This is a genomic window from Pseudomonas laurentiana, from assembly GCF_014648275.1.
Taxonomy (GTDB): Bacteria; Pseudomonadota; Gammaproteobacteria; order Pseudomonadales; family Pseudomonadaceae; genus Aquipseudomonas; species Aquipseudomonas laurentiana.
Genome location: NZ_BMQU01000005.1, coordinates 170,648 through 225,138, shown reverse-complemented (window position 1 = coordinate 225,138; position 54,491 = coordinate 170,648). Strand labels below are relative to the sequence as shown.

Below are 54,491 nucleotides of genomic sequence, written 5' to 3'. Positions count from 1 at the left end.
GTCGTGACGACGAGATCATCGTGATCGCCGGCAAAGACAAAGGTAAGCGCGGTAAGGTGCTGAAGGTACTCGCTGACGACCGTCTGGTCGTTGGTGGGATCAACCTGGTGAAGCGTCATACCAAGCCTAACCCTATGTCGGGCGTACAGGGCGGTATCGTCGAGAAAGAAGCGCCACTGCACGCTTCCAACGTCGCCATTTTCAACGGCGAAACCAACAAGGCTGACCGCGTTGGTTTCAAAGTAGAAGACGGCAAAAAAATTCGTGTCTTCAAGTCGACCCAAAAAGCGGTTGATGCTTGAACACTGCTAGGTAGAAGACCATGGCACGACTGAAAGAGATTTATCGGAAGGAAATCGCTCCCAAGCTTAAGGAAGAACTTAAGCTGGCGAACGTGATGGAAGTTCCGCGCGTTACCAAAATCACCCTGAACATGGGTCTGGGCGAAGCGATCGGCGACAAGAAAGTCATCGAGCACGCTGTTGCTGACCTGGAAAAGATCACCGGTCAAAAAGCCGTTGTGACTTTCGCTCGGAAATCCATCGCGGGCTTCAAAGTCCGTGAAGGTTGGCCGATCGGCGTTAAAGTTACTCTGCGCCGCGATCGTATGTACGAGTTCCTGGACCGCCTGCTGGCGATCTCCCTGCCTCGGGTTCGCGACTTCCGCGGCCTGAATGCCAAGTCCTTCGATGGTCGTGGCAACTACAGCATGGGCGTGAAAGAGCAGATCATCTTCCCGGAAATCGATTACGACAAGATCGATGCTCTCCGCGGTCTGGACATTACCCTGACCACCACTGCTCGTACGGATGACGAAGGCCGCGCTCTGCTGCGCGCTTTCAAATTCCCGTTCCGCAACTGATTGGAGTAGGAAAATGGCCAAGAAGAGCATGAAAAACCGCGAGCTGAAGCGTCAGCTCACGGTTGCTAAATACGCCAAGAAGCGTGCTGAGCTCAAAGCTACCATCGTTAATCTGAATGCAACTCCAGAAGAGCGTTGGGCAGCAGCTGTTGCTCTGCAAAAGCAGCCACGTGATGCAAGCGCCTCGCGCATGCGTAACCGCTGCCGCATCACCGGCCGTCCACACGGCGTCTACCGCAAGTTCGGCCTGGGCCGTAACAAGCTGCGTGAAGCAGCAATGCGCGGTGACGTTCCAGGTCTGGTTAAAGCCAGCTGGTAAGACGTGCCGACAGTGTCTCGGCGGCGGAGGAGTAATCTTCCGACCGCCGGTGACCTGGCAACGAAACAAGCCCCTTATGGGGCTTGTTTCGTTTCTGGGATGTGTCTAGAATGACCGGCTCACCTGAGCCCGGGTTTTTCCCTGGGTGATTCAGGTGTCTGTAGTAGCCGAAAGGCTAATTATTCTTGTATCAGGAGCGTCTAGCCCATGAGTATGCAGGACCCGTTAGCGGACATGCTAACTCGAATCCGTAATGCCCAGATGGCTGAAAAGTCCGTCGTAAGCATGCCTTCTTCTACCCTGAAGGTGGCTGTAGCCAAAGTTCTGAAAGACGAAGGTTACATCGCGGGTTACCAGGTCAGCAGCGAAGTAAAACCGTCGCTGTCCATCGAGCTGAAATACTTCGAAGGCCGTCCAGTCATCGAAGAAGTCAAGCGCGTAAGTCGTCCAGGCCTGCGTCAGTACAAGTCCGTCGAAGAACTGCCGAAAGTACGTGGCGGTCTGGGCGTGTCTATCGTCTCCACCAACAAAGGTGTGATGACTGATCGTGCTGCGCGCGCTGCCGGTGTCGGCGGCGAAGTTCTCTGCACTGTGTTCTAAGGGGGGATAAGCATGTCTCGCGTCGCTAAGAACCCCGTAAAGCTGCCAGCAGGCGTCGAAGTTAAGTTCGCCGGCCAACAGCTTTCGGTGAAGGGTGCCAAGGGCACTCTTGAACTGAATGTTCACTCGTCCGTAGAAGTCGTCGAAGAAGCCGGTGAGCTGCGTTTCGCTGCTCGCAATGGCGATCAACAGACTCGCGCCATGGCCGGTACTACCCGTGCTCTGGTTAACAACATGGTCCAGGGCGTAAGCCAAGGCTTCGAGCGCAAGCTCCAGCTGGTCGGTGTTGGTTACAAGGCTCAGGCCAAAGGCGAAGTGCTGTCCCTGGCTCTCGGTTTCTCCCACCCGGTTGATTATCAGCTGCCGCAAGGCATCACTGCTGAGACCCCAAGCCAGACCGATATCCTGATCAAGGGCATCGATAAGCAGCTGGTAGGTCAAGTGGCCGCTGAAATTCGCGATTTCCGTCCGCCAGAGCCTTACAAAGGTAAGGGTGTGCGTTACGCGGATGAAGTCGTCCGTCGTAAAGAAGCCAAGAAGAAGTAGGGCCTAGCAAATGACCGACAAAAAAGTTACTCGACTGCGTCGCGCTCGCAAAGCACGTCTGAAAATGCACGAGCTCGAAGCCGTGCGTCTCTGCGTGTTCCGCTCTTCGCAGCACATCTACGCCCAGGTCATTTCGGCCGACGGCAGCAAAGTCCTGGCCAGCGCCTCGACTTTGGACAAAGAACTGCGTGATGGCGCCACTGGCAACATCGACGCGGCCACTAAGGTTGGCAAGCTGGTTGCCGAGCGCGCGAAAGCCGCTGGCGTTTCTCAAGTTGCTTTCGACCGTTCTGGCTTCAAGTACCACGGCCGTGTCAAGGCACTGGCTGATGCTGCTCGTGAAGGCGGGCTGGAGTTCTAAGTTATGTCAAATAACGACCAAAAGCGCGACGAAGGCTACATCGAGAAGCTGGTTCAAGTTAACCGCGTAGCTAAAACCGTAAAAGGCGGCCGTATCTTCACTTTCACCGCGTTGACCGTGGTTGGTGATGGTAAAGGTCGTGTTGGCTTCGGCCGTGGCAAGTCGCGTGAAGTGCCTGCTGCGATCCAGAAGGCAATGGAAGCTGCTCGTCGCAACATGATTCAAGTGGACCTGAATGGCACCACTCTGCAGTACGCTACCAAGGCTGCCCACGGCGCCTCGAAGGTTTACATGCAGCCTGCCTCTAACGGTACCGGTATCATCGCTGGCGGCGCAATGCGTGCTGTCCTGGAAGTTGCTGGTGTTCAGAACGTTCTGGCCAAGTGCTACGGTTCGACCAACCCAGTGAACGTGGTTCATGCCACTTTCAAGGGTCTGAAAGCCATGCAATCTCCTGAGTCCATTGCCGCCAAGCGTGGCAAGAGTGTTGAGGAGATCATCTGATCATGGCTACCGTTAAAGTAACGCTGATCAAAAGTACCGCTGGCCGTCTGCCTAACCACAAACTGTGTGTTAAAGGCCTGGGTCTGCGTCGCATCGGTCACACTGTAGAAGTCCTGGATACTCCCGAGAATCGCGGGATGATCAACAAGGCTTACTACATGCTGCGCGTCGAGGGTTAATCGATGAAACTCAATGATCTGAGTCCAGCGCCGGGTTCCCGTCGCGAGAAGCATCGTCCGGGTCGTGGTATCGGTAGCGGTTTGGGTAAGACTGGTGGCCGCGGCCACAAAGGTCAGACCTCCCGTTCCGGTGGCACCATCGCTCCAGGCTTTGAAGGCGGTCAACAGCCGCTGCATCGTCGTCTGCCGAAGTTCGGCTTCGTTTCGCTGAAAGCCATGGACCGCGCAGAAGTGCGTCTGTCCGAGCTGGCTAAAGTGGAAGGCGACGTCGTCACCGTGCAATCCCTGAAGGATGCCAACGTGATTAACCAAAACGTACAGCGCGTGAAAATCATGCTGTCCGGTGAAGTTACTCGCGCAGTCACCATCAAGGGCGTCGCTGCCACCAAAGGTGCGCGTGCGGCTATCGAAGCAGCTGGCGGCAAGTTCGAGGAATAAATGGCTAAGCAAGGTGCTCTCTCTTCGCTCGGCAAGGGCGGGATGTCTGAACTCTGGGCTCGTCTGCGTTTTCTGTTCCTGGCGATTATCGTCTACCGGATCGGCGCACACATCCCTGTTCCAGGTATCAATCCGGACCGGCTGGCGGAACTGTTTCGACAGAATGAGGGGACCATTCTTAGCTTGTTCAACATGTTTTCCGGCGGCGCGCTGGAACGGATGAGCATCTTTGCATTGGGGATCATGCCGTACATCTCGGCATCGATCATCATGCAACTGATGACCACCGTCAGCCCGCAGCTGGAGCAGTTGAAGAAGGAAGGTGAATCTGGCCGTCGTAAGATTAGCCAGTACACCCGCTACGGCACCGTCGTCCTGGCGCTGGTTCAAGCAATTGGCATGTCCATTGGCTTGGCCGGTCAGGGCGTAGCGTTTTCTGCTGGCTTCGGCTTCCATTTCGTTGCGGTTTCCACGTTTGTGGCAGGCGCAATGTTCATGATGTGGCTGGGCGAGCAGATCACGGAGCGCGGTGTCGGTAACGGTATCTCGATGTTGATCTTCGCGGGTATCGTTGCCGGTCTTCCGAGAGCAATCGGGCAGTCTTTCGAGTCTGCGCGGACGGGTGATATCAACATTATCGCCCTGATCGTTATCGGTCTTCTGGCAGTAGCGATCATCGGTTTCGTGGTGTTCATTGAGCGTGGTCAGCGGCGCATTGCCGTTCATTACGCCAAGCGTCAGCAGGGCCGCAAGGTCTTCGCTGCGCAGACCAGCCACCTGCCGCTGAAGGTGAACATGGCCGGGGTTATCCCTGCCATTTTCGCGAGCAGCATCTTGCTGTTCCCGGCTTCGCTGGGTGCCTGGTTCGGTCAGTCCGAAGGTATGGGCTGGCTGCAGGACATCTCGGAGTCGATCGCTCCTGGTCATCCATTGAATATTCTGCTGTTTAGTGCAGGGATCATTTTCTTCTGCTTCTTCTATACGGCGTTGATGTTCAATCCGAAAGACGTAGCGGAAAACCTGAAGAAGTCCGGTGCCTTTATTCCGGGTATCCGTCCAGGCGAGCAGTCGGCGCGCTACATTGATGGCGTTCTGACCCGTTTGACCATGTTCGGTGCTCTTTATATGACGGCCGTCTGTCTTCTGCCCCAGTTCCTGGTGGTGGCGGCAAACGTTCCGTTCTACCTTGGCGGGACCTCGTTGCTGATTGTGGTAGTGGTTGTGATGGACTTCATGTCCCAAGTACAATCGCACCTCGTTTCGCACCAGTACGAATCCCTGATGAAGAAAGCCAACCTGAAAGGCTACGGTGGCAGCGGTCTGCTGCGTTGATAGTCCCTTAAGGTTCGAGGAGTTGGTGATGAAAGTTCGTGCATCGGTGAAAAAGCTGTGCCGTAACTGCAAAATTATTCGCCGCGAAGGTGTCGTTCGAGTAATTTGCAGCGCGGAACCACGTCACAAACAGCGCCAAGGCTGAGTGTGATCTGTGCTTCAAGCCCAGCAGCTAGTGCGCTGCTGGGTTGATTATTTGTTTCTACAGCGATATTATCTCGCGCCCTATTTCTTGGCTTCCGGGGCGTAGGTAGCTGTCAATTGGAGTCCCACTGAATGGCCCGTATTGCAGGCGTCAACATTCCAGATAACAAGCACACTGTTATCTCGCTGACCTACATCTATGGTGTTGGTCGCACTACTGCACAGAAAATCTGTGCAGAGACTGGGGTCAACCCAGCCGCAAAGATCAAAGATCTGAGCGACGAGCAGATTGAACAGCTGCGTAGCGAAGTTGCGAAGTTCACCACTGAAGGTGATCTGCGTCGCGACATCAACATGAAAATCAAGCGGTTGATGGACCTGGGCTGCTACCGCGGTCTGCGTCATCGTCGGGGTCTGCCAGTACGCGGTCAGCGTACCAAGACCAACGCGCGTACCCGTAAAGGTCCGCGTAAGCCGATCCGCAAGTAATCGCACCAGCGAATCGACAGGAAAATAGACATGGCAAAACCTGCTGCTCGTCCTCGTAAAAAAGTCAAAAAGACAGTGGTTGATGGGATCGCCCACATCCACGCGTCTTTCAACAACACCATCGTGACCATCACCGATCGTCAAGGTAACGCACTGTCGTGGGCTACCTCCGGCGGTTCGGGTTTCCGTGGTTCGCGCAAATCCACCCCGTTCGCGGCCCAAGTTGCTGCAGAGCGTGCTGGTCAAGCTGCGCTGGAGTACGGTCTGAAAAACCTCGACGTTAACGTCAAGGGTCCAGGTCCAGGTCGTGAGTCCGCTGTTCGTGCTTTGAACAGCTGTGGCTATAAGATCGCCAGCATCACCGACGTGACGCCAATCCCGCACAACGGGTGCCGTCCGCCGAAGAAGCGCCGCGTGTAATCAGGAGACAGATAAATGGCACGTTACATTGGTCCAAAATGCAAACTGTCTCGTCGTGAAGGCACTGATCTGTTCCTGAAGAGCGGCGTTCGCGCTCTGGAATCGAAGTGCAACATCGAAGCAGCCCCAGGTATTCACGGTCAGCGTCGTGGTCGTCAGTCCGACTACGGCACCCAGCTGCGTGAGAAGCAAAAAGTCCGTCGTATCTACGGTGTTCTTGAGCGTCAGTTCAGCGGTTACTACAAGGAAGCAGCCTCCAAGAAGGGTGCTACCGGCGAGAACCTGCTGCAACTGCTCGAGTGCCGTCTGGACAACGTCGTTTATCGTATGGGCTTTGGCGCTACTCGTGCCGAATCCCGTCAGCTGGTTTCGCACAAAGCGATCAGCATCAACGGCAAGACTGTAAACGTTCCGTCCTACCAAGTTCGTCCGGGTGACGTGGTCGCAGTTCGCGAGAAATCGTTGAACCAGCTGCGCATTGTTCAAGCCCTTGAACTGTGTGCCCAGCGTGGCCGCGTTGAGTGGGTAGAAGTAGATGCTGCTAAGAAATCCGGTGTTTTCAAGAACGTCCCGGCTCGCAGCGACCTGTCTGCCGACATCAACGAAAACCTGATTGTCGAGCTCTACTCCAAGTAAGGGCTAGAAAATAGGTGCATCCATGCAGATTTCGGTAAATGAGTTTCTGACGCCCCGCCACATTGATGTGCAGGTCGTCAGTCCAACCCGCGCCAAGATCACGCTCGAGCCTCTCGAGCGTGGCTTCGGCCATACCCTGGGCAACGCGCTGCGTCGCATCCTGTTGTCCTCTATGCCTGGCTGTGCAGTAGTCGAGGCCGAAATTGACGGCGTACTCCATGAGTACTCGGCAATTGAAGGTGTTCAGGAAGATGTCATTGAAATCCTGTTGAACCTGAAAGGCCTGGCTATCAAACTGCATGGTCGTGACGAAGTTACGCTGACCTTGTCGAAAAAGGGTTCGGGGGTGGTTACCGCTGCCGATATTCAGCTGGATCATGATGTCGAGATCGTTAACCCCGATCACGTAATCGCTAACCTGGCGTCTAACGGCGCTTTGAACATGAAGCTCACTGTAGCTCGTGGTCGTGGTTATGAGCCGGCCGATTCGCGTCAGAGCGATGAAGACGAAAGCCGCAGCATTGGTCGCTTGCAGCTTGACGCTTCGTTCAGCCCGGTTCGCCGTATCGCCTACGTGGTGGAAAACGCCCGTGTCGAGCAGCGTACCAACCTGGATAAGCTGGTTATCGATCTGGAAACCAACGGTACTCTGGATCCTGAAGAGGCAATCCGTCGTGCAGCAACCATTCTGCAACAGCAGTTGGCTGCGTTCGTCGACCTCAAAGGTGACAGTGAGCCAGTGGTAGTGGAGCAGGAAGACGAGATCGATCCGATCCTGCTCCGCCCGGTTGACGATCTGGAATTGACCGTACGTTCGGCCAACTGCCTGAAGGCGGAGAACATCTACTACATCGGCGATCTGATTCAGCGCACCGAAGTAGAGCTGTTGAAAACTCCGAACCTGGGTAAGAAGTCCCTGACTGAAATCAAGGACGTTCTGGCTTCCCGTGGTCTGTCCCTCGGCATGCGCCTCGACAACTGGCCGCCTGCAAGTCTTAAGAAAGACGACAAGGCGACTGCCTGATCGTCGTAATCACCGAACGTAAGTTTGGTAAGGAATGAACCATGCGTCATCGTAAAAGTGGTCGTCACCTGAGCCGCACCAGCGCGCACCGCAAAGCCATGTTCCAAAACATGGCGGTGTCGCTGTTCGAGCACGAGCTGATCAAAACTACCCTGCCTAAAGCCAAGGAACTGCGCCGCGTTGCCGAGCCGCTGATCACCCTGGCCAAGGAAGACAGCGTAGCTAACCGTCGTCTGGCCTTCGACCGTACTCGTTCGAAAGCCATCGTTGGTAAGCTGTTCAACGATCTGGGCAAGCGCTATGCCACCCGTCAGGGCGGCTACCTGCGTATCCTCAAGTGCGGTTTCCGCGCTGGCGATAACGCACCTATGGCGTACGTCGAGCTGGTTGATCGTCCTGTCGGTGGCGTAGTAGAAGCTGCTGAGTAAGACGAACAGTCTGAAACAAGGAACCGGGCCTAGTGCCCGGTTTTTTGTTTCTACAGTCATTGAAATAAACTATTGATAACTGTTGTTTAATGAATTTGATCGTGTCGTGTTCATGATCAATACTCCCTCTCAGCCGATTAACCGGCAGCAATATTCTGAGAAGGGAGTGAGCATGAGCGAGAACAAGACACTGACCACCGCGAGCGGTGCTCCAGTTGCCGACAACCAGAACTCGCGTTCTGCAGGCCCACGTGGTCCGCTGCTGCTGGAAGATTTCCACCTGATTGAAAAGCTCGCGCACTTCAACCGCGAGAACATTCCGGAGCGTCGTGTGCACGCCAAAGGTTCGGGCGCTTATGGCACCTTTACCGTCACGCGGGATATCAGCCAATACACCAGCGCCAAACTGTTCGACACAGTAGGCAAGCAGACACCGACGTTCCTGCGATTCTCCACTGTGGGTGGCGAGCGTGGTTCGGCCGATACTGAACGCGATCCGCGAGGCTTCGCCCTGAAGTTCTACACCGAGCAAGGCAACTGGGACATTGTGGGTAACAACACACCGGTCTTCTTTATTCGGGACCCACTCAAATTCCCAGACTTTATCCATACCCAGAAGCGCTTGCCCCAGAGCAACTTGAAGAGTCCTCAGGCGATGTGGGATTTCTGGTCGCATTCGCCTGAGGCGCTGCATCAGGTCACCATCCTGTTCTCCGATCGTGGCATCCCGGATGGCTACCGTCATATGCACGGCTTTGGTAGCCATACCTTCAGCCTGATCAACGCCGCAGGTGTGCGTCATTGGGTCAAGTGGCACTTCAAGACCAAGCAAGGCATCAAAAACCTGTCACCGGCTGAGGCTGCTCGCCTGGCGGGCACCGACCCGGACTATGCACAGCGGGACTTGTTCGAAGCCATCGAGCGTGGAGACTTCCCTAAATGGAGCGTCTGTATTCAGGTCATGACGGAGGATCAGGCTGCTGCGCACCGTGATAATCCGTTCGATGTCACCAAAACCTGGTCGCAGAAGACGTTTCCCTTGATTGAAGTGGGCGAGCTCGAACTCAATCGCAACCCGCTTAACTATTTTGCCGAGGTTGAGCAGGCGGCTTTTGCACCGAGCAATCAGGTGCCAGGTGTGGGCCTGTCGCCGGACCGCATGCTCCAGGGGCGTGTATTTGCCTATGCTGACGCGCACCGCTACCGTGTGGGGACCAATCATCAACAGCTGCCAGTCAACGCGCCGAAGAGTCCGGTGAACAGTTACCAGCGTGACGGCGCCATGGCGTTCGGCAGCAATGGCGGAGCGGCGCCGAACTACGAGCCAAACAGCTACAGCAATGCACCCAAGCAGGCGCCTCAGTATGCCGAACCAGTGCTTGCACTCAATGGTGCTGCGGACCGTTACGATCATCGTGAAGACAGTGACTACTACAGCTATGCCGGTGACCTGTTCCGTTTGATGGGCAGTGAACAAAAAGCGTTGCTGATCAGTAATATCACGGGTGCTATGAAGGGCGTCTCGCTGGAGGTTGTTCAGCGTCAGTTGCAACACTTCCTCAAGGCTGATGAGGCGTACGGTGAAGGTGTTGCCAAGGCCCTGGGTGTCAAACTGGCTTAAGTCGAAGTGATAAGCAGAACCGCCCGCATTAGGGCGGTTTTTCAATGCAATTGACTACTGTTCGCGTGCTTTTTTACTTGCTTTTACGTTAATCGCAGTGACCTATCCGCCATCCTGGTTCACACTGTTACTTTCACTTAGGGAGAAGCAGGGCGATGCAAGGTCACCCGGACGTAATCGACTACCTCAACACGTTGCTGACGGGGGAACTGGCGGCACGTGATCAGTATTTCATCCATTCGCGCATGTACGAAGACTGGGGCTTGAGCAAGCTCTACGAGCGTATCAATCATGAGATGGAAGAAGAGGCACAGCACGCCGATGCCCTGATCCGTCGTATTCTCATGCTCGAAGGTACGCCGCGTATGCGTCCTGACGACCTGGACATCGGTACTACTGTGCCGGACATGTTCGCCGCTGATTTGCGTCTTGAGTACAAAGTCCGTGCAGCGCTGTGCAAAGGCATTGAGTTGTGCGAGCTGCACAAGGATTACGTCAGTCGCGATATCTTGCGCATGCAACTGGCTGACACCGAGGAAGATCACACCTACTGGCTGGAGAAGCAGTTGGGCCTGATCAAGTCCATTGGTCTGGAGAACTACCTGCAATCGCAGATGTAGTTTGCCGCGATACAAAAAAGCCCCTGCCGTTTGCGCGGCAGGGGCTTTTTCATGGGCGTCAGGCCCGGTCGCGCAGTAACAACGGTTTAAGGTAATGGCCCGTGTGTGACTGTTTCATCTCCGAGACCTCCTCAGGCGTCCCGCAAGCGATGATCTGGCCTCCTCGGGAGCCACCCTCAGGGCCGAGATCGACCAGCCAGTCTGCGGTCTTGATCACGTCCAGGTTGTGCTCGATTACCACCACCGTGTTGCCGTGGTCACGAAGCCTGTGCAGCACATCGAGCAACTGCTGAATGTCGGCGAAGTGCAGGCCGGTGGTCGGCTCATCGAGGATGTACAGGGTCTTGCCCGTATCGCGCTTGGACAGTTCGCGCGACAGCTTCACCCGTTGTGCTTCGCCACCGGACAAGGTGGTCGCAGATTGTCCCAGCTTGATGTAGGAGAGCCCCACGTCCATCAGGGTCTGCAGCTTGCGCGCCAGCGCCGGTACCGCATCGAAGAACTCCCGGGCTTCCTCGATGGTCATCTCGAGGACTTCGTGGATGTTCTTGCCCTTGTATTTGATCTCCAGGGTTTCGCGGTTGTAGCGTTTGCTCTTGCAGACATCGCAGGGGACATAGATGTCAGGCAGGAAGTGCATTTCGACCTTGATCAGGCCATCGCCCTGACACGCTTCGCAGCGCCCGCCCTTGACGTTGAAGGAGAAGCGTCCCGGGCCATAGCCGCGTGAGCGCGACTCCGGTACGCCGGAGAACAGTTCACGAATGGGTGTGAACAGGCCGGTATAGGTGGCCGGGTTGGAACGCGGCGTACGGCCGATCGGGCTCTGGTCGATGTCGACGACCTTGTCCAGGTGCTGCAGGCCATCACAACTGGCATGAGGTGCCGCCTCAAGGCTGGTCGCACCATTCAGCGCGGTCGCGGCCAGCGGGAACAGCGTGTTGTTGATCAGCGTTGACTTGCCTGAGCCCGATACACCGGTTACGCAGGTCAGCAGGCCAATCGGAATCTCCAGGTCGACGTTTTGCAGGTTGTTGCCGCGTGCGCCCTTGAGCTTCAGTAAGTGCTTCTTGTCGCGCGGTGTACGGGTGGTTGGTACGGCGATCTTGACCCGACCCGAGAGGTACTTGCCGGTCAGTGAGTCAGGGTGCGCCATTACCTCGGCGGGGGTGCCTTCGGCGACGATTTGTCCACCATGTACGCCCGCGCCAGGACCAATATCCACCACATAGTCCGCCAGACGAATAGCGTCCTCGTCATGCTCCACCACGATCACCGTGTTGCCGATATCGCGCAGGTGGTTGAGCGTCGCCAGGAGGCGGTCGTTGTCCCGTTGGTGCAGGCCGATGGATGGTTCGTCGAGGATGTACATCACCCCGACCAGCCCCGCGCCAATCTGGCTGGCTAGCCGAATACGCTGTGCTTCGCCACCCGACAAGGTGTCGGCGCTGCGGTCTAGCGTCAGGTAATCCAGGCCGACGTTCACCAGGAACTGCAGGCGTTCACAAATTTCCTTGAGGATCTTGTCGGCGATTTCACCGCGTCGCCCGGTCAACTTCAGGCCACCGAAGTATTCGCTGGCATCGCCGATAGGCAAGTTGGTTACAGCCGGCAGGGTTTTCTCGCCCACCCATACGTGCCGCGCTTCGCGTCGCAACCGTGTGCCACGGCAGTCAGGGCAGGGCTGAGTGCTGAGGAACTTGGCCAGCTCTTCGCGGACGGTAGCCGATTCGGTTTCCCGGTAGCGGCGCTCCAGGTTCGGTACGATGCCTTCGAAAGGGTGTGATCGCTTGACGATATCGCCGCGGTCGTTGAGGTACTTGAAGTCGACATTCTGGTTGCCGCTGCCGTGCAGAATGACTTTCTGTTGGTCGGCTGGCAGCTCACCGAAGGGCACTTCGAGACTAAATCCGTAATGCGCGGCCAAGGAGCCAAGCATCTGGAAGTAATAGACGTTACGTCGGTCCCAGCCGCGTATCGCGCCTTCTGCCAAGGTCAGTTCATTGTTGACCAGGCGTTTGACGTCGAAGAACTGTTTCACCCCGAGGCCGTCACAGGTCGGGCAAGCGCCGGCGGGGTTGTTGAAGGAAAACAGCTTCGGTTCCAGCTCGCTGATGGCGTGGCCACAGATCGGGCAGGCGAAGCGCGCAGAGAAGATCAACTCTTCGCCGGGCTCTTCATCCATTGATGCAACCAGAGCGATACCATCGGCCAGTTTCAGTGCCGTCTCGAAGGACTCCGCCAGACGTTGCTGCAGGTCTTCGCGAACCTTGAAGCGGTCGACCACGACTTCGATGGTGTGTTTCTTCTGTTTATCCAGTTTGGGCAGTTCGTCGAGCTCGAACAGCTTGCCGTTGACCCGGGCACGCACGAAGCCCTGAGCGCGCAACTCCTCGAAGATTGCCAGGTGTTCGCCCTTGCGTTCGCGAATCACGGGGGCCAGTAGCATCAGTTTGCTGCCTTCAGGTTGCGCCAGTACCAGATCGACCATCTGGCTGACGGTCTGTGCCTCCAGCGGGATGTCATGGTCCGGGCAGCGTGGTGTGCCGACGCGCGCATAGAGCAGGCGCAGGTAATCGTAGATTTCGGTGATGGTACCGACGGTCGAACGTGGGTTGTGTGAAGTCGATTTCTGCTCGATGGAGATCGCGGGTGACAGCCCTTCAATCGTATCGACGTCGGGCTTTTCCATCATCGAAAGAAATTGCCGGGCGTAGGCCGACAGCGATTCGACATAGCGACGCTGGCCTTCGGCATACAGGGTGTCGAACGCCAGCGATGACTTTCCAGAACCGGACAGACCGGTGATAACGATCAGCTTGTCCCGGGGCAGGGTCAGGTCGATGTTCTTAAGGTTGTGGGTTCGTGCCCCACGAATCAGAATCTTGTCCACTGCGGCCTCGCTTGGCGGGCATAAACCGGTGAGTATAAGGCTGCTTGCCAGCACGCGGCAAAGCGTCACGTATATGCCGACAATCGATCAGGCTGGTAGAATCGCCGCCGGTTCACACGAGGTTTATCCATGCACGATCCCCACAGCGAACGCATGAGTGGTAGCGAGACTCGCGCCGCAAGCGGCCTGGCACTGGTGTTCGCATTCCGTATGCTAGGCATGTTCATGGTATTGCCGGTTCTGGCGACCTATGGCATGGACCTGGCCGGTGCTACACCCGCACTGATTGGTCTGGCCATTGGTGCCTATGGCCTGACTCAGGCATTCCTGCAGATCCCGTTCGGGATCATTTCCGACCGGATTGGTCGGCGTCCGGTTATTTACCTGGGCCTGGTCATCTTTGCCCTGGGGAGTGTGCTGGCGGCCAATGCCGACAGCATTTGGGGCGTGATTGCCGGGCGCGTCCTGCAAGGCGCTGGTGCTATTTCGGCTGCAGTCATGGCGCTGTTGTCTGATTTGACCCGCGAGCAACATCGCACCAAGGCCATGGCCATGATTGGCATGAGTATCGGTTTGTCCTTTGCGGTGGCCATGGTGGTAGGGCCTTTGCTGACGCGGGCCTTTGGCTTGTCGGGGTTGTTTCTGGCCACGGCAGCGATGGCGCTTGTCGGCATTGCCCTGATTGCGTTCGTCGTTCCGGCTTCGCACGGTGCCTTGCAACACCGCGAGTCCGGCGTGGCAAAACAGGCCCTTGGCCCGACCTTGCGGCACCCTGATCTGTTGCGTCTGGATGTGGGTATCTTTGTCCTGCATGCCATCCTGATGGCCAGTTTCGTCGCCTTGCCACTGGCCTTCGTCGAGCGTGGCGGCTTGCCGAAGGAGGAGCATTGGTGGGTGTACCTGACGGCCCTGCTCATTTCATTCTTCGCAATGATTCCGTTCATCATCTACGGCGAAAAAAAGCGCAAGATGAAGCGTGTGTTGCTCGGGGCGGTGAGTGTATTGATGCTCACTGAACTATTCTTCTGGGTATCGGCAGACAACTTGCAAGAACTGGTGATCGGCACCGTGATATTCTTCACCGCCTTCAACCTGTTGGAGGCGTCGTTGCCTTCGCTGGTAAGCAAGGTGTCGCCTGCCGGTGGCAAGGGGACTGCAATGGGGGTTTACTCCACCAGTCAGTTCCTGGGTGCCGCGCTGGGTGGAATTATCGGCGGCTGGTTGTTCCAGCACGGTGGCTTGAGCATGGTCTTCCTCGGATGTGCGCTGCTCTGCGCCCTGTGGTGGGTGGTTGCGGTAGGCATGCGTGAGCCGCCGTACGTGACCAGCCTGCGCATGCCGCTGTCGGCCGAGGCCGTCCGTGAAGCGGGGCTGACCGAGCGGCTTATGGCCGTCCCGGGTGTGACCGACGCAGTGGTGGTGGCAGATGAAGCCGCCATCTATATCAAACTGGATACGAAAATTTTGGATCGTTCGACCCTGGAGCGCCTGGTCAATCCGGCATCCGCGGCGTGCGAAGCCTAGGAGAACGTTATGGCCCGTGGGGTTAACAAAGTCATATTGGTCGGTACTTGCGGCCAGGATCCCGAAGTCCGCTACCTGCCCAACGGTAACGCCGTGACCAACCTGAGCCTGGCGACCAGCGAGCAGTGGACCGACAAGCAAACCGGCCAGAAGGTCGAGCGCACCGAGTGGCACCGCGTGTCGATGTTCGGCAAGGTTGCCGAGATCGCTGGCGAATACCTGCGTAAAGGTTCCCAGGTCTACATCGAGGGCAAGCTGCAAACCCGCGAGTGGGAAAAAGACGGCATCAAGCGCTACACCACCGAGATCATCGTCGACATGCAGGGCACCATGCAGCTGCTGGGCGGTCGTCCACAGAACCAGGACGGTGCTCCACAGGGTGGTGGCAACAACTACAACCAGGCCCCGCGTCAGCAGGCCCCGCGCCCACAGCAGGCGCCACAGCGTCCAGCTCCGCAGCAGCCAGCACCACAGCCGGCTCCGGACTTCGACAGCTTTGATGACGACATTCCGTTCTAACGAATAGACGTTGAATGTATTGGTTTACAGGGTGCGTCATGGTCTGACGCCTTATAGGCCAAGCAGTCAGTTCTAGAATAGAAAACCCTGATCTCCATGAGGCGGTCAGGGTTTTTTTGTGTGTGGAGGCAAGCCACGCGCTTCATACGAAGGAAACGGGGGGGCAGTTTTTCACTAGAAAGTGGAGACATGTGCATTCAGGCGTTCACCCGCATAGCGCCTAGCACCGACGATCCGGTTTCGCTCCGTTCGGTACGATCTTGACTAAAGTATCAACTGGCGACAGCCATAACGCCGCCACCGTGATCGTTAAAAAGATGCCTGGACCTGCTCCAGGCATCCCAAACCTGATCAGGAGTGCACGATGGACCTCAACCGTCGTCAGTTCTTCAAGGTCGCCGCTATCGGCCTTGGAGGCTCGAGCCTGGCTGCGCTGGGAATGGCTCCGGCCCCGGCCTTCGCCGAGCAGGTGCGCCACTTCAAGCTGGCCCACGCCCACGAGACCCGCAACACCTGCCCTTACTGTTCTGTCGGCTGTGGCCTGATCATGTACAGCCAAGGTGATGCGGCCAAGAATGTCGCGCAGAACATCATCCATATCGAAGGCGACGCCGATCACCCGGTCAATCGCGGCACGTTGTGCCCGAAAGGTGCGGGCTTGCTCGATTTTATCCACAGCCCCAGCCGGCTGCAGTACCCGCAGGTACGCAAGCCAGGTAGCAGTGAGTGGACGCGAGTGTCCTGGGATGATGCACTGGATCGCATTACCGACCTGATGAAGGCGGACCGCGATGCCAACTTTGTGCAGAAGAATGCGCAGGGGCAGACGGTCAACCGCTGGCTGACGGTGGGTTTCCTTGCCGCGTCCGCCTCGTCCAATGAAGCCGGCTACATGACCCACAAGGTCGTTCGCAGTTTTGGCATGCTGGGGTTCGATAACCAGGCACGTGTCTGACATGGCCCGACGGTGGCAAGTCTTGCCCCGACGTATGGCCGTGGAGCCATGACCAACCACTGGACGGATATCGCCAACGCGAATCTGGTCCTGGTGATGGGTGGTAATGCCGCCGAAGCCCACCCCTGTGGCTTCAAGTGGGTGACCGAAGCCAAGGCGCACAATCAGGCCCGTTTGATCGTGGTCGATCCACGGTTCACCCGTACCGCCTCGGTAGCGGATTACTACGCTCCGATTCGTACCGGTAGTGATATCGCCTTCATGGGTGGCTTGATCAACTACCTGCTGAGCGAGGACAAGATCCAGCACGAATATGTGCGCAGCTACACCGATGTCTCGTTCATTGTAAAAGCCGGCTTCAGTTTTGAGGACGGCCTGTTTTCAGGTTATGACGCCGCCAAGCGCAGTTATACCGACAAGTCCGGTTGGGGCTATGAGATCGGTGAGGATGGCTTTGCCAAGGTCGACCCAACGCTGCAGGACCCACGTTGCGTCTACCAATTGATGAAGCAGCACTACAGCCGTTACACCCCAGCCTTGGCTAGCCAGATTTGCGGCATGCCGGAAGACAGCATGCGCAAGATCTGGGAAGAGATCGCCACCTGCTCGCAGCCAGGCAAGACCATGACGATCCTCTATGCCTTGGGCTGGACACAGCACTCGATTGGCTCGCAGATCATTCGCAGTGCGGCCATGGTGCAGTTGCTGTTGGGTAACGTCGGCATGCCTGGCGGTGGTGTCAACGCCTTGCGCGGGCATTCCAACATCCAGGGGCTGACGGACCTGGGTCTGCTGTCCAATCTGTTGCCCGGTTACCTGACCCTGGCGTCCGATGCCGAGCAGGACTACGACGCCTATATCGCCAAGCGCGCGCTCAAGCCGTTACGCCCAGGGCAGATGTCCTATTGGCAGAACTACGGCAAGTTCCACGTCAGTCTGATGAAGGCTTGGTATGGGGCCAACGCAACGGCGGAAAACCATTGGGGCTATGACTGGTTGCCCAAGCTGGATATTCCTGGCTACGACGTGCTGAAGATGTTCGACATGATGGCCAAAGGGCAGGTCAATGGTTACTTCTGCCAGGGCTTCAACCCGATTGCTGCGCTGCCTGACAAGAACCGTGTCATGGCGTCGCTGGCCAAGCTCAAATGGCTGGTGGTGATGGATCCACTGGCCACCGAGACGTCTGAGTTCTGGCGCAATGTCGGGCCGTACAACGACGTTGAAACCGCCACTATCCAGACGGAAGTCATCCGTCTGCCAACCACCTGTTTCGCCGAGGAGGACGGTTCGCTGGTGAATAGCAGCCGCTGGCTGCAATGGCACTGGAAGGGGGCCGAAGGCCCAGGCCAGGCACGCACCGACGTGCAGATCATGAGCGAGCTGTTCCTGCGTTTACGCGAGCGCTATCAGCGTGAGGGTGGCGCGTGGGCCGAGCCGATACTCAAGCTCAACTGGCCCTACAAGGTGGCGCATGAGCCATCGCCGGAAGAAATCGCCAAGGAGTTCAACGGCTATGCCACTGCCGACTTTACCGATGTCAGTGGCGCGGCATTCAAGACAGGGCAGCAACTGTCCGGGTTCGCCCAGCTAAGGGATGACGGCAGTACCGCCTCGGGTTGCTGGATCTTCTGTGGTAGTTGGACCGAGCAAGGCAACCAAATGGCGCGGCGTGACAACAGCGATCCTTATGGCATGAAGCAGCACCTGGGGTGGGCCTGGGCCTGGCCGATGAACCGGAGGATTCTCTACAACCGGGCGTCGGCTGATCTTCAAGGCAAACCGTGGGCGCCGAACAAGCGTCTGGTCTGGTGGAATGGCAAAACCTGGGGCGGTACTGACGTTCCCGACTACAAAGTCGACGTCGCACCAGAGGCGGCGATGAACCCGTTCATCATGAACCCCGAAGGGGTGGCGCGCTTCTTTGCGCTGGACAAGATGGCCGAAGGCCCATTCCCCGAGCACTACGAGCCGTTCGAGACGCCCATTGGCATTAACCCCTTGCACCCGGGGAACAAGCAGGCGACCAGCAACCCGGCCGGGCGAGTGTTCGATTCGGTCTGGGACTCGTTGGGGCAGGCCAAGGACTTCCCGTATGCCGCCACCAGCTACCGATTGACCGAGCACTTCCACTTCTGGACCAAGCATTGCCCGATCAACGCTGTGACCCAGCCAGAGCAGTTCGTTGAAATTGGCGAGGCGCTGGCCAAGGAGAAGGGCATTGTTGCAGGAGATCGGGTTCGGGTGACGTGCAAGCGAGGGCATATCGAGGCGGTCGCGGTGGTGACCAAGCGGATCCGTCCGTTGCAGGTCAACAACCAGACCGTGCATCAAATCGGCATCCCCCTGCACTGGGGCTTCACCGGCGCCACCCGTCACGGCTACCTGACCAATACCTTGGTGCCGTACCTCGGTGACGGTAATACCCAGACCCCGGAATCCAAGTCGTTCCTGGTCAACCTGGAGAAAATCTGATGGCCAGCCAAGACATTATTGCCCGTTCAGCCACGACCACCTTGCCGCCTTCGGTGCGCCAGCAAGAGGAGGTGGCGAAGCTGATCGACACCTCCAAGTGCATTGGCTGCAAGGCCTGCCAAGTGGCATGTTCGGAGTGGAACGAGTTGCGTGACGAGGTTGGGCATAGCCTCGGTACTTACGACAACCCTCAGGACTTGAGCGCCGAAACCTGGACCCTGATGCGCTTCACGGAGCATGAAAACACCGTAGGCAATCTGGAGTGGTTGATTCGCAAGGACGGCTGCATGCACTGCGCCGATCCGGGTTGCCTGAAAGCCTGCCCAAGCCCAGGGGCGATCATCCAGCACGCCAATGGCATCGTCGATTTCAACCAGGATCATTGTATCGGCTGTGGTTATTGCATCACGGGCTGCCCGTTCAACATCCCCCGGATCTCACAGAAGGACCACAAGGCCTACAAGTGCACGCTGTGTTCGGACCGGGTCGCGGTCGGGCTGGAGCCGGCTTGCGTCAAAACCTGCCCAACCGGTGCGATTGTCTTTGGTAGCAAGGCGGACATGAAGGAGCATGCCGCCGAACGAATCGTCGATCTCAAGTCGCGCGGCTTCGAGCAGGCTGGCTTGTATGACCCCGACGGAGTCGGTGGTACTCATGTGATGTACGTACTGCACCATGCCGATCAGCCTCAGTTGTATGCGGGCCTGCCGAATCAACCGGTGATCAGCCCCTTGGTCGGCTTGTGGAAAGGCATGAGCAAGCCGTTGGCGTTGCTGGCCATGGGCGCGGCGGTGTTGGCGGGGTTCTTCCACTATGTGCGTATTGGTCCGCAGCGGATCGAGGACGATGAGCATCCGGCTGGCAAGGACCCCAGCGTGCGTGAGGTTGACCCGGCCGTGCATGTCTTTGACCCGAGCAATCCTGGTGCACAGGGGGAAGATCGGCCATGAAAGACAAACCGATCCTGCGTTACACCGCGAATGAGCGCAGTAACCACTGGGCGGTGGCCATTCTGTTCTTCATGGCGGCGTTGTCCGGGCTGGCGCTGTTTCACCCGGCGTTGTTCTGGCTCAGCCACCTGTTTGGTGGCGGGCCCTGGACGCGGATACTGCACCCTTTTATGGGTGTGTTGATGTTTGTGTTGTTCCTGGGGCTGGTAATACGTTTCTGGCGAGCGAACATTCTCACGGCGAATGATCGGCTTTGGCTTCGTCGAGTCGACCGGGTGATGCGCAATGAAGAGCAGGGTGTGCCGCCTGTGGGTAAGTACAACGCCGGGCAGAAGCTGCTCTTCTGGACGCTGCTGCTTTGCATGCTGGTGTTGCTGCTCAGCGGCGTGGTGATTTGGCGCGCCTACTTCAGCCAGTATTTTGGGATTGGCGGTATTCGTCTGGCGACGCTGCTGCACGCATTGGCCGCATTTGTGCTGGTGCTGAGCATCATCGTGCATATCTACGCCGGCATCTGGATCAAGGGCTCGGTCGGCGCCATGGTGCATGGTTGGGTGAGTCGCGCCTGGGCGAAAAAGCACCATGGGCTATGGTATCGGGAAGTGACCGGTGAAGATCGGTCGGATAGCCACATCGGCAAGAAGGGGTGACGGCTTGAGCAGGATACTTGAACCGGGCCATATCGAAGCGGCAGCGAGCGCTCCGCCGTTCATCCATTTGCCACCACCGAACCTGTTTGATTTGCGCAGGGCTCGTCTGGAGCACCTGGCTGTAGGGCATCCTCTGGCCGAGTATCTGCGTTTTGCTGCCAGCCTTTGTCAGTTCCAGCAAGGTTTGATGGATCATCCCCCGAGCACCTCCCCGCTAGACCCTGAGCGCATTCGCCTTTGCCTTGAGCACGGTCTGCCCCCGCTAGCGGCGGACAGCCTGGTGCGTGAAGCCGATTGGCCGCCGTATCTGGAGGCGTTGTTACAGCAGTATCAGGCCGCTTCGGACCCTGTGCATGCGGCGCTGGCACAGTTGCGCGCAGCCAGTGGCGAGCAGCGCAAGGTGTGGGCATTGGCATTGCTCGGCGGGCAGTACGCTGGGCTGCCGGCGGCTTTGGTGCCCTTTCTCGGTGCTGCACTGCAAGTGGCCTGGAGTCACTGGTTGTTGGGTTTGCCGGAGGACCTGCTCAGGCCCGGTGATGAGCTCCAACAATGCCCGGCCTGCGGTTCGCCGGCGATGGCCGGGGTGATTCGCCATCGAGGCAAATTCAATGGGCTGCGTTATCTGGTTTGCTCCTTGTGTGCCTGTGAGTGGCATGTAGTACGGGTGAAATGTATCTACTGCGAACAAAGTAAGGGGCTGCGTTACTACAGCTTCGAGGATGACCGTTACCCTGCTGGCCTGGCGCCGTTGCGCGCCGAGTGCTGCGTAGGGTGTAAACGCTACTTGAAACTGGTCTATCTGGAGCATGATGCCGAAGCGGAGGCCTTGAGTGTCGACCTCGCCAGCCTGGCCCTGGATCTGCGCCTGGATCAGGAGGGCTATCAGCGCTTGGCGCCGAACCTGCTGCTGGCGCCAGGAGGCGATTGAGCCCAGCGGCTACACTCAAGATTCCCGGCTCCCTTCGTCGGCAGAGTCGACTGCTGCCGCGCGTCGTGAGAGCGATGACCGGAGCGTCTTAAATGCCTTCCAGTTTAGCCCCGCTGCCCACGCGCCTTCCCTCCGTCGATAGCCTGTTACGTAGTCCTGCCTGTCAGCCGTTGTCGGAACGCTATGGGCGCGAGGCGCTACTCAGTGCTTTGCGGCAGGTGCTCGATGATCTGCGAGAACCTGTCCGACGGGGTCAGCTGGAGGCTGTTGAACTGATACCCGAGGTGCTGGCTGGCAGGGTTGGTGAGCGCTTGGCAGTGCAGCATCAAAGCCGAGTGCGTCGGGTGTTCAACCTGACCGGTACGGTTTTGCACACCAACCTTGGTCGGGCCTTGCTGCCTGAAGAAGCCATCAATGCCGTGCAGCAGGCTGCGCGCTATCCGCTGAACCTGGAATTTGACCTTGAGAGCGGCAAGCGCGGCGACCGGGATGACTTGATCGAGGACCTGATCCTTGAGCTGACCGGTGCCGAAGCCGTTACCGTGGTGAACAACAATGCCGCAGCGGTATTGCTGGCACTCAATAGTTTGGGCGCGCGCAAGGAGGGGATCATCTCGCGTGGTGAGCTGATCGAGATCGGTGGCGCCTTTCGTATCCCCGACATCATGGCGCGTGCGGGCGTGAAACTGCATGAGGTGGGCACGACCAACCGCACGCATGCGCATGACTATGAAGCCGCCATCGGCCCGCGCAGCGGCCTGCTGATGCGCGTACATTGCAGTAATTACAGCATTCAGGGCTTCACCCATCAGGTACCGACCCAAGCGTTGGCGGAACTGGCCCATCAGCACGGGCTGCCACTGCTGGAAGACCTGGGCAGCGGAAGCCTTCTGGATTTGACGCGCTGGGGGCTGCCCGCCGAACCCACGGTTCGCCAAGCCTTGGCAGACGGGGCTGATATTGTCACGTTCAGCGGTGACAAACTGCTGGGTGGACCTCAGGCGGGATTGATCGTAGGTCGTAAGGCACTGATCGCGCGGATCAAGAAAAACCCGCTCAAGCGCGCCCTGCGTGTGGATAAGTTGACCCTCGCTGCGCTGGAGGCGGTGCTGGGCCTGTACCGCAATCCCGAGCGGCTGGCTGAACGTCTGCCCAGCCTGCGTCTGCTGACCCGCCCCCAGGCGGATATTCTGGCGCAAGCCCAGCGCCTGGCGCCGGCGCTTGCGCACGTGCTGGGTGAGTTGTGGGCGGTGAGCGTGGAACCCGCGTTAGGCATGATTGGCAGCGGCAGTCAGCCGGTGGCCCGCTTGCCTAGCGCCGCCTTGTGCGCGCGCGCGCGGGCGTCCAAGCGTTTGCGCGGGCGTCACTTGCATGCGCTGGAGGCAGCCTTGCGTGCTTTGCCGATTCCGGTACTTGGGCGCATCGATGACGATGCGCTGTGGCTGGACCTGCGTCAGTTGGATGACGAAGTCGGTTGGCTGGAGCAGCTACCGCAGTTACGACTGGGGGTCATGACAAGGTGATTGTCGGAACGGCCGGGCATATCGATCATGGCAAGACAGCACTGCTGGAAGCACTGACCGGGCAGGCTGGAGATCGTCGTCGGGAAGAGCACGAACGGGGCATCACTATCGACCTTGGCTACCGCTACGCGCCGCTGCAGGCGGGGGCTGAGCTCACGGGTTTTGTCGATGTCCCCGGCCATGAGCGCTTTATTCACAACATGCTGGCCGGAGCACATGGCATTGACCTGGTATTGCTGGTGGTAGCGGCCGACGACGGCGTGATGCCGCAGACCCGTGAACACTTGGCAATTGTCGAGTTACTGGGTATCCCCAAGGCGCTGGTGGTTATCAGCAAATGTGACCGTGTCGAGCCTGCAAGGGTGCGTGAGGTGCAGAGTGAGGTGCAGGCCTTGCTGGCAACGGGGCCTTATGCCGGGGCGGCTCAGTTCGTGGTGTCGAGCGTGTCCGGCAGTGGCATCGATGTATTGCGCCAGGCACTTTTGAGCGCCCAGCATGACATTCGCCAGCGCAGCAGTGCAGGAGGCTTTCGTCTGGCCATAGACCGTGCATTCAGCGTTGCCGGTGCAGGCATTGTGGTCACGGGTACGTCATTGGCTGGCCAGGTGCAGGTCGGCGACACGTTGCTGTTGGGCAAGACCGGTAAACCGGTGCGCGTGCGTGGCCTGCATGCACAGAACCAGGCCGCAGTCGAAGCGCGGGCCGGGCAGCGGGTGGCCTTGAATATCGCTGCCGAACGCCTGAGTGTGGAGCAGATCCACCGTGGTGATTGGCTGTTGGCCGAGTGGTTGTACGGTACTACTCAGCGCCTGGATTTCGAGCTGCGGTTGCTGGGCAGTGAAACCCGTCTGTTTGAACATTTCAGTTCCGTGCATGTGCATCTTGGCACTCAGGATGTCACCGCGAAGGTCGCGCTGCTGCAAGGCGAGAGCCTGGCGCCCGGTGGGCATATGTTTGCGCAGTTGCTGCTCAATGCCCCGCTGCACGCTGTGCATGGTGATCGCCTGGTGGTGCGCGATCAGCGTGCGCAGCGCACGCTTGGAGGTGGGCGGGTGCTTGATCCTTTTGCGCCCGCCCGGCAGCGTCGTAGCCCGGCGCGATTGGCACAGTTGCAGGCGTTGGCCGAGGCCGAGAGTCTGGAGCAGGCTCTTCCAGCGCTGCTTGCACAGGGGGCATCGGGGCTAGACCCTCATCAACTGGAGCGTCAGTTCAATCGTCTGCGCAGCAGTTGGCGTTTGCCCGAGGATGTCAGTGTTATTGCCACGCGCCAGGGCTCGCGGTTGTTCGCGACGTCGCAGTGGCAGGCGCTCAAACGGGAGGTGTTGGCACAGCTGGCCCGGTTTCACGCGCTGGAGCCTGACCAGTTGGGCCCTGACCGCGACCGCTTGCGACGTTTCGTGGCGCTACCCCTGGAGCGCCCGGTGTTCATCAGCTTGATCGAAGAGCTGCTGGCGGAAGGGGGGCTGGCCTGTAGTGGGCCATGGTTGCACTTGCCGGAGCATCAGGCACGTCTGAACGACGAGGACATGGCCTTGTGGGCGCAGTTGCAACCGCTGTTGCAAGCGTCCGGCTTTGACCCGCCCTGGGTGCGTGACCTGGCCCGTGCAACCCACGGCGAGGAGGCTGCTGTGCGGCTGCTGTTACGCAAGATGGCGCGCTTGGGGCAAGTACATCAAGTGGTACGCGACCTGTTCTATCCTGATGCCACGGTGCGACAAATGGCGGCTATGCTCATGCAAGTGGCTGCCGAGGACCTGAGTGTCCAGGTGGCACGTTTTCGTGATGTGTTAGGGATCGGCCGTAAACGCAGTATCCAGATTCTCGAGTATTTCGACCGTGTCGGCCTGACGCGCCGCCTCGGCGACCAGCGTCGCGTACGACCGGACAATGCGTTGGCCCAACTGAGTCACGGCTGATGACGAGGAAGGCAATCGCGCCCGGTGGCGCGGCCGGGCTTCAAACCCGGTTGGGGACGGCAGCCGTTCCCGGGCAGGTTCGACTCCCGCTGCCTTCCGCCAAGCCGCAGGTTGGACTTCCCCCGCAGGAAGCCGCAAAATATCCGCTTCCCCTATCTTTTGACCGGACCTGCTGACTCTATGCGAATGCGCCTGATGCTGTTGGGTGGTGGAAATGCCCTTGGGCAAGCGCTGATTCGCCTTGGGGCCGAGGAAGACATCGGCTTTTTGGCGCCTCGTCCGCCGGATAAGGGTTGGGATGCTGCCAGCCTGACCCAATTGCTGGATGACACCCGCCCCGATGCACTGGTGAATCTGGCCTATTACTTCGACTGGTTTCAAGCCGAGTCGGTCAGTGAGCAGCGGTTGGCCCAGCAGGAGCGCTCGGTAGAGCGCCTGGCTGAACTGTGCCAGCACCATGGGATTATTCTGGTCCAGCCTTCCAGCTACCGCGTGTTCGATGGCTCACGGGCCACGGCCTACAGCGAGAAGGATGAGCCGGTGCCGTTGGGCCTGCGCGGGCAAGCGCTCTGGCGGATCGAGCAGAGCGTTCGCGCTACCTGCCCGCAGCACGTGCTGCTGCGCTTTGGCTGGCTGCTCGACGAAAGCCTGGACGGTGTCCTTGGACGCTTCCTGACCCGCGCCGAACAGGCTCAGGAACTGTTGCTGGCGGATGACCGGCGTGGAAACCCGACGCCAGTAGATGATGCCGCTCGGGTCATTCTTTCCGTGCTCAAGCAACTGGATTGCGCGGCACCACTGTGGGGCACCTACCATTACGCGGGTAACGAGGCGACTACGCCGCTCGCGTTAGGTCAGGCGATCCTCAGTGAGGCCTCGCAGCTCCATACACTGGCTGTTCAAACACCGACTGCACAGGCTCACGCAGCCCGTCCGGATGCAGCTGAAGAACCGCAGCACGCGGTACTGGCCTGCAAGAAAATTCTGCACACCTTCGGTATCAAACCGCGCGCCTGGCGTGCTGGCTTGCCGACACTACTGGATCGATTCTACCGCCATGGCTGATGCACCTATTCTGATTACCGGCGGCGCAGGCTTCATCGGCTCTCACTTGAGCGACGCACTGTTGGCAAAAGGCTATGCGGTACGGGTATTGGACGACCTGTCCACCGGCAAACGCAGCAACCTGCAGTTACAGCACCCCAAGCTGCAACTGATCGAGGGTGATGTGGCTGACGCGACGCTGGTCGCACAGGCGGCAGCAGGGTGCCAGGCGGTGGTTCATCTTGCGGCAGTGGCGTCGGTCCAGGCGTCGGTCGAAGACCCGGTGAAAACTCACCAGAGCAATTTCATTGGCACGCTGAATGTGTGTGAGGCCATGCGTCTGGCCGGCATTCGACGGGTGCTTTTCGCCTCCAGCGCGGCGGTGTATGGCAACAACGGTGAAGGCGAATCGATCAGTGAGGACACGCCCAAAGCGCCACTCACGCCCTATGCTGTGGATAAGCTGGCCAGTGAACAGTACCTGGACTTCTATCGCCGTCAGCATGGCCTGGAACCGGTGATCTTCCGCTTCTTCAATATTTTTGGTCCGCGCCAGGACCCTTCATCACCGTATTCGGGCGTGATCAGCATCTTCAGTGAACGGGCGCTCAACGGGCAGCCGATTACGGTATTTGGTGATGGCGAGCAGACCCGCGACTTCGTCTATGTCGGTGATCTGGTGAGCGTGATGCTGCAGGCGCTGGAGCTGGATCAGGTTGAAGAGGGCGCGGTGAACGTCGGGTTGAATCAGGCCACCTCGTTGAATCAGCTGTTGGCAACCTTGAAAACTGTGGTCGGCAGTTTGCCTGCCATCAGTCATGGGCCTGCGCGCTCCGGCGATATCCGCCATTCGCGGGCGGACAATACCCGCCTGTTGCAGCGCTTCCGCTTTCCCGAACCGACGCCAATGGCCGAAGGCCTCGCCCGACTTCTGGGGCGCTGAAACAAAAAAACGGCGATCAAGTCGCCGTTTTTTTCAAGGCCAGGCCTTAGAACTTGTAGCCGACACCCACCATGTAGACCCATGGGTCTACATCCACGTCGACCTTGGTTTTGCCTACGCCCAGGGCACTTGGGCCATCAATGCTGGCTTCGGTGTCGATGTCGACGTACCAGACTGCAGCGTTGACCAGGAAGTTGTCGGTCAGCATGTAGTCCATGCCCAGTTGGCCAGCCAGGCCTACCGAGTCTTTCAGCTTCAGGTTGCTGAAGCCCTGAGCTTTGCGGTTGCTGCTCAGGCTTTCATCGAAGAACATGGTGTAGTTCAGGCCGATACCGGCATATGGCTGGAACTTGGAGCTTGCGTCAAGCGGGTAGTACTGCAGCGACAGGGTCGGTGGCAGTTGCTTGATGTCGCCCAGCTTGCCATCCAGGCCTGGGCCAAGGCCTTTTACACTAACGGTGTGCTGGAATGGCGTCGCGGCCAGCAATTCCAGGCCCACGTGGTCGGTCAGCATGTAGGCGAAGGTCAAGCCCAGTTGGGTATCGCTGTCCAACGTCGCTTTGGTGCCGGGAATCTTGTTGCCGTCCAGCTTGAGGTTGCCGCTGTCTTCGTTAGGGGCGGTGGTGATAGCGCCAGCACGCATAATAAATTCACCCGCCTTGTGGGCATGGGCAACAGGGGCTGTAAGCGCCAGGGCAATCAGCGAGGCGCCAAGCAAAGACTTGTTCATGGAAGCTCCCAAAGGACATTTAGAATGTAATGTGCCAATGGTAAAGAGCCAGCGAAGGGGGGAATTTGACTCAGCTCAATGAAACCGCGATAGCGTTCTTGAGCGGCTTCTATTGTAGTTCATAGGCGTAGATTTTCTCGGCATCCATCTGATAACCCGCCTCAGCCAGCTCACTGCTCGACGACTGGACACGCATCGGGCCTTCGATCCAGTACGGCTGGTAAAGCTCCTCGACCTTGATGCCGAGCTCACTGACCACATGCACGATCTGGTTGGACGGGGGCGGAGGCACATGAATGCATGCGCCGTAGTAAGGCACCAGAAGGAACTCGGTGGTACGGCCTTCTTCGTTGACTTCCAAGGGTACGATGTAGCCCGGCAGTTTGACCTGCTGACCATCCAGCGCCGTGACGACCGGGGCGTCTGCTCCTTGCTGGCGCGCTGCCGGGGCACTCTCCGCTGCGAGCGCATTGCCCAGCTGTGACAGGTCATGCAAGGGCGCCATCTGCGGCTCGATCACCGGTGCGCCGGGCGGGATCAGTTGTGGCCATTCCAGGGTGCGGGGTTCGCCCGCCCACAGCGGTGTGGCAATCAGCAACAACAGGAACAGGGCGCGTGCCATGGGTATCGGTCTCATAAGTGGATCGACAAGCCATCAGCCAGCGACTGTCGGTAGGCACGCCAGGCGGGCACACTGCCCATCAACAGCGCGGCGCCCAGAATGATTGCCAGCAATGTCCATTCGTGGCTGCTGGGCCAAGCCAGTGGCAGGTAGAGGCCGTAATTGGCCTGCACATACCCTTGGGCCAGTGCGATTCCGAGGTAAAGCAGGGACAGGCCTGCGAGTATGCCCGCAACCGCCAGTGCAAAGGCTTCCAGCACCAGCAGACCGGCGATGTGCCAGGGGCGGGCACCCACTGAGCGCAGTATGGCCATTTCCCGGCGACGTTCGTTCAAACTGGTGAGAATGGCGGTCAGCATGCCGATCAGGCCGGTCAGTACGACGAACAGGGACACCACGAACAGTGCCTGCTCGGCAGTGCTCATCAGGCTCCACAGCTCCTGCAGGGCAACGCCTGGCAAAATGGCCTGCAAGGGCTCATTACGGTAGTCATTGATCTCACGCTGCAGGGTAAAGGTGGCGATCTTGTTGTTAAGGCCGAGCATGACCGCGGTGATGGCGCTGGGCGTCAGGTCCATGTTGCGCGCCTGGTCAGCGCTTACACGGCCGGCCCCGCGCGCGGGAACACCGTTGTGCCAGTCAACGTGGATCGCTTCCATGCCGCCGAGGCTGATGTGCAGTGTGCGGTCTACCGGTGTGCCGGTCCTTTGCAGGATACCGACCACTGTGAACGGCTTGTCGTCATGTTTGACCAGGCTTATTGCCGCCACGCCGTGAGCCAGTACCAGCTTGTCGCCCAGTGTGTAATGCAGAGCCTGCGCGACTTCGGCACCCAGCACCACTTCAAATGGGTCGTTGGCAAAGGCGCGCCCTTGAGCCAGTTGCAAGGATTGTTTGTGGCCGTACTGGTAGTGTTCAAAGTAAGCCTGGGACGTGCCCATCACGCGGTAGCCACGGTGCGAGTCACCCAGGGAGATCGGAATCGCCCATTTCACCCGCGGGTCGCTGGCGTAATGCTCGAAACTGTCCCAGCGAATGTTGTTGGTGGCATTGCCGATGCGAAACACTGAATACAGCAACAGGTTCACCGAGCCGGAGCGTGCGCCGACGATCAGGTCGGTGCCACTGATAGTGCTGGCAAAGCTGGCCCGGGCTTCAGTACGTACGCGTTCCACTGCCAGCAGCAGGCACACGGACAGAGCAATGGCGAAGGCCGTCAGGAAGGCAGTGAAGCGCCGATTGGCCAAGCTGGCCAGTGCAAGGCGTAACAGGTACATCAGGCCTCCAGATCATTGGCCGGACGGGCCGCACGGTTGAGTTCGGATAATGACAGGTGGCGGTCGAACAAGGGCGCCAGGCTCTGGTCGTGGCTGACGAACAGCAAGCTTGATCCCGCTGTGTGGCACTCGCTGAACAGCAGGCGGATAAAGGCCTCACGACTGTCCGCGTCAAGGGCAGAGGTTGGCTCGTCGGCGATGACCAGTTCGGGCTGGCCAATCAGCGCACGGGCTGCCGCGACTCGTTGCTGCTGGCCGATCGACAGGCTGTCGGCCCGACGCATCAACAAGGCAGGGTCTTTCAAACCCAAGTGAGCCAGCAGGCTGGCGGCGGCCTGATCGACACTGCCGTAACGCTCACAGGCCTTGGCTGCTCGAGCCTTGGAGAAGCGGCAGGGCAGCTCGACGTTTTCGCGGACCGAGAGAAACGGCAACAGGTTGAACTGCTGGAAGATGTAGCCCGTGTGGTCAACACGAAAGCGATCGCGGGCGCCTTGCTTGAGTGTGCCCAGCGTCTGGCCGAGCAGGCGAATGCTGCCGCGGTCAGGTTGCTGTACGCCACCGAGCAGGCCGAGCAGGGTGGTCTTGCCGCTACCACTGGGGCCTTTGAGGAACAACGACTCACCCGCTTCCAAATGGAAGGCCGGGATATCCAGCAACGGTGGATGGCCTGGCCAGGCGAAGGTCAGGTCTGTTAACTCGATCAGTGGCTGGCGCATTCAGAAGGCAACCGTCGCCTTGTTCGGGGTCGCTTCCAGGCCTTTCTGGCCATTGGGGCCAATCAATTGCACGGTGATTTTCTGAGTAGCGGGGAAGGCCTTGAACAGTGGGCCGAGATCCAGCTCGGCCAGCTTGCCTGGTTGCTCGCAGGTCAGTTGGTAATGGGCGTGGATCTCGCTGTGTTCGTGAGCCGCGTGGTGATCGTCGGACGTCGCATCATCGAACAAGGGGCTTTCCAGGGCTTCGTCGGTTTCCGTGCACTGCGCCGCACTGGCCAAGCCAAACAGCGTCAATGGTTGTTCCAGTTGCTTGCGGACGTCGGCGACCTTGGCCTTGTCGGCTGGGCTGCTGGCGGCATGCTCAAAGCCCACCAGATTCATGGCCGGGCTTTCCAGTTCCAACTCAAGCGTCTTGTCGTCAAGCACGACATTGAGATGGGCCACACCGTGCTCGTGGGCATCAAGGCTGCCATGGGCATGATCATGGTCTTTCTCGGCGTGAGCTGTCGCGAGAGGCAGCAGGGCAAACGGCAAGGCAAGCAGCAGACGGCGCATGGAACGGTCTCCGTAGAGGCGAGGCTTAAAGCGCAATGTTATAACAAATTATTGGGTGGTTGCCAGCGTGCTTGGCGACAGCCTGTCGCCATGGGAGCATGGGCTATCAGAAGGCTTGGAGGAGAGGTGTGTGCGTATTCGAGGGCATATTGGTGAATGGCCGGTGGACCTGACGCTGGAGCTTGATCCGGCCGAGTGGGCGCAGTTGGGTGGGCACGTGGAGCGCGCTTTGCCGGTCGCTTCGCCAACTGAAACCAGCACGCCGGGCGCGCGTCCGGATGATGTGCAGTGGCAAGCGGCGCTGACCTTGTTGCGTCAGGCAGGGCAGCTCAATGGGCCAGAGTTGTTGGAGGCGCTGGCCGCGCTTGCCGGCAGTGCTGCGGCGGGCAAGCGTCTGTTGGTGCGCTTGCGCCATAGTGCGCAGGTGAAGGTTGAAAGCGGGGCGGATGCGCCGGTGTATCGTTGGCTTGGATAAGCGTCCGGTCCCTGCAGCGTGTGCAGGGACCGGCAATACGCTGATACCTGAAACGATGCTCAGTACAGTGCTGCAAACAGCTTGCGTCGGTAGGTGCCTACCAGCGGGTGATCATTGCCCAGCAGGTCGAACACCTGCAGCAATGTCTTGTGCGGCACGCCACCGTCATAGCCACGGTTGCGCACGAACAGTTTCAGCAATGCCTCTAGCGCCGCTTCGTACTGCTGGCGCGACAGTTGATGTATGGCCAGTTGGTAAAGCGCTTCATCGTCCCCGGCATTCTGCGCCAGACGTGTCTTCAGCGTGGCTGCGTCGGGCAGGTCTGTAACCTGCCGGAGGAAGGTCAACTGAGCTTTGGCACCGGCCAGTGCGGCCTTGTGCTCATCGCTTTTCACCGCATCGAGGACCGTCTGGGCTTCGCCCAGTTCCCCGCGCTCGGCCAGGCAGCGGGCGTAGAGAATCAATGCGCCTGCGTTGCTGTTGTCTTCAGTGAGCAGCGCCTTGAGCGTAGCCTCGGCATCACCAAAGCGTCCTTCAGCAAACAGTGCCTGGGCCAGCTCCAGCGGGTCGGCTGCTGGTGGAGGCGGCATTTGTACATGGGGTTCAAGTAGGGCACGGATTGCCGACTCAGGCTGGGCACCAGCGAAGCCATCAACCGGCTGGCCATCCTTGAACAGCACTACGGTCGGCAGGCTACGGATGCCGAAGCGTGCAACGATGTCCTGCTCGATGTCACAGTTGACCTTGGCCAGCAGCAATTCGCCCTGATAGCTCTCGGTGATTTGTGCAAGCAGCGGCATCAGCGCTTTGCACGGCGCACACCATTCGGCCCAGAAATCCACCAGTACCGGCTTATGATGGGAGTTGGCGATCACCAGCTGATCGAAGTTGGCAGCGCTGGCGTCGAAAATGTACGGCGTTTCTTGACTCATCGCGACTCTCGCAAATCCTTGAATGACATCACTATAAAGGCTCGCGGCTGGCATGGTACAGGCTGACCCGGCGGAATTCGTGAGGCTCCGCCAGGTCAGGCAAGGTCAGGGCTTCGAGGACGCCCAGTGATTGATACAGCGGGTGGCTGAAGTCACGCACTCTGGAGTCGGCTACCAAGGCTTCGCGGCCGCGGCTGAGGAATTCATCGAGTAGCGGCAGGTTGGCCCGATCATAGAGCACGTCGGCGACCAGAATCAGGTCGAAGCGGTCTGCTTCGGCAAAGAAATCAGCCGAGTAATTCAGGCTCACCCCGTTCAGTTCAGCGTTGGCCCGGCAGGCATCCAGGGCCAGTGGGTCAAGGTCGCACGCCACCACTTCAAGGGCGCCGGCCTTGGCTGCGGCAATACCTGCAATGCCAGAACCTGCGCCGAAGTCGAGTACGCGCTTGCCTTCAACCCATTCAGGTCGTTCACACAAGTAGCGCGCCATGGCCAGGCCGCTGGCCCAACAGAAGCTCCAGTAAGGAGGCTCATGGAGGATGCGTCGGGTTTCTTCGGGACTGAAGGCGCGGTCCATATTGTCCGCATCGATGAGCCAGAGTTTCAGGTCGCTGCCCGGCAGAGGACTGGCTACCAGGCGCGCATCGCCGAGCAGTTCACTTAACGCCCCTTGAAGCGATGACGGTGCTGCTGTCATGGCGCCTTCTCGAAGCGCAGGGGCCCCGTGGCCTGGGTTGTTGCCTGGGTAACCCGCAGCGCCGGCAAGTGCAGGATCAGTTGCCCCGACTGGCTGGCGCGACCGCGTAGTTCAACACGCGCACCACTCGGGAAGGCTTCGGGATTGAAGCGTAAATGGAAGGGCAGTGCCTGGCCGTTACCTGTAAGCGAGCTGCTGGCCAGCAAGCGCTGCGGACGTCCACGTTCATCAATGACCAGTAACGCCAGTTCGACATCGGCGTTGGCCGGGATATCCAGCAGGGTGCCACTGAGTTCGCGCTGATAGGCCGGCAGAGGGCCAAGGGGCGCAGGCAGCTTGCTGGTGGTCGGTGCGGTGTTTGTTTGCATCTGTTTGGGCGCATCGCTGCTGCAGGCGGCAAGCAGGCCGGCAAAACTGAGCAGAATGAGTGCTCGAAAGCGCATGGAGAGGTTCCTTGAGGAGGTTTCCTCACTGGATGGTAAACCCTTTGGCTTGTCTTGCCAGTGAGATGCGCTACCATGGCCCTCCCTTTTTTTGTTGCCTGCCACCATGCACTGTCCCTTCTGCGGTGCCAACGACACCAAAGTCATCGACTCGCGACTGGTCGCCGAGGGTGAGCAAGTGCGCCGTCGGCGCGAATGCGTTGCCTGCGGTGAGCGCTTTACTACCTTTGAAACCGCCGAACTGGTCCTGCCACGTTTGATCAAACAGGATGGCAGTCGCCAGCCGTTTGATGAGGACAAACTGCGGGCCGGCATGCAGCGCGCGCTGGAAAAACGCCCGGTCAGTGTCGAGCGACTGGAAGCCGCGCTGGCGCACATCAAGCACAAGTTGCGGGCAACCGGCGAGCGCGAAGTCAAATCGCTGGTTGTGGGCGAACTGGTAATGGCTGAGCTGCAGAAGCTCGATGAGGTCGCCTACATCCGCTTTGCCTCGGTCTACCGACGCTTCCAGGACCTCGATGAATTCCGTGAAGAGATTGACCGTCTGGCCCGTGAGCCGGCTAAAGAGTGATCATGCCCACTGAACGCGCTGTGCTGGATGCTCACTATATGGCCCGCGCCCTCGAGCTGGCGCGCAAGGGCCTGTACTCAACCCACCCCAATCCTCGCGTTGGCTGCGTGATCGTGCGCGATGGCCAGGTGGTGGGGGAAGGCTGGCATGTCCGCGCCGGTGAGCCGCATGCTGAGGTTCATGCCTTGCGCCAGGCGGGCGAATTGGCCCGTGGTGCCTGCGCCTATGTCACCCTTGAACCCTGCAGCCATCACGGGCGTACGCCGCCTTGTGCCGAGGCGCTGGTCAATGCGGGAGTGGCGCGGGTGGTGGCGGCCATGCAGGACCCCAATCCTCAGGTTGCAGGTCAAGGCCTGAAGCGCTTGGCCGATGCCGGTATTGAAGTGTCCAGCGGGGTGCTTGAGGCCGAGGCGCGTGCGTTGAACCCGGGCTTTCTCAAGCGTATGGAGCACGGCCTGCCTTATGTGCGGGTCAAACTGGCGATGAGTCTCGATGGCCGCACCGCCATGGCCAGTGGCGAGAGTCAGTGGATCACCGGCCCTGCTGCGCGCTCGGCTGTGCAGCGCCTGCGGGCGCGTTCAAGCGTTGTGCTGACCAGCGCTGAAAGCGTGATCGCGGACAATGCCCGGATGACTGTTCGCGCTGAGGAGCTGGGGCTGGACGCAGAAAATACGGCGTTGGCGCTGGCTCGCCAGCCGCTGCGTGTGTTGATCGATGGGCGTCTGCGCCTGCCGCTGGAGGCCTCGTTCTATCAGGCAGGGCCGGCGCTGGTGGCGACCGCTGCCGCAGGTGATGAACGCTATGCACAGGCCGGTGTTGAGCTGCTGCAACTGCCGGGACAGGACGGTCGTGTCGATCTGCGTGCACTGCTGCTTGAGCTGGCGGCACGTGGGGTCAATGAGGTATTGGTCGAGGCGGGGCCCGGGCTTGCCGGGGCCTTTGCGCAGTCCGGGCTGGTGGATGAGTATCAGCTGTTCATTGCCGGCAAGTTTCTTGGTTCAAGCGCCAGGCCGCTGCTTGATTGGCCGCTGGCCCGCATGAGCGAGGCGCCAGCATTGAAAATCACTGAAATGCGAGCGGTTGGCGATGACTGGCGAGTCACCGCGATCCCTGTGCCGGCGTCCGGCGTATAATTTTCGGCTTGCGCCACGCGCGGCCCGTTCTCGAGGAGGACTCATGTTCACAGGCATCATCGAATCTATCGGCAGCATCCGCTCGTTGACCCCAAAGGGTGGCGATGTACGGGTTTATGTCGAGACCGGCAAGCTTGACCTGAGTGATGTGAAACTTGGCGACAGCATTGCGGTGAATGGCGTTTGCCTGACGGCAGTCGAGCTGCCAGGTGATGGCTTCTGGGCCGACGTCAGTCGTGAAACCCTGGACTGCACCGCCTTTTCCGACCTCAAGAGCGGCAGCCGGGTCAACCTGGAAAAAGCCCTGACGCCGACGACCCGATTGGGTGGTCATCTGGTCAGCGGCCACGTCGACGGTGTCGGCGAAATCATATCGCGTAGCGATAACGCTCGCGCCATCCAGTTCCGTGTTCGTGCGCCAAAGGAGCTGGCCAAGTACGTTGCGCACAAGGGGTCGATTACCGTCGACGGTACCAGCCTGACGGTGAATGCCGTCGATGGCGCCGAGTTCGAGCTGACAATCGTGCCTCACACCCTGGCCGAAACCATCATGGCCGACTACCGCGCTGGTCGTCGGGTCAACCTTGAGGTCGACCTGTTGGCCCGTTACCTGGAGCGTCTGTTGCTCGGCGACAAAGCCGCCGAGTCGACCAAGGGCAGCGGTATCACTGAAAGTTTCCTGGCCGCCAACGGCTACCTGAAATCCTGAATGAGAAGGGGGTGCCGCGTGGCGCTCAACAGCATCGAAGAACTGGTTGAAGATATCCGCCAGGGCAAAATGGTCATCCTCATGGATGACGAAGACCGCGAGAACGAAGGCGACCTGATCATGGCCGCCGAGGCCTGCAAGGCGGAACACATCAACTTCATGGCCAAGCACGCCCGTGGCCTGATCTGCATGCCGATGTCGCGTGAGCGCTGTGAGCTGCTCAAGTTGCCGTTGATGGCGCCGCGTAATGGCTCGGGCTTCGGTACCAAGTTCACTGTCTCGATCGAGGCGGCCGAAGGCGTCACCACCGGTATCTCCGCTGCCGACCGTGCACGCACCGTGCAAGCTGCTGCCGCACGCGATGCCAAGGCCGAAGACATCGTCAGCCCAGGCCACATTTTCCCGCTGATGGCGCAATCCGGCGGCACGCTGGCCCGTGCAGGCCATACCGAGGCGGCATGTGATCTGGCGCGTATGGCCGGTTTTGAACCAAGCGGCGTGATCTGCGAAGTCATGAACGACGACGGCACCATGTCCCGTCGTCCGGAGCTGGAAGCGTTTGCCGCCGAGCACGGCATCAAGATCGGCACCATCGCTGATCTGATTCACTACCGGATGATCCACGAACGTACCATTCAGCGGATTTCCGAGCAGCCGCTGGACAGCGAATTGGGCCAATTCAACCTGGTCACCTACCGTGACTCGGTCGAGGGTGATGTGCACCTGGCGCTGACCTTGGGCAAGATCTGTGCGGAAGAACCGACCCTGGTCCGGGTGCACAACATGGACCCGCTGCGTGACCTGCTGATGGTCAAGCAGCCCGGCCGCTGGAGCCTGCGTGCTGCAATGAGCGCGGTGGCGGAGGCTGGCAGTGGTGTGGTGTTGTTGCTTGGTCACCCGCTGGACGGTGATGTGCTGCTGGCACATATCCGTGAGACAGCCGACAGTGCTCAGGTGAAAACCCCAACGACTTACAGCACCGTGGGTGCGGGTTCGCAGATTCTCCGGGACCTCGGCGTACGCAAAATGCGCCTGATGAGTTCGCCGATGAAATTTAATGCGATATCCGGATTCGATCTGGAAGTTGTAGAATACGTGCCCTCCGAATAAAGCAGGCGTTTGCTGCCCTGTGTGTTCGTGACCAAACCTCCCACAGGCCGCGTCGTTGCGGCCTGGCTCTTTAAGATGAGAATCCCGGAATGACTCTGAAGACCATTGAAGGTACCTTCATCGCCCCCAAAGGTCGCTATGCTTTGGTGGTTGGCCGCTTCAACAGCTTCGTCGTCGAAAGCCTGGTGAGCGGCGCCGTTGATGCCCTGGTTCGCCACGGCGTCAGCGAAAGCGACATCACCATCATCCGTGCCCCGGGTGCATTCGAGATCCCGCTGGTAGCACAGAAAGTCGCTCAGCAAAGTGAATACGCGGCCATCATCGCCCTGGGCGCGGTGATTCGTGGCGGTACTCCGCATTTCGAATACGTGGCTGGCGAGTGCACCAAGGGCCTGGCCCAGGTGTCCATGGAGTTCGGCGTACCGGTGTCTTTCGGTGTCTTGACTGTCGACTCGATCGAACAAGCCATCGAGCGTTCCGGTACCAAGGCCGGCAACAAGGGCGCTGAAGCAGCCCTGTCCGCCCTGGAAATGGTCAGCCTGCTGGCGCAGTTGGAGGCCAAGTGATTAGCGACGAAAGCGATCGTTTCAACCCGCGCGATCCAAAACCTGCGGATGCTGGCAAGCCATCGAAAAGTGCCAAGCGTCGTGAAGCCCGTCAGCTCGCGACTCAGGCCCTGTACCAATGGCATATGGCCAAGCAATCGCTGAACGAGATTGAAGCGCAATTCCGGGTCGATAACGATTTCAGCGATGTCGATGGCGCCTACTTCCGTGAAATCCTGCACGGGGTTCCGGTCATGAAGGAAGAAATCGACAAGGCTCTGGCACCCTGCCTGGACCTGCCGCTCGAAGAGCTCGATCCAGTGGAACTGGCAGTGTTGCGCCTGTCCACCTGGGAGTTCATCAAGCGTGTCGACGTGCCGTTTCGCGTTGTGATCAACGAAGGTGTCGAGTTGGCCAAGGTCTTTGGCGCCACCGATGGCCACAAGTTCGTCAACGGTGTGCTCGACAAGCTGGCTCCACGGCTTCGCGAAGCCGAAGTACGGGCATACAAGCGCTGATCGCGGCGCTGCTGGCCGATGGGTGAGTTTGAGCTGATCCGCCACTACTTCGCTGCCGCGCCGTGTGCGCAAGGTGGCGAAGGGGTTGCCTTGGGCATCGGCGACGACTGCGCCCTGCTGGCCTTGCCTGCGGGCGAGCAGTTGGCGGTGTCTACCGACACGCTGGTCGTCGGTGTGCATTTTCCACACAACAGCGACCCGTTCCTGCTTGGCCAGCGTTCGCTGGCCGTTGCCGCCAGCGACTTGGCGGCGATGGGGGCCACGCCCCTTGCCTTTACCCTTGCCCTGACCCTGCCGGATACCTCGGCTGACTGGTTGCGTGCCTATGCGGAAGGCCTTAATAGCATGGCCAGGCAGTGCAACATGAGCCTGGTCGGTGGCGACACCACCCGTGGCCCGTTGAGCCTGACCATGACGGTGTTCGGTCGGGTGCCGGCAGGGCAGGCGCTGACCCGTTCTGGCGCACGCCCCGGTGACCTGGTGTGTGTCGGCGGCGAGCTGGGCAATGCCGCCGGTGCTTTGCCGCTGGTGCTGGCAGAGCGCCAGGCTGAGCCGTCGGTGGCCGCGCCGCTGCTGGCGCACTACTGGTCGCCAGCGCCGCAATTGGCACTTGGCCAGGCGTTGCGTGGCAAGGCGTCTTCAGCGCTGGATATCTCCGACGGTTTGCTCGCTGATTGCGGGCACATTGCCACGGCATCGAAGGTGGCGCTGCGCTTGCAGAAGGACTCACTGCCGGTCAGCCAGGCTTTGCAAAGCTTTTTGGGCCTGGAAGATGCGCGCCTCGCCGCATTGACCGGTGGCGACGACTATGTGCTGGCGTTCACACTTCCAGGCGCCGAGCTCCCGGGGTTACTGGCCGCTGGATGGCCGATCCATGTGGTTGGCAGGGTCGAGGTTGGCTCAGGTGTCAGCTTGCATGATCGGGAAGGGCGCGACATCACCCCGGCTGTACGGGGTTATCAACATTTTAGGGATTAGGGAGAGACCGTGACCGATCACCGTAATCAGGTGAAGCCTGTTCCGCCTTCGGTCTGGCGCAACCCTTGGCATTTCATGGCATTCGGCTTCGGCTCGGGTACCTTGCCCAAGGCGCCAGGGACCTGGGGCTCGTTGGTCGCCTTGCCGTTCATGCCGTTGTGGCAAATGCTGCCAGACTGGGGTTATTGGCTGATGTTGGGCCTGACCATGCTGTTTGGCTTCTGGCTGTGCGGTAAGGTTGCCAGTGATTTACGTGTGCATGACCATGAAGGTATCGTCTGGGACGAGATGGTGGGCATGTGGATAACCCTGTGGCTGGTGCCGCAAGGTTGGTACTGGCTGCTGATCGGGTTCTTGGTGTTCCGCTTCTTTGACATCCTCAAGCCGTGGCCAATCAGTTGGCTTGATCGGCATGTGCATGGAGGTGTCGGCATCATGCTCGATGATGTGCTTGCCGGTGTGTTTGCCTGGCTGACGATGCAAGGGCTGGTATGGAGCTTTACTTAAGAGGATAGGGCGATGCAGGGATGCCGATGGTTGCTGCTGGTGCTGCTCTTGGCTGTCGGTGTGGTGTGGGCAGCAGAACCCGTGCCGACAAAACCCTTGCAGGCGCGCTTGGCCAGTGAGGTCTGGCTCGACTACACCAATGCTGACGGCACAGGATTGGCGTGGGAGGTACTGCGCAAGGTGTTCGAGCCTGCGGGTGTGAAGGTCAAGGCGGTCAGTGTGCCTTACAGCCGGGCCATCGGGCTGGTCAAGCGTGGTGAAGCAGATGCCTGGGTCGGCTCCTATCACGAAGAAAACGCTGATAATACTTACCCGCGCTGGCATTTCGACCTGGACCATATCTATGCCCTGGGCTTGGCTAGTCGACCAGTACCTACCCAGGAAACCCTGGGACAGTTCCGATTGGCTTGGGTGCGTGGCTATGATTTCAATAGTTATCTGCCCTATGTTGACCGTTACCGCGAGGTGCAGCGTCGTGAGGGGATTCTGCCGATGCTTGAGTATGGTCGAGTCGATTTTTACATCGATGCCCTGACCGAGGTCGATTACGTGTTGGCGCAGGCACCGGATCCGTCGCTATTTCGTCGTACTCATCTGGCTGAATTGCCGTTGTACCTGGCATTTGCAAAAACCCCTGAAGGGCGGGCTCTCAAGGCGATATTCGATCAGCGCATGGACGAACTGGTGCCGAGTGGGCAGTTGCGCGAAATATTCACGCGCTGGCAGCAACCGTATCCGTTCTAGGGCGCTTATGAAGATCGGCAGGCGCATCGAACTTTTCGATATGTCTGTACGAAAATTCAGCATAAGCACCTACGCCACGCTGCTGTTACAATCCAGCCCACGCCAAATATTCACGTGATTTCAGGAGCACAAGGTGCCCGTCGTTTTCGTTGCTGCCTCCAAGCTGCCTACACCCTTTGCCACTTTCACCATGCATGGTTTTCTCGATGAGGCCACCGGTCGCGAGCACGTGGTGCTCAGTCTGGGTGATGTGGCCGATGGCGCGCCGGTATTGGGACGCCTGCACTCCGAGTGCCTGACGGGCGATGCGCTGTTCAGCCAGCGCTGCGATTGCGGTTCGCAGCTGGAAGCCGCGCTGCAGGCCATCGCTCATGAGGGGCGCGGCGTTTTGCTGTACTTGCGCCAGGAAGGTCGCGGCATTGGTTTGTTGAACAAAATTCGCGCTTACGAACTTCAGGATGGTGGTGCCGACACCGTCGAGGCCAATGAGCGTCTGGGTTTTGCTGCCGATCAGCGTGATTACGGCATCTGCCTGCCGATGCTTGAGCATCTGGGGGTGAAGTCGCTGCGCCTGATGACCAATAACCCACGCAAGGTGAAAGCGCTCACAGCAATGGGTATTGTCGTCGCTGAACGTGTGCCGTTGCACACCGGCCACAACCCTCACAATAAACACTACCTGGCCACCAAGGCCGGCAAACTTGGCCACATGATGGGCAATGAGCATCAGGGCGAGGTCGGTCGCGCGTGACTCGCGCTCAGGTTCGTCGCCGTCTCAGCATCGCCTGGTGGCAGCACCTGCTGATTGCACTGGTGCCAGTGTTTGTCTTCAATTGGGCGTTTGGTGATCGCGAGGCATTGCTGCCAATCCTCGCCATGCCGATGTTCATCGTCAGTGTTTCTTCGATGTTCCTCAGCCTGCCGCGCTTCGGTGCTTACAAGCATGGGCTGATTGCGACGGAGAAGGCATTGAATAGCGAGGCTGAGTCCGCGGCCTGGATTGAGCTGGCTCGCGTACGTCGAGTAGCCATGCTCTATGCCTGCTTGCCTGCCTGGCTTGCTGCCGTGTCGGTGTTTGTTGGCCTGGAGGCTGTGCCGCAGATTCTGTTGGCGGTCTCAAGCGTGGTCGTGCTCTACCTCTACCGTATTCCGCGTCAACTGGGCTGACAGGCTGTAGGTCGTGTTGCCGGCATGGCGGGCTCCTGTGGGGGCCTGCCATACCGGCGAGCAGTCAAAGGCCCAACAGTTGCAGGCGTTGACGGACCGCCGCTTCGATTCCCGCCGCATCCAGACCGCATTCGGCAAGCATTTGTGCCGGCTTGGCATGCTCGACATAAATGTCAGGCAGGCCCAGGTGAAGGATCGGTTTGAGCAGGTTTTCGCGGGCCAGGAACTCGCTGACCGCCGCGCCAGCGCCACCCATGATGGCGTTCTCTTCGATGGTCACCAGCAGTGCATGCTGGTTCGCCATTTCGCGCACCAAGGCTTCATCCAGCGGCTTGACGAAACGCATGTCGACGACGGTGGCATCGAGCTGTTCAGCCACCTTGAGTGCTTCGGCCAACTGTACACCGAAGACCAGCAATGCGACGTTGCTGCCTTGACGGCGTACGACACCCTTGCCGATTTCCAGCGGCTCAAGGTCGCTCTCAATGGGCGTGTTCGGGCCGGTGCCGCGCGGGTAACGCACCGCCGCCGGGCCGTTGTACAGGTAGCCCGTGCTGAGCATCTTGCGCAGTTCGTTCTCGTCGCTTGGGGTCATCACCAGTATGCCGGGGATGCAGCGCAGGAACGACAGGTCAAAGCTGCCTGCGTGGGTCGGGCCGTCTTCGCCGACCAGGCCGGCGCGGTCGATGGCGAACAATACGTCGAGGTTCTGTACCGCAACGTCATGGATCAGTTGGTCATAGGCGCGCTGCAGGAAGGTCGAGTAGATCGCGACGACTGGCTTGGTGCCCTCGCAGGCCATGCCGGCGGCCAGGGTAACGGCGTGTTGCTCAGCGATGGCGACATCGAAGTAGCGCGCCGGGTAGCGTTCGCTGAAGGCCACCAGATCCGAGCCTTCTTTCATGGCCGGCGTGATGCCAACCAGGCGTTGATCGGCTTCGGCCATGTCGCATAGCCACTGGCCGAACACCGCCGAATACTTCGGCCCACTGGCTTTCTTCGGTGCGGCAGTCGGTGCGTCGACGGGCTCAAGCTTGGTGATCGCGTGGTAACCGATTGGATCGACTTCGGCCGGCCGGAAACCTTTGCCTTTCTTGGTGACCACGTGCAGAAACTGTGGTCCCTTGAGGTCGCGCATGTTGCGCAGGGTGGCGATCAGGGTCGGCAGGTCGTGGCCGTCGATCGGGCCGATATAGTTCCAGCCGAGCTCCTCGAACAGGGTGCCTGGCACCAGCATACCCTTGGCATACTCTTCGGTGCGGCGGGCAATTTCCCAGGCGCCGGGAAGGCGCGACAGCACTTTTTTGCTGCCTTCGCGCATGCTGGCGTAGGTGCGGCTGGAAAGGATCTTCGCCAGGTAGTTGGACAGGCCGCCGACATTGCGCGAAATCGACATGTCGTTGTCGTTGAGGATCACCAGCATGTCAGCATTGACTTCCTGCGCATGGTTCAGCGCTTCGAAAGCCATGCCGGCAGTCAGTGCACCGTCACCGATCACGGCGATGGATTTGCGCGGTTCATTCTGCAGGCGGGCGGCGATCGCCATGCCCAGTGCGGCGCTGATCGAGGTGCTGGAGTGGCCGACGCCAAAGGTGTCGTACTCACTCTCGGCACGACGCGGGAAGGCAGCGATACCATCCTTTTGGCGCAGAGTACTCATGCGCTTGCGTCGACCGGTGAGGATCTTGTGCGGATAGGCCTGATGACCAACGTCCCACACCAGCCGGTCATCCGGGGTGTCGAAGACGTAGTGCAGGGCAATCGTCAGCTCGATGACGCCCAGGCCGGCACCGAAATGCCCGCCGGTCTGACCAACGGTATAGAGCAGCTCCTGGCGCAGTTCGTCGGCCAGGCTCTCCAGATCGGCTTCAGCCAGCCGGCGCAGGCCAGCGGGCGTATCAGCACGGTCGAGCAGCGGCGTGACCGGGCGTTCGCGGGGAATCTCTTGAAACGTCGTGGGCATCAGGCGAATCGTTATAGGTGTGGAGAGGCGGCAGTTTACCTTATTGCGGTGATGACTGCCCATTGCGTGGTGCTTCTGCGACACCTGTGCATCGTCTGCCACCGGCGTCGGTCCTGCCGGCAATGTGTCTTACTGCTGGCAAGGCCGACGCCTACAGGGGCTGCACTCAGTTCTTACGTTCTACGATGTAGCGGGCCAGATCGCGCAGAGGCTCGGCTGCGCCATCGAAAGCATCCAGCGCCTCCAGGGCATGATCACGCAGTTCCAATGCGTAGGCCTTGGCAGCATCCAGGCCCAGCAGCGCCGGATAGGTCGGTTTGTCGCGGGCGATATCCGCGCCTTGGCGTTTACCGAGGGTGGCAGTATCGCTTTCGACGTCGAGAATGTCGTCCTGCACCTGGAACGCCAGGCCGATCGCTTGGGCATAGCGCTGCAAGGCGTCCAGATCGGCGCTGCTTGCGCGGGCGCTGGCCAGGGCGCCAAGGCGCACGCTGGCTTCGATCAGGGCACCGGTCTTGTGCCGGTGCATGAATTCAAGCGCTTGCTGGTCAAGTTTCAGGCCCACGGAACCCAGGTCGATGGCTTGGCCACCGACCATCCCGGCCGGGCCGGCAGCCAGGGCCAGGGTCTGGACCATAGCCAGGCGGTTGCTGTCGCTCTGCGGGCTCAGGCGCGGGTCGAGCAAGGCGCTGAAAGCCAGGCTTTGCAGGCCATCGCCGGCCAGGATCGCGCAGGCTTCATCGAACGCTTTGTGGGTCGTCGGCTGGCCCCGGCGCAGGTCGTCGTCGTCCATGGCCGGCAGGTCATCGTGAACCAGTGAATAGGCATGGATCAGTTCAACCGCACAGGCCGCACCGTTAGCCTGCTCGGCTGCAGCCCCCAGGGCTTCGCAGGCGGCATAGGCGAGCAGCGGGCGGACCCGTTTACCACCGTTCATTACGCTATAGCGCATGGCGGCGTAGAGACGGGTGAGTTCGGCTGAAGGGGCGACAAACAACTGTTCCAGCGCCGCATCGACACGGGCCTGGCAGGTGGCTTGGTAGCGGGCGATCATTCCGGCTGCTCTGCGCTGAAGGGTTCGGCGGCCAGCTCACCATCGCGTTCGAGGAGGATCTGCACTTTCTGCTCGGCCTGTGCCAGGGCGCCCTGGCAGTCACGGGTCAGACGGATACCTTGTTCGAAGGCGGTCAGCGAGTCTTCCAGCGACAGTTCGCCGTTCTCCAGCCGTTCGACCAGGGCTTGCAGGTCGGCGAGGGATTGCTCGAAATCAACGGCGGCTTTTTTTCGGGCCATGGCGGCTGTCTCTGTGGCGGTTTAAACGGCGCGACACTAGCAGAGCAGGGCAGGGGGAGCAAATCAGTGCCGATGATCTTTCGTCGCATTCTGTTGCATAAAGCCTTTGTCCACTATCTTGCTTTTTCTGCGAGCCTGTCATTGTGAGGGCTTGTGGCTCTCTGCCATAATTGCCGCCGCTTTGCGCTGTGGCGTTGCCCGGCAAGGCCCTCCCTTCCTGATGTCGCGTAATGGACTACGTTGTGAGCTTCCTTTCGATCGAGTTCGGCCTCTGCTTCATCCTGTTTTTCGCTATCTACTGGAGCCTCTGCTGGAGCGTTCGCTTGCAGAACGCCATGCTGCTGGCCGCCAGTTATGGCCTTGTCGCCAGCTTCAGTCTGAACTCTCTTTATATCCTGTTGGGATACACCGCACTGGTCTATCTGCTGGGGTTACTGGGGGCGCGGTATCCGGGACGACGCTTCAGTTACGGGCTGGTTGCGCTGCTGGTGCTGGGGTGTTTCTACCTGTTCAAGTACCAGGAGTTCTTCGTCGGTGGCGTTCAGTCGGCGCTGGCCAGTGCCGGGCTCGACGTGTCGCTGCCCATTCTGGAAGTCCTGCTGCCTATTGGCCTGTCCTTCTATACCTTCCATTCGGTCAGCTACCTGGTATCGATCAACCGTCGCGAGATGGCTCCCGCTCCTGTGCTTGACCTGGCCCTGTACCTGGCGTTCTTCCCGAGCCTGATTGCTGGGCCGGTGAACCGTGCCGCGCACATGTTGCCGCAGATCCAGGCCGGGCAGATGCGTCAGGTGCTGGAACCGCAACGCGCGTTGGGGCTGATTGCATTAGCGGTGGTGAAGCTGTTCTTCTTCAGCGCCTGGCTGGCCAGTGAGTGGGTTGACCCGGTCTTCGAGACACCGAGCAGCTACTCGGCTGAGCAGATTCTGCTCAGCGTCTATGGCTACAGCTTTCTGATCTACTTCAACTTCAGTGGCTACACCAACCTGGTAACAGGTATTGCCTTGTTGTTGGGCTTCCGTTTGCCGGACAACTTCAATGCGCCCTATGCCGCGAACAACCTGAAGGAATTCTGGGGCCGCTGGCACATCAGCCTGTCGACCTTTATCCGCGACTACGTGTACATCCCGTTGGGCGGTAACCGTCAGGGTGTCTGGCGCGGCAACCTGAACATGCTGCTAGCCATGCTGATCTCCGGGCTTTGGCATGGCGCGAGCATCAATTTCATTATCTGGGGCGCGCTGCACGGTCTGGGGTTGGCGCTGTACAAGGCGTCGACCTATTGGTTGCCACAGCCCATGCGTTGGCCTGGCGCGGGGATCGCCGCGCGATTGCTGACCTTCCACTATGTTGCTTTTGCCTGGATTTTCTTCCGTTGTGCCAGCCTCGATGATGCCAAGGACATGCTTGCCGGTATCGCTGGCTTGCGTCTGGAAGCGTTGTTCTCGCCGACAGGTGCCTTGCTGCTGGCCTGCGTGCTGTACATCGCTGTCTACCGGCAACTGGTTGAGCGTCTGCGCCAGTTGTTCGCCGCGACCACGCGCTTGCCTTGGCAGTTGTACCCCGTGCCATTGGGGGTATTTATTTCCTTGGTCATCTTTGCATCGCAATCGGGCGTTCCGGGGTTCATCTATGCAAGTTTCTAGTGCCAGCAAGCTGTTCGAGACGCAGGTGGGCGCGGCCAGGGTACTGTATGCCATTGTGGTGACGACCTTGCTGTTGTTCTGGTTCAACCAGGACTCGATCCGCCTTTATTGCGAGCAGAAGTACCACCAGGGCTGTGAGCTGCCATTACTGGGTCAGAGTTCGGCCTGGCGGATGGGAAGCAACCTGACTCAGGCCATGGGCAATGCCCGCGACAGCGTTATCGAAAGCCTGACCCAATCTGATCCACCAGCAATGGTGGCGCAGGCTCCCGCTAGTGAAACAATGACGATGCCTGCCTCTGCGCCTGTCGTGCCGGTGAAGCTGGACGGCAAGCATGCGGCCCCGGTGCATGTTGCCCCCGTGCATGAGGTCGCCAAGTCGGCCAAGGTGGCGGCGACGCCATTGCCTGCGCCCATTCCGCAGCCAATACAACCCATGCCGGTGACCCTGTCGGCGGGCGATGAAGTCTTTCTGGTCGGCGATTCGCTGATGCAAGGGGTGGCGCCACACCTGGCCAATACCTTGCACAAGCGCTACCAGATCAAGAGCGTCAACCTCAGCAAGCAGAGCACCGGGCTTGCCTATCCGGGCTTTTTCAACTGGCCACAGACGGTGGCCAATACCTTGCAGAGCCAGCCGAACATTCGCCTGATGGTCGTGTTCCTTGGGCCGAATGATCCTTGGGACATGCCGGTCGCCAAAGGTAAGCCGTTCCTGCGCTTTAAAACCGCCGAGTGGGAGGAGCAGTACCGGCAGCGTATCGACTCGATTCTTGAGCAGGCGCGCGCGCATGATGTGCAAGTGATTTGGGTTGGCCCGCCGAACATGCAGAAAACCAAGCTGTCCAGTGCCATGGCCTACTTGAGCACGCTCTATGAAACCCAGACCAAGCGCTACCAGCAGCATTACGTCTCTGCCAACGGCGTGTTGGGTTACAAGGCTGATGAGTTTTCCTATACCTTGCAGGATGACCAGGGCAAACGGGTCAAGACCCGAGTTGATGACGGCATTCACTTTACCCCCACCGGGCAGAAGCTCATTGCACAGCAAGTGTTGTCAATGATCACCTTCCCAGGCTTGACCGTGACGGGACACTGAAATGCGTCGATTGCACAACATCCTGGCCCTGGTGGCACTGATCTGCGCGTTGCCGGGCTGTAGCCCGGTCGCGGCGGTCAATGGGCCGGCAGCGCGTCCACTTCAGGTGCCTCAAAAAGCGGCTCAGGCCCCTGCAAACGGCAATCTGGCACTGTTGGCGGGCAAGTTCCGCAGCGCAAACCGCACCCCCATCAACATCGTTCAACTGGGTGACTCACACACTGCGGCCGACCTGTTCAGCGGGGAAATGCGTCGCCTGTTACAGGCCCAGTATGGTGATGGCGGTATCGGCCTCGTCGCAGGCTCGCCGGTACCAGGGACGCGCTATGAGACGGTGATCCTCAAAGCGGCCAAGCGGCAGTGGGAGCTGGTTTCGGCGCGGAACCAGCAAAACACCCAGTTTCCCTTGGGCGGTTACCTGTCATTACCGCTGACGGCCAACGCAGCCGTACGCATCGAAGCGCGTGAGCCCACGACCCAGCGTTACCGCGTGTCGGCCCTTTACACCTCAACGGCCAACACGACATTGCTCGCCCGCGATGGCACTACCCAGAACCGGCGTCTGCTGGCGGCAACCAATGGGCAGTGGCGTTTCAGCCCGGTGTTTAACAGTGTCAGCTTGCCGTTGGACCTCACCTTGAGCAACCGCAAGGATGTGGCGCTGGGCGGCTGGTACATTCAGGGCCAGAAGAATGCCGGTGTGACCTATTCCGCCCTGGGGATCAACGGCGCGCGGCTGGATGTTGTGGATAAGTGGCAGCCCGGCTGGCAGGAGAGTTTCAAGGCGCTGCGTCCGGATTTGATCATTCTGGCTTACGGTACCAACGAAGCCTTCGACGACACGCTCGACTTGAACCAGTACCGTGACCATCTGAACCAGACCTTGGCCGAGTTGCGCCGCAACATGCCGCGTGCCGCCATTCTGTTGGTCGGCCCACCGGACTCGATCAAGCAGCGCAAGGCGCGTACCTGTGCCGCCCGTCAGCCGCAACCGTTGGCCCAGATCATCCGTATCCAGCGTCAGGCCGCCAAGCAGTTCAACGGCCTGTTCTGGGATTGGCAGGCGTACATGGGTGGCCCCTGCTCGATCGTCAACTGGCAGGCTGAAGGCCTGGCCCGTAACGATCTGGTGCATTTATCCGCCGAGGGTTACCGCAAAAGTGCGTCTGGTCTGTACGACTTCCTGCGTGGGCAGCTCGGGTTGCAGTGAAGCCCTCGCTGACGATCAGATTTCAGTGTGCGGTGGGCGGTATCCGGTGTTGAATGGTGTGGTGAAGCTTGAGTAACCCGCCATGCAGCAAGGCCGCCAGATGAAAACCATGAACATCCTCGAAGTCGCCAACGGCAAACCGATCAAGCTCTGGACCCAGGGCGTGCCGGTGGAGGAGGAGGCGCGGCAGCAGTTGATCAACACCGCCAAACTGCCGTTCATCTTCAAGCACCTGGCGGTGATGCCGGATGTCCATCTGGGCAAAGGCTCGACCATCGGCAGTGTGATTCCTACCCTTGGAGCGATCATTCCGGCAGCGGTAGGCGTGGACATTGGCTGCGGGATGATCGCCGCACGCACTTCATTGCAGGCAGCAGACCTGCCGGACAACCTTCACGGCTTGCGTACGGCCATCGAAAAGGCGGTACCGCACGGCAAGACCTTCGGCCGACGCGATCAAGGCGCCTGGGACACCGTCCCCGGCGTGGCCGATCATGCCTGGCGGGCACTGGCTGGCCGGTTCAAGGCCATCACCGACAAGTACCCGAAGCTGGAGCGCACCAACAACCGTCAGCACCTGGGAACCTTGGGCACAGGCAACCATTTCATCGAGGTATGCCTGGACGAGAGCAATCGCGTCTGGTTCATGCTGCACAGCGGTTCGCGTGGGGTGGGTAACGCCATCGGCAACCTGTTCATCGAACTGGCCCAAGCCGATATGCGCCAGCATATCGCCAATCTGCCGGACAAAGACCTGGCCTACTTCGAGGACGGCAGCCGGCATTTCCACGACTACGTCGAAGCCGTGGAATGGGCCCAGGATTTTGCCCGACAGAACCGAGCGCTGATGATGCACGCGGTGATCGAAGCCGCGCGTAAGGTGATCAGCAAACCCTTCGACGCCAACCTTGAAGCGGTGAACTGTCACCACAACTACGTGCAGAAGGAGCAGCACTTTGGTCATGAGGTGTTGGTCACCCGCAAAGGCGCGGTTTCTGCACAAAAAGGCCAATTGGGGATCATTCCAGGGTCGATGGGCGCACGCAGCTTCATCGTCCGCGGGCTGGGTAACGAAGAAGCGTTCTGCTCCTGCAGCCACGGTGCGGGGCGCGTGATGAGTCGCACCCAGGCGAAGAAGCGCTTCACCGTCCAGGATCAGGTGCGTGCCACCGCGCACGTCGAGTGCCGCAAAGACAAAGACGTGATCGATGAGATCCCCATGGCCTACAAGGATATCGACGCAGTCATGCAGGCCCAGCGTGATCTGGTGGAAGTGGTGCATACCCTGCGACAAGTGGTATGCGTGAAAGGCTAGGTGCATGCGCGGCGGTGTAGACTGCGGGCCTGGCTGTGCAACCACTACAACGAGGTGTGCTGTGAGATATCTGTCGGTTCTGCTGTTGAGCCTGTTGCCATTGTTGGCCCAGGCGGTCGAAGTCGGTGAGCGCCTGGCGCCCTGGACCCTGCTCGATCAATTTGATCAGGCCTACAGCCTCGATGATCAAACCCGAACCCTGTTGGTGGCCCGTGGCATGGATGGCGCCAAACTGGTGAAAGAGGCCCTGCAAGACCGTCCCAAGGGCTATCTGGAAGCACGACATACCGTGTTCGTTGCCGACATCCAGCGCATGCCTGCACTGATCGCAAAAATGTTCGCCATCCCCGCCATGCGTGATTACAACTACCGGGTACTCCTCGACCGCGACGCGCGCGTGGCAACCCGTTATGCCGGTGCCGAAGACAAGGTACTGTGGCTGCAACTGGACAACGGCCGATTGGTCGCGCAACAGGAATACGCCACGGCGGCGGCACTGCGTGAAGCGCTGGAGAAGGCGCCGCATTGATCGGTGTGTCTTGATGGGGGATTTCGGGCATTAAAAAGCCGGCTTGTGGCCGGCTTCTCGGGGACGGTCTTGGCTTATTTTTGGTAAGCCGCAACCGCCTTCAAATCGTTGCGTCGGCGCGAGGGCCGAAGGTGGCTGGACGCGAATGTATTGCGTCGCCAAACCCGTTGGCAGGCGCTCGGCTGCCAGGGGCTAAATGTGCGGCGTAGCATACTGGCAATGGCGCGTGATGCCTAGTGGAAATTCACCTTGAGCGCTTTAGGCTGGCCGTTCGGTGCGTCGTTGTCCCCACCAGAAGACCCAGCCGAGGATTTCCAGGTGCTGCATTTTGGCCTGGGCCGGGCTGTAGCTTTCGCTGGGGAATTGCCGGTTGTCGTAGTTGTGCAGGGCGATGGCACCACCCCGCAGTCGGCTGAGGGTGTGGATGCGCAGACGGCCATTGTGCAGCAGGGCGTAGAGTTCGCCTTCGACGATACGGGTCAGGCTGCGGTCGATTGCCAGGGTCGCACCCTGTGACAGCAGCGGCGCCATGTTGGTGTCTGGCATGCTCAAGCAGAATGCCCGTGCGGCGTCGACGCCAAGCCGTTCCAGGCTGCAGGCGGGCAGGCGCAGGTGGCGGTCGGTGATCACGCTCAGCTGTTTGTCCTTCACGCAGTAGAAGGGCAGGCGCGCATCATCTTCTCTATGTGCGGCCATCAGGCTGGTGTCGGGTGGCTCGACTTCGGTCTCGGTCGGGGTCACGCGTGGTGCGGGTGGCGGATGCTTGGGCCCTTCACCGCTGCGCAGCCATTTGCTGCAGACGCACAAAAGCTCTGCGATTTCGTCGATACGTGCCAGCGGCACGCCGCGGTTGAACCAGTTGTTGACGTGCTGCGGTGTCACTTTGCGGTGGGCGGCAAAGTCGGAGGGGGTCAGGTTGCACTCGCGCAGGAGGGCTTTCAAACGGCTGCCAGAAGTATTCATGAGGCCCGATTTTACGGGGCTCGGCGTGATCAGGATATAAACATTGGGTTGAAGAATTTCTCGGAGTTAAGGGTTTTTCCGAGGAATTTGCAGGACGTTTCTCGCGGCTCTAGGTGTTGGTTTTACCTGCGATACATGCGCCGCGTATTGGCTGACACCCCGCTGATGCCATCGTAGGCAAGCCTGCTCCTACAGGGGGCGCTCAAGGCTGCGACTTTCAGGATATTTTCGCAGGCAGCAAAAAGCCCCGCGAGCGGGGCCTTTTGTTGAGCGCGGTGCTTAGCCTTTGTAGGCAGCAACGGCCTTGGTGATTTCGGCGCGGGCAGCGTCAGCGTTGCCCCAGCCTTCGATCTTCACCCATTTGCCTTTCTCGAGATCCTTGTAGTTCTCGAAGAAGTGCTTGATCTGCTCCAGCAGCAGGGCTGGCAGGTCGGTGTACTCTTTGACGTCGACGTACAGTTGCGACAGTTTGTCGTGCGGTACGGCGATGACTTTGGCGTCGCCGCCGCCGTCGTCGGTCATGTTCAGGATGCCAACCGGACGGGCACGGATGACCGAACCTGGTGCGACTGGGTACGGGGTTACAACCAGCACGTCCAGCGGATCACCGTCGTCAGCCAGGGTGTTCGGGATGAAACCGTAGTTGGCCGGGTAGAACATTGGGGTGGCCATGAAACGGTCGACGAACAGGCAGTCGCTGTCCTTGTCGATTTCATATTTGATCGGCGCGTGATTGGCTGGAATCTCGATGGCGACGTAGATGTCGTTCGGCAGGTCTTTGCCAGCCGGAATCTTGCTGTAGCTCATTGGGCATTGCCCCCATGTTTGGCCAAAAATTGGTCGCGATTATAGGCACATTCCCACGCGCTTGCCACGCCCACCCGGATGCTTGGCATGCTCAGTCTTTGGCGTGGCGATAGTGGGGATGGCTGGCGTGTAGGTGTTGCAGGCGCAGTAGCGGGTCCTGGCGGTAGAACGCACGCAGTTGCTGGTAGACCTTGGGGTAGGCCCGGGCCAGCACATCGGGGGCGCTGAAGAAATACTCGCTGGTGACCGCGAAGAATTCCGCCGGATTTTCCGCAGCATAGGGATCAATGGCGGTTTCTGCATCCGGGTGGCGGTCAAGTTGACGGTTGAGGTCGTCATACGCATGTTGCATGGCTGACGCCCAATCGCTGACACGCATGTCGCTGTGCAGTGGCGGCAGGCCGTTGGCATCACCGTTGAGCATGTCGAGTTTGTGCGCCAGCTCATGGATGACCAGGTTGTAGCCTTCCCAGCCACCACTGGCCAGAACCCCGGGCCAGGCCAGGATTACCGGGCCCTGCAGCCAGGCTTCGCCACTGTGCTCGCCATTCCACTCGTGCTCCACGCCGCTGGCGTCGCGGTGGCGCTGTGGGCTGAGGAAGTCGTCGGGGTACAGAATGATTTCATGGAAGCCCTGGTACCAGTTCAGGTCCCCCAGGTGCAGCAAGGGCAACTGCGCCTGGGCGGCCAGGTACAGGCGCTGCTCGGCATCCAGTTCGACGCCGGACAAGGCGGTGAGGTGTTTTTCGCGCAAAAACAGCACGCAGGCGTCGCGTAGCCATTGATCTTCTGCCTCGCTCAGGCCGTCGAGCAGCGGCAGGCGTTCACGGATGCGCTGCCACAGCTGCGCATCGAGAGGGTGTCGGGCCAATGTACGGCGGCGGCGCCAGGCGCTCAGGGACCACATGAGCAGGGCTTAGTTGACCTTCGCGGCGTTACGGTTGATGCGGCTGCGCACCAGGCTAATGATCATCGGCAGCATCGACACCAGAATGATCGCGACGATCATCAGCGACAGGTTTTTCTTGATGAATGGCACATTGCCAAAGAAGTAGCCGAGGGTGACCAGGCCGCCCACCCACAAGATGGAGCCGGTGACACTGAAGGCCAGAAAACGGCTATAGGTCATTTTGGCAATACCGGCGACGAACGGTGCAAAAGTTCGCAGGATCGGCAGGAAGCGCGCCAGGGTGACGGTCTTGCCGCCGTGGCGGTCGTAGAAGTCGTGGGTCTGTTGCAGGTAGTCGCGGCGGAAGATCTTCGAGTCGGGGTTACGGAAGAGTCGTTCGCCAGCCGTTCTGCCGATGACATAGTTGGTGCTGTCGCCCAGGATTGCCGCAGCCATCAGCAGGCCCCCAAGCAGTAATGGGTCCATGCCACCGCCCGCGGCTACCGCGCCAGCAATGAACAGCAAGGAGTCGCCCGGCAGGAACGGCGTTACTACAAGGCCTGTCTCGCAGAAAATCACCATGAACAGAATGGCGTAGATCCAGGGGCCGTAGTTGTTGACCAGCAAATCGAGGTAGGTATCGAGATGCAGGATGATGTCCAGCGGGTTGAAATCCATATACGGCACCTGTGGTAAAAGCCCGTGCTGTCGGGCCTGCGATGACTGTCAGTGGTCTACGTTCGCGTTCACTCCAGCGAGCTGCGAGAGCGTTCACACAAATTCTGGTGCCGTATTATACGGCCGCAAACGGATTATACCTGCGCGGTTTATAGCGGAGGTTTTTGCAGGTGCATACCGGGCAGGCCCGCGGCCTGCCCAGTGACACGCCTAGTCTTGCTGAATGGGGAGAATGTAGCTTTTGAACTCGGTGTCTTCACGAAAACCGATGGATTCGTAGACTTTCATGGCCACGTCGTTGTTGGTGCTGGTGGAAACCCGCATGCGCACGGCATTGGTCTCCTTGGCCATTTTTTTCGCGGCGCGCATCAGGTGGTCGGCCACCAGTTGGCGGCGTGAGTCTTCGGCGACATAGATATCGTTGAGGATCCAGACGCGCTTGAGCGACAGCGAGGAAAAACTCGGATACAGCTGGCAGAAACCGAGCAGTTTGCTGTCGTCATCGTTGGCCAGTGCCAGGTAAATCACCGATTCACCACGTTTCAGGCGTTTTTCGAGGAACTTGCGCGAGGAGTCCGGGTAGGGTGGTTGGCCGTAGAACTCGCGGTATTTGACGAAAAGCGGAGCGATCAGATCCAGATGCTCAAGGGTTGCTTTGATGATTCGCATAAGCAGTCCTCAGGTTCCTTTGGGGGTGGCGGCGAATCGCAGGGCAGCCGTAGCCCTGATGCTGCCTAAAGCGGAAAAAAAGCGCAATTGGCAAAAATGGACCCGAATCCGGGTCTTGTCGATTAGGAAATTTCAGTTTCTGGCTGGGATTATGT

Annotated in this window: 62 protein-coding genes and 1 tRNA gene (1 of these 63 cut by a window edge); 46 read left to right on the top strand and 17 right to left on the bottom strand. The window is 59.5% G+C overall.

Going from position 1 to position 54,491, the window contains the following annotated elements; all coding sequences use genetic code 11:
• The 18 genes from rplX to bfr all read left to right on the top strand — a co-directional run.
• Positions 1-302, top strand: partial view of a 50S ribosomal protein L24 gene (gene rplX / locus IE038_RS07675; RefSeq protein WP_009397501.1) — the 3' portion only. The gene continues 13 nt to the left of window position 1, outside the view; the window shows 302 of its 315 coding nt (coding positions 14-315); its start codon lies off the left edge, out of view; its stop codon occupies positions 300-302.
• A gap of 20 nt (positions 303-322) precedes the next feature.
• Positions 323-862 carry a 50S ribosomal protein L5 gene (gene rplE / locus IE038_RS07670; RefSeq protein ID WP_009397500.1) on the top strand — a complete coding sequence of 180 codons (540 nt, stop codon included), beginning with the start codon at positions 323-325 and terminating at the stop codon, positions 860-862.
• Between the two features lie 13 nt (positions 863-875).
• Positions 876-1,181 carry a 30S ribosomal protein S14 gene (rpsN, locus tag IE038_RS07665; RefSeq protein WP_065759203.1) on the top strand — a complete coding sequence of 102 codons (306 nt, stop codon included), beginning with the start codon at positions 876-878 and terminating at the stop codon, positions 1,179-1,181.
• A gap of 207 nt (positions 1,182-1,388) precedes the next feature.
• A complete protein-coding gene (gene rpsH / locus IE038_RS07660) occupies positions 1,389-1,781 on the top strand; it encodes a 30S ribosomal protein S8 (RefSeq protein WP_010220313.1) in 393 nt (130 codons plus the stop codon).
• 12 nt (positions 1,782-1,793) lie between these two features.
• Positions 1,794-2,327, top strand: a complete 534-nt coding sequence (rplF, locus tag IE038_RS07655) for a 50S ribosomal protein L6 (protein ID WP_189395407.1) — start codon at positions 1,794-1,796, stop codon at positions 2,325-2,327.
• 10 nt (positions 2,328-2,337) lie between these two features.
• Positions 2,338-2,688, top strand: coding sequence for a 50S ribosomal protein L18 (rplR, locus tag IE038_RS07650; protein WP_011531893.1), 351 nt, complete (start codon positions 2,338-2,340; stop codon positions 2,686-2,688).
• 3 nt (positions 2,689-2,691) lie between these two features.
• A complete protein-coding gene (gene rpsE / locus IE038_RS07645) occupies positions 2,692-3,192 on the top strand; it encodes a 30S ribosomal protein S5 (protein ID WP_065759201.1) in 501 nt (166 codons plus the stop codon).
• Between the two features lie 2 nt (positions 3,193-3,194).
• A complete protein-coding gene (rpmD, locus tag IE038_RS07640; protein WP_010220317.1) occupies positions 3,195-3,371 on the top strand; it encodes a 50S ribosomal protein L30 in 177 nt (58 codons plus the stop codon).
• Positions 3,372-3,374: 3 nt separating this feature from the next.
• Complete coding sequence (gene rplO, locus IE038_RS07635) at positions 3,375-3,809, top strand: 50S ribosomal protein L15 (protein WP_065759200.1); 435 nt, start codon at positions 3,375-3,377, stop codon at positions 3,807-3,809.
• Entirely contained in the window at positions 3,810-5,141 is a 1,332-nt protein-coding gene (gene secY, locus IE038_RS07630; protein ID WP_163933286.1) for a preprotein translocase subunit SecY, read from the top strand.
• A gap of 28 nt (positions 5,142-5,169) precedes the next feature.
• Positions 5,170-5,286: a 50S ribosomal protein L36 gene (gene rpmJ / locus IE038_RS07625; protein ID WP_002555468.1), complete on the top strand. Its 117-nt coding sequence runs from the start codon at positions 5,170-5,172 to the stop codon at positions 5,284-5,286.
• A gap of 131 nt (positions 5,287-5,417) precedes the next feature.
• Positions 5,418-5,774 (top strand): 30S ribosomal protein S13, encoded by a 357-nt coding sequence (rpsM, locus tag IE038_RS07620; protein ID WP_065759198.1) that lies wholly within the window; start codon positions 5,418-5,420, stop codon positions 5,772-5,774.
• 30 nt (positions 5,775-5,804) lie between these two features.
• On the top strand, positions 5,805-6,194 hold the full coding sequence (rpsK, locus tag IE038_RS07615) for a 30S ribosomal protein S11 (RefSeq protein ID WP_065759197.1): 390 nt from the start codon (positions 5,805-5,807) through the stop codon (positions 6,192-6,194).
• 15 nt (positions 6,195-6,209) lie between these two features.
• Positions 6,210-6,830, top strand: a complete 621-nt coding sequence (gene rpsD, locus IE038_RS07610) for a 30S ribosomal protein S4 (RefSeq protein WP_065759196.1) — start codon at positions 6,210-6,212, stop codon at positions 6,828-6,830.
• A gap of 22 nt (positions 6,831-6,852) precedes the next feature.
• Positions 6,853-7,854, top strand: a complete 1,002-nt coding sequence (locus IE038_RS07605; RefSeq protein WP_017901544.1) for a DNA-directed RNA polymerase subunit alpha — start codon at positions 6,853-6,855, stop codon at positions 7,852-7,854.
• 41 nt (positions 7,855-7,895) lie between these two features.
• Positions 7,896-8,282 (top strand): 50S ribosomal protein L17, encoded by a 387-nt coding sequence (gene rplQ, locus IE038_RS07600; RefSeq protein WP_065759195.1) that lies wholly within the window; start codon positions 7,896-7,898, stop codon positions 8,280-8,282.
• Between the two features lie 172 nt (positions 8,283-8,454).
• Positions 8,455-9,903, top strand: a complete 1,449-nt coding sequence (locus IE038_RS07595) for a catalase (protein ID WP_189395406.1) — start codon at positions 8,455-8,457, stop codon at positions 9,901-9,903.
• A gap of 155 nt (positions 9,904-10,058) precedes the next feature.
• Positions 10,059-10,523: a bacterioferritin gene (bfr, locus tag IE038_RS07590; RefSeq protein WP_163937289.1), complete on the top strand. Its 465-nt coding sequence runs from the start codon at positions 10,059-10,061 to the stop codon at positions 10,521-10,523.
• A 58-nt stretch (positions 10,524-10,581) separates the two neighbouring features.
• On the opposite strand, the gene uvrA is transcribed toward bfr, so the two are convergent.
• Entirely contained in the window at positions 10,582-13,416 is a 2,835-nt protein-coding gene (gene uvrA / locus IE038_RS07585) for an excinuclease ABC subunit UvrA (RefSeq protein ID WP_163937292.1), read from the bottom strand.
• Between the two features lie 129 nt (positions 13,417-13,545).
• On the opposite strand from uvrA, the gene IE038_RS07580 reads away from it, so the two are divergent.
• From IE038_RS07580 to pgnE, 11 genes are all read left to right on the top strand, one after another.
• Positions 13,546-14,940 carry an MFS transporter gene (locus IE038_RS07580; protein WP_189395405.1) on the top strand — a complete coding sequence of 465 codons (1,395 nt, stop codon included), beginning with the start codon at positions 13,546-13,548 and terminating at the stop codon, positions 14,938-14,940.
• 9 nt (positions 14,941-14,949) lie between these two features.
• Positions 14,950-15,459 (top strand): single-stranded DNA-binding protein, encoded by a 510-nt coding sequence (locus IE038_RS07575; RefSeq protein ID WP_065759190.1) that lies wholly within the window; start codon positions 14,950-14,952, stop codon positions 15,457-15,459.
• 364 nt (positions 15,460-15,823) lie between these two features.
• Positions 15,824-18,889 (top strand): formate dehydrogenase-N subunit alpha, encoded by a 3,066-nt coding sequence (fdnG, locus tag IE038_RS07570; RefSeq protein ID WP_163937295.1) that lies wholly within the window; start codon positions 15,824-15,826, stop codon positions 18,887-18,889.
• Positions 18,889-19,839 (top strand): formate dehydrogenase subunit beta, encoded by a 951-nt coding sequence (gene fdxH, locus IE038_RS07565; protein WP_189395404.1) that lies wholly within the window; start codon positions 18,889-18,891, stop codon positions 19,837-19,839. Before fdnG ends, fdxH begins: the two co-directional genes overlap by 1 nt.
• A complete protein-coding gene (locus IE038_RS07560) occupies positions 19,836-20,489 on the top strand; it encodes a formate dehydrogenase subunit gamma (protein WP_163937297.1) in 654 nt (217 codons plus the stop codon). Before fdxH ends, IE038_RS07560 begins: the two co-directional genes overlap by 4 nt.
• A 4-nt stretch (positions 20,490-20,493) precedes the next feature.
• Positions 20,494-21,417: a formate dehydrogenase accessory protein FdhE gene (gene fdhE, locus IE038_RS07555; RefSeq protein ID WP_163937300.1), complete on the top strand. Its 924-nt coding sequence runs from the start codon at positions 20,494-20,496 to the stop codon at positions 21,415-21,417.
• 92 nt (positions 21,418-21,509) lie between these two features.
• Positions 21,510-22,940, top strand: a complete 1,431-nt coding sequence (gene selA / locus IE038_RS07550; protein WP_189395403.1) for an L-seryl-tRNA(Sec) selenium transferase — start codon at positions 21,510-21,512, stop codon at positions 22,938-22,940.
• Positions 22,937-24,856, top strand: a complete 1,920-nt coding sequence (gene selB / locus IE038_RS07545; protein WP_163937303.1) for a selenocysteine-specific translation elongation factor — start codon at positions 22,937-22,939, stop codon at positions 24,854-24,856. The genes selA and selB overlap by 4 nt, the downstream gene beginning before the upstream one ends.
• Positions 24,857-24,862: 6 nt before the next feature.
• Positions 24,863-24,958 (top strand) — tRNA-Sec (locus tag IE038_RS07540).
• Positions 24,959-25,036: 78 nt separating this feature from the next.
• Positions 25,037-25,921 carry a sugar nucleotide-binding protein gene (locus IE038_RS07535; RefSeq protein WP_163937306.1) on the top strand — a complete coding sequence of 295 codons (885 nt, stop codon included), beginning with the start codon at positions 25,037-25,039 and terminating at the stop codon, positions 25,919-25,921.
• Complete coding sequence (gene pgnE / locus IE038_RS07530) at positions 25,914-26,843, top strand: UDP-N-acetylglucosamine epimerase PgnE (RefSeq protein ID WP_163937309.1); 930 nt, start codon at positions 25,914-25,916, stop codon at positions 26,841-26,843. The genes IE038_RS07535 and pgnE overlap by 8 nt, the downstream gene beginning before the upstream one ends.
• A gap of 46 nt (positions 26,844-26,889) precedes the next feature.
• Here pgnE and IE038_RS07525 read toward each other — a convergent pair whose 3' ends face one another.
• From IE038_RS07525 to IE038_RS07505, 5 genes are all read right to left on the bottom strand, one after another.
• Positions 26,890-27,573, bottom strand: a complete 684-nt coding sequence (locus IE038_RS07525) for an OmpW/AlkL family protein (protein ID WP_163937312.1) — start codon at positions 27,571-27,573, stop codon at positions 26,890-26,892.
• 109 nt (positions 27,574-27,682) lie between these two features.
• Positions 27,683-28,195 carry a DUF3299 domain-containing protein gene (locus IE038_RS07520; protein WP_163937315.1) on the bottom strand — a complete coding sequence of 171 codons (513 nt, stop codon included), beginning with the start codon at positions 28,193-28,195 and terminating at the stop codon, positions 27,683-27,685.
• Between the two features lie 11 nt (positions 28,196-28,206).
• A complete protein-coding gene (locus IE038_RS07515) occupies positions 28,207-29,472 on the bottom strand; it encodes an ABC transporter permease (RefSeq protein WP_163937318.1) in 1,266 nt (421 codons plus the stop codon).
• On the bottom strand, positions 29,472-30,191 hold the full coding sequence (locus IE038_RS07510; RefSeq protein ID WP_163937321.1) for an ABC transporter ATP-binding protein: 720 nt from the start codon (positions 30,189-30,191) through the stop codon (positions 29,472-29,474). The genes IE038_RS07515 and IE038_RS07510 overlap by 1 nt, the downstream gene beginning before the upstream one ends.
• Positions 30,192-30,746 (bottom strand): DUF2796 domain-containing protein, encoded by a 555-nt coding sequence (locus IE038_RS07505; RefSeq protein ID WP_163937324.1) that lies wholly within the window; start codon positions 30,744-30,746, stop codon positions 30,192-30,194.
• 130 nt (positions 30,747-30,876) lie between these two features.
• On the opposite strand from IE038_RS07505, the gene IE038_RS07500 reads away from it, so the two are divergent.
• Positions 30,877-31,221, top strand: coding sequence for a hypothetical protein (locus IE038_RS07500; RefSeq protein WP_163937326.1), 345 nt, complete (start codon positions 30,877-30,879; stop codon positions 31,219-31,221).
• A 59-nt stretch (positions 31,222-31,280) separates the two neighbouring features.
• On the opposite strand, the gene trxA is transcribed toward IE038_RS07500, so the two are convergent.
• Genes trxA through IE038_RS07485 form a run of 3 tightly spaced genes read right to left on the bottom strand, consistent with a single transcriptional unit; the run spans position 31,281 to position 33,293 of the window.
• Positions 31,281-32,153 (bottom strand): thioredoxin, encoded by an 873-nt coding sequence (gene trxA, locus IE038_RS07495; RefSeq protein ID WP_163937329.1) that lies wholly within the window; start codon positions 32,151-32,153, stop codon positions 31,281-31,283.
• Between the two features lie 31 nt (positions 32,154-32,184).
• The gene (locus tag IE038_RS07490; RefSeq protein WP_163937332.1) at positions 32,185-32,850 is read right to left on the bottom strand and encodes a class I SAM-dependent methyltransferase; all 666 of its coding nucleotides are present in this window, start codon (positions 32,848-32,850) and stop codon (positions 32,185-32,187) included.
• The gene (locus IE038_RS07485; protein WP_163937335.1) at positions 32,847-33,293 is read right to left on the bottom strand and encodes a YbaY family lipoprotein; all 447 of its coding nucleotides are present in this window, start codon (positions 33,291-33,293) and stop codon (positions 32,847-32,849) included. The genes IE038_RS07490 and IE038_RS07485 overlap by 4 nt, the downstream gene beginning before the upstream one ends.
• A gap of 106 nt (positions 33,294-33,399) precedes the next feature.
• Here IE038_RS07485 and nrdR point away from each other — a divergent pair, with 106 nt between their 5' ends.
• The 11 genes from nrdR (at position 33,400) to IE038_RS07430 (ending at position 41,275) form a co-directional block, all read left to right on the top strand.
• A complete protein-coding gene (gene nrdR, locus IE038_RS07480; RefSeq protein ID WP_065759210.1) occupies positions 33,400-33,864 on the top strand; it encodes a transcriptional regulator NrdR in 465 nt (154 codons plus the stop codon).
• A 2-nt stretch (positions 33,865-33,866) separates the two neighbouring features.
• Positions 33,867-34,997, top strand: coding sequence for a bifunctional diaminohydroxyphosphoribosylaminopyrimidine deaminase/5-amino-6-(5-phosphoribosylamino)uracil reductase RibD (gene ribD / locus IE038_RS07475; RefSeq protein ID WP_163937338.1), 1,131 nt, complete (start codon positions 33,867-33,869; stop codon positions 34,995-34,997).
• Positions 34,998-35,040: 43 nt separating this feature from the next.
• Positions 35,041-35,706, top strand: coding sequence for a riboflavin synthase (locus IE038_RS07470; RefSeq protein WP_163937341.1), 666 nt, complete (start codon positions 35,041-35,043; stop codon positions 35,704-35,706).
• Between the two features lie 18 nt (positions 35,707-35,724).
• A complete protein-coding gene (gene ribBA, locus IE038_RS07465) occupies positions 35,725-36,816 on the top strand; it encodes a bifunctional 3,4-dihydroxy-2-butanone-4-phosphate synthase/GTP cyclohydrolase II (RefSeq protein ID WP_163937343.1) in 1,092 nt (363 codons plus the stop codon).
• A gap of 89 nt (positions 36,817-36,905) precedes the next feature.
• Entirely contained in the window at positions 36,906-37,382 is a 477-nt protein-coding gene (gene ribH, locus IE038_RS07460; protein WP_065759168.1) for a 6,7-dimethyl-8-ribityllumazine synthase, read from the top strand.
• Positions 37,379-37,879, top strand: a complete 501-nt coding sequence (nusB, locus tag IE038_RS07455; protein ID WP_065759167.1) for a transcription antitermination factor NusB — start codon at positions 37,379-37,381, stop codon at positions 37,877-37,879. The genes ribH and nusB overlap by 4 nt, the downstream gene beginning before the upstream one ends.
• An 18-nt stretch (positions 37,880-37,897) precedes the next feature.
• Positions 37,898-38,857, top strand: coding sequence for a thiamine-phosphate kinase (gene thiL / locus IE038_RS07450; protein ID WP_163937346.1), 960 nt, complete (start codon positions 37,898-37,900; stop codon positions 38,855-38,857).
• A gap of 9 nt (positions 38,858-38,866) precedes the next feature.
• A complete protein-coding gene (locus tag IE038_RS07445; protein ID WP_163937348.1) occupies positions 38,867-39,364 on the top strand; it encodes a phosphatidylglycerophosphatase A family protein in 498 nt (165 codons plus the stop codon).
• A gap of 12 nt (positions 39,365-39,376) precedes the next feature.
• Complete coding sequence (locus IE038_RS07440; RefSeq protein WP_163937351.1) at positions 39,377-40,108, top strand: substrate-binding periplasmic protein; 732 nt, start codon at positions 39,377-39,379, stop codon at positions 40,106-40,108.
• Positions 40,109-40,241: 133 nt separating this feature from the next.
• On the top strand, positions 40,242-40,859 hold the full coding sequence (gene ribA, locus IE038_RS07435) for a GTP cyclohydrolase II (RefSeq protein ID WP_163937354.1): 618 nt from the start codon (positions 40,242-40,244) through the stop codon (positions 40,857-40,859).
• Positions 40,856-41,275, top strand: coding sequence for an MFS transporter (locus tag IE038_RS07430; RefSeq protein WP_189395402.1), 420 nt, complete (start codon positions 40,856-40,858; stop codon positions 41,273-41,275). The genes ribA and IE038_RS07430 overlap by 4 nt, the downstream gene beginning before the upstream one ends.
• Before the next feature lie 64 nt (positions 41,276-41,339).
• On the opposite strand, the gene dxs is transcribed toward IE038_RS07430, so the two are convergent.
• The 3 genes from dxs to IE038_RS07415 all read right to left on the bottom strand — a co-directional run bounded on the left by dxs (position 41,340) and on the right by IE038_RS07415 (position 44,531).
• Positions 41,340-43,238: a 1-deoxy-D-xylulose-5-phosphate synthase gene (gene dxs, locus IE038_RS07425; RefSeq protein WP_189395401.1), complete on the bottom strand. Its 1,899-nt coding sequence runs from the start codon at positions 43,236-43,238 to the stop codon at positions 41,340-41,342.
• A gap of 166 nt (positions 43,239-43,404) precedes the next feature.
• Positions 43,405-44,292, bottom strand: a complete 888-nt coding sequence (ispA, locus tag IE038_RS07420; RefSeq protein WP_189395400.1) for a (2E,6E)-farnesyl diphosphate synthase — start codon at positions 44,290-44,292, stop codon at positions 43,405-43,407.
• The gene (locus IE038_RS07415) at positions 44,289-44,531 is read right to left on the bottom strand and encodes an exodeoxyribonuclease VII small subunit (RefSeq protein WP_065759159.1); all 243 of its coding nucleotides are present in this window, start codon (positions 44,529-44,531) and stop codon (positions 44,289-44,291) included. The genes ispA and IE038_RS07415 overlap by 4 nt, the downstream gene beginning before the upstream one ends.
• A 242-nt stretch (positions 44,532-44,773) precedes the next feature.
• Between IE038_RS07415 and IE038_RS07410 the strand changes: the two genes are divergently transcribed.
• From IE038_RS07410 to IE038_RS07390, 5 genes are all read left to right on the top strand, one after another.
• The gene (locus tag IE038_RS07410) at positions 44,774-46,177 is read left to right on the top strand and encodes an MBOAT family O-acyltransferase (RefSeq protein WP_229775640.1); all 1,404 of its coding nucleotides are present in this window, start codon (positions 44,774-44,776) and stop codon (positions 46,175-46,177) included.
• A complete protein-coding gene (locus IE038_RS07405) occupies positions 46,164-47,276 on the top strand; it encodes an SGNH/GDSL hydrolase family protein (RefSeq protein WP_163938785.1) in 1,113 nt (370 codons plus the stop codon). Before IE038_RS07410 ends, IE038_RS07405 begins: the two co-directional genes overlap by 14 nt.
• 1 nt (position 47,277) lies before the next feature.
• Entirely contained in the window at positions 47,278-48,486 is a 1,209-nt protein-coding gene (locus tag IE038_RS07400; protein WP_189395399.1) for an SGNH/GDSL hydrolase family protein, read from the top strand.
• 100 nt (positions 48,487-48,586) lie between these two features.
• Positions 48,587-49,801, top strand: a complete 1,215-nt coding sequence (locus tag IE038_RS07395; protein WP_163938815.1) for an RtcB family protein — start codon at positions 48,587-48,589, stop codon at positions 49,799-49,801.
• 61 nt (positions 49,802-49,862) lie between these two features.
• Positions 49,863-50,330 (top strand): FAD/FMN-containing dehydrogenase, encoded by a 468-nt coding sequence (locus tag IE038_RS07390; protein ID WP_163938789.1) that lies wholly within the window; start codon positions 49,863-49,865, stop codon positions 50,328-50,330.
• A 258-nt stretch (positions 50,331-50,588) separates the two neighbouring features.
• Here IE038_RS07390 and IE038_RS07385 read toward each other — a convergent pair whose 3' ends face one another.
• The 5 genes from IE038_RS07385 to IE038_RS07365 form a co-directional block, all read right to left on the bottom strand.
• Entirely contained in the window at positions 50,589-51,293 is a 705-nt protein-coding gene (locus IE038_RS07385) for a LexA family transcriptional regulator (protein WP_189395398.1), read from the bottom strand.
• A 279-nt stretch (positions 51,294-51,572) separates the two neighbouring features.
• The gene (ppa, locus tag IE038_RS07380) at positions 51,573-52,100 is read right to left on the bottom strand and encodes an inorganic diphosphatase (protein WP_163938791.1); all 528 of its coding nucleotides are present in this window, start codon (positions 52,098-52,100) and stop codon (positions 51,573-51,575) included.
• Between the two features lie 91 nt (positions 52,101-52,191).
• Positions 52,192-53,007 (bottom strand): M90 family metallopeptidase, encoded by an 816-nt coding sequence (locus IE038_RS07375; protein WP_163938794.1) that lies wholly within the window; start codon positions 53,005-53,007, stop codon positions 52,192-52,194.
• A gap of 9 nt (positions 53,008-53,016) precedes the next feature.
• A complete protein-coding gene (locus tag IE038_RS07370) occupies positions 53,017-53,667 on the bottom strand; it encodes a DedA family protein (protein ID WP_163938795.1) in 651 nt (216 codons plus the stop codon).
• A 210-nt stretch (positions 53,668-53,877) separates the two neighbouring features.
• A complete protein-coding gene (locus IE038_RS07365) occupies positions 53,878-54,336 on the bottom strand; it encodes a GNAT family N-acetyltransferase (RefSeq protein ID WP_189395397.1) in 459 nt (152 codons plus the stop codon).
• Positions 54,337-54,491: the final 155 nt, after the last annotated feature.

Excerpts from the sequence above, each read along its gene's own strand:
- rplE (WP_009397500.1), top strand. The coding sequence starts at position 323 with ATGGCACGACTGAAAGAGATTTATCGGAAGGAAATCGCTCCCAAGCTT.
- rpsN (WP_065759203.1), top strand. The coding sequence starts at position 876 with ATGGCCAAGAAGAGCATGAAAAACCGCGAGCTGAAGCGTCAGCTCACG.
- rpsH (WP_010220313.1), top strand. The coding sequence starts at position 1,389 with ATGAGTATGCAGGACCCGTTAGCGGACATGCTAACTCGAATCCGTAAT.
- rplF (WP_189395407.1), top strand. The coding sequence starts at position 1,794 with ATGTCTCGCGTCGCTAAGAACCCCGTAAAGCTGCCAGCAGGCGTCGAA.
- rplR (WP_011531893.1), top strand. The coding sequence starts at position 2,338 with ATGACCGACAAAAAAGTTACTCGACTGCGTCGCGCTCGCAAAGCACGT.
- rpsE (WP_065759201.1), top strand. The coding sequence starts at position 2,692 with ATGTCAAATAACGACCAAAAGCGCGACGAAGGCTACATCGAGAAGCTG.
- rpmD (WP_010220317.1), top strand. The coding sequence starts at position 3,195 with ATGGCTACCGTTAAAGTAACGCTGATCAAAAGTACCGCTGGCCGTCTG.
- rplO (WP_065759200.1), top strand. The coding sequence starts at position 3,375 with ATGAAACTCAATGATCTGAGTCCAGCGCCGGGTTCCCGTCGCGAGAAG.
- secY (WP_163933286.1), top strand. The coding sequence starts at position 3,810 with ATGGCTAAGCAAGGTGCTCTCTCTTCGCTCGGCAAGGGCGGGATGTCT.
- rpmJ (WP_002555468.1), top strand. The coding sequence starts at position 5,170 with ATGAAAGTTCGTGCATCGGTGAAAAAGCTGTGCCGTAACTGCAAAATT.
- rpsM (WP_065759198.1), top strand. The coding sequence starts at position 5,418 with ATGGCCCGTATTGCAGGCGTCAACATTCCAGATAACAAGCACACTGTT.
- rpsK (WP_065759197.1), top strand. The coding sequence starts at position 5,805 with ATGGCAAAACCTGCTGCTCGTCCTCGTAAAAAAGTCAAAAAGACAGTG.
- rpsD (WP_065759196.1), top strand. The coding sequence starts at position 6,210 with ATGGCACGTTACATTGGTCCAAAATGCAAACTGTCTCGTCGTGAAGGC.
- IE038_RS07605 (WP_017901544.1), top strand. The coding sequence starts at position 6,853 with ATGCAGATTTCGGTAAATGAGTTTCTGACGCCCCGCCACATTGATGTG.
- rplQ (WP_065759195.1), top strand. The coding sequence starts at position 7,896 with ATGCGTCATCGTAAAAGTGGTCGTCACCTGAGCCGCACCAGCGCGCAC.
- IE038_RS07595 (WP_189395406.1), top strand. The coding sequence starts at position 8,455 with ATGAGCGAGAACAAGACACTGACCACCGCGAGCGGTGCTCCAGTTGCC.
- bfr (WP_163937289.1), top strand. The coding sequence starts at position 10,059 with ATGCAAGGTCACCCGGACGTAATCGACTACCTCAACACGTTGCTGACG.
- IE038_RS07580 (WP_189395405.1), top strand. The coding sequence starts at position 13,546 with ATGCACGATCCCCACAGCGAACGCATGAGTGGTAGCGAGACTCGCGCC.
- IE038_RS07575 (WP_065759190.1), top strand. The coding sequence starts at position 14,950 with ATGGCCCGTGGGGTTAACAAAGTCATATTGGTCGGTACTTGCGGCCAG.
- fdxH (WP_189395404.1), top strand. The coding sequence starts at position 18,889 with ATGGCCAGCCAAGACATTATTGCCCGTTCAGCCACGACCACCTTGCCG.
- IE038_RS07560 (WP_163937297.1), top strand. The coding sequence starts at position 19,836 with ATGAAAGACAAACCGATCCTGCGTTACACCGCGAATGAGCGCAGTAAC.
- selA (WP_189395403.1), top strand. The coding sequence starts at position 21,510 with ATGCCTTCCAGTTTAGCCCCGCTGCCCACGCGCCTTCCCTCCGTCGAT.
- IE038_RS07535 (WP_163937306.1), top strand. The coding sequence starts at position 25,037 with ATGCGAATGCGCCTGATGCTGTTGGGTGGTGGAAATGCCCTTGGGCAA.
- pgnE (WP_163937309.1), top strand. The coding sequence starts at position 25,914 with ATGGCTGATGCACCTATTCTGATTACCGGCGGCGCAGGCTTCATCGGC.
- IE038_RS07525 (WP_163937312.1), bottom strand. The coding sequence starts at position 27,573 with ATGAACAAGTCTTTGCTTGGCGCCTCGCTGATTGCCCTGGCGCTTACA.
- IE038_RS07520 (WP_163937315.1), bottom strand. The coding sequence starts at position 28,195 with ATGGCACGCGCCCTGTTCCTGTTGTTGCTGATTGCCACACCGCTGTGG.
- IE038_RS07515 (WP_163937318.1), bottom strand. The coding sequence starts at position 29,472 with ATGTACCTGTTACGCCTTGCACTGGCCAGCTTGGCCAATCGGCGCTTC.
- IE038_RS07510 (WP_163937321.1), bottom strand. The coding sequence starts at position 30,191 with ATGCGCCAGCCACTGATCGAGTTAACAGACCTGACCTTCGCCTGGCCA.
- IE038_RS07505 (WP_163937324.1), bottom strand. The coding sequence starts at position 30,746 with ATGCGCCGTCTGCTGCTTGCCTTGCCGTTTGCCCTGCTGCCTCTCGCG.
- trxA (WP_163937329.1), bottom strand. The coding sequence starts at position 32,153 with ATGAGTCAAGAAACGCCGTACATTTTCGACGCCAGCGCTGCCAACTTC.
- IE038_RS07490 (WP_163937332.1), bottom strand. The coding sequence starts at position 32,850 with ATGACAGCAGCACCGTCATCGCTTCAAGGGGCGTTAAGTGAACTGCTC.
- IE038_RS07485 (WP_163937335.1), bottom strand. The coding sequence starts at position 33,293 with ATGCGCTTTCGAGCACTCATTCTGCTCAGTTTTGCCGGCCTGCTTGCC.
- nrdR (WP_065759210.1), top strand. The coding sequence starts at position 33,400 with ATGCACTGTCCCTTCTGCGGTGCCAACGACACCAAAGTCATCGACTCG.
- ribD (WP_163937338.1), top strand. The coding sequence starts at position 33,867 with ATGCCCACTGAACGCGCTGTGCTGGATGCTCACTATATGGCCCGCGCC.
- IE038_RS07470 (WP_163937341.1), top strand. The coding sequence starts at position 35,041 with ATGTTCACAGGCATCATCGAATCTATCGGCAGCATCCGCTCGTTGACC.
- ribH (WP_065759168.1), top strand. The coding sequence starts at position 36,906 with ATGACTCTGAAGACCATTGAAGGTACCTTCATCGCCCCCAAAGGTCGC.
- thiL (WP_163937346.1), top strand. The coding sequence starts at position 37,898 with ATGGGTGAGTTTGAGCTGATCCGCCACTACTTCGCTGCCGCGCCGTGT.
- IE038_RS07440 (WP_163937351.1), top strand. The coding sequence starts at position 39,377 with ATGCAGGGATGCCGATGGTTGCTGCTGGTGCTGCTCTTGGCTGTCGGT.
- dxs (WP_189395401.1), bottom strand. The coding sequence starts at position 43,238 with ATGCCCACGACGTTTCAAGAGATTCCCCGCGAACGCCCGGTCACGCCG.
- ispA (WP_189395400.1), bottom strand. The coding sequence starts at position 44,292 with ATGATCGCCCGCTACCAAGCCACCTGCCAGGCCCGTGTCGATGCGGCG.
- IE038_RS07415 (WP_065759159.1), bottom strand. The coding sequence starts at position 44,531 with ATGGCCCGAAAAAAAGCCGCCGTTGATTTCGAGCAATCCCTCGCCGAC.
- IE038_RS07405 (WP_163938785.1), top strand. The coding sequence starts at position 46,164 with ATGCAAGTTTCTAGTGCCAGCAAGCTGTTCGAGACGCAGGTGGGCGCG.
- IE038_RS07400 (WP_189395399.1), top strand. The coding sequence starts at position 47,278 with ATGCGTCGATTGCACAACATCCTGGCCCTGGTGGCACTGATCTGCGCG.
- IE038_RS07395 (WP_163938815.1), top strand. The coding sequence starts at position 48,587 with ATGAAAACCATGAACATCCTCGAAGTCGCCAACGGCAAACCGATCAAG.
- IE038_RS07385 (WP_189395398.1), bottom strand. The coding sequence starts at position 51,293 with ATGAATACTTCTGGCAGCCGTTTGAAAGCCCTCCTGCGCGAGTGCAAC.
- ppa (WP_163938791.1), bottom strand. The coding sequence starts at position 52,100 with ATGAGCTACAGCAAGATTCCGGCTGGCAAAGACCTGCCGAACGACATC.
- IE038_RS07375 (WP_163938794.1), bottom strand. The coding sequence starts at position 53,007 with ATGTGGTCCCTGAGCGCCTGGCGCCGCCGCCGTACATTGGCCCGACAC.
- IE038_RS07370 (WP_163938795.1), bottom strand. The coding sequence starts at position 53,667 with ATGGATTTCAACCCGCTGGACATCATCCTGCATCTCGATACCTACCTC.
- IE038_RS07365 (WP_189395397.1), bottom strand. The coding sequence starts at position 54,336 with ATGCGAATCATCAAAGCAACCCTTGAGCATCTGGATCTGATCGCTCCG.